General features: G+C 71.4%; 47 protein-coding genes and 2 pseudogenes (1 of these 49 running past the window's edge). 27 read left to right on the top strand and 22 right to left on the bottom strand.

Annotated elements, in window-relative coordinates; genetic code table 11:
• The first annotated feature begins 280 nt into the window (after window positions 1-280).
• From IG54_RS0106695 to IG54_RS0106670, 6 genes are read left to right on the top strand one after another with little or no spacing between them, the layout of a single operon-like run.
• Window positions 281-1,273: a pyridoxal-phosphate dependent enzyme gene (locus IG54_RS0106695; protein ID WP_030778484.1), complete on the top strand. Its 993-nt coding sequence runs from the start codon at window positions 281-283 to the stop codon at window positions 1,271-1,273.
• A gap of 42 nt (window positions 1,274-1,315) precedes the next feature.
• Complete coding sequence (locus IG54_RS0106690; protein WP_030778482.1) at window positions 1,316-2,152, top strand: Rossmann-like domain-containing protein; 837 nt, start codon at window positions 1,316-1,318, stop codon at window positions 2,150-2,152.
• On the top strand, window positions 2,149-3,459 hold the full coding sequence (locus tag IG54_RS0106685) for an MFS transporter (protein WP_051819308.1): 1,311 nt from the start codon (window positions 2,149-2,151) through the stop codon (window positions 3,457-3,459). Before IG54_RS0106690 ends, IG54_RS0106685 begins: the two co-directional genes overlap by 4 nt.
• A 41-nt stretch (window positions 3,460-3,500) precedes the next feature.
• Entirely contained in the window at window positions 3,501-4,553 is a 1,053-nt protein-coding gene (locus IG54_RS0106680; RefSeq protein WP_199809502.1) for an iron ABC transporter permease, read from the top strand.
• A 1-nt stretch (window position 4,554) separates the two neighbouring features.
• Entirely contained in the window at window positions 4,555-5,328 is a 774-nt protein-coding gene (locus IG54_RS0106675) for an ABC transporter ATP-binding protein (RefSeq protein ID WP_030778475.1), read from the top strand.
• A gap of 37 nt (window positions 5,329-5,365) precedes the next feature.
• The gene (locus tag IG54_RS0106670) at window positions 5,366-6,361 is read left to right on the top strand and encodes an ABC transporter substrate-binding protein (protein ID WP_030778473.1); all 996 of its coding nucleotides are present in this window, start codon (window positions 5,366-5,368) and stop codon (window positions 6,359-6,361) included.
• Window positions 6,362-6,386: 25 nt separating this feature from the next.
• Here IG54_RS0106670 and IG54_RS0106665 read toward each other — a convergent pair whose 3' ends face one another.
• Complete coding sequence (locus IG54_RS0106665) at window positions 6,387-7,223, bottom strand: SMP-30/gluconolactonase/LRE family protein (protein WP_234336022.1); 837 nt, start codon at window positions 7,221-7,223, stop codon at window positions 6,387-6,389.
• A gap of 113 nt (window positions 7,224-7,336) precedes the next feature.
• Window positions 7,337-8,104, bottom strand: coding sequence for an IclR family transcriptional regulator (locus tag IG54_RS0106660; protein WP_030778467.1), 768 nt, complete (start codon window positions 8,102-8,104; stop codon window positions 7,337-7,339).
• A 240-nt stretch (window positions 8,105-8,344) separates the two neighbouring features.
• Here IG54_RS0106660 and IG54_RS0106655 point away from each other — a divergent pair, with 240 nt between their 5' ends.
• From IG54_RS0106655 to IG54_RS0106625, 7 genes are all read left to right on the top strand, one after another.
• Window positions 8,345-9,511 carry a mandelate racemase/muconate lactonizing enzyme family protein gene (locus tag IG54_RS0106655; RefSeq protein WP_030778465.1) on the top strand — a complete coding sequence of 389 codons (1,167 nt, stop codon included), beginning with the start codon at window positions 8,345-8,347 and terminating at the stop codon, window positions 9,509-9,511.
• Window positions 9,508-10,521, top strand: coding sequence for a zinc-dependent alcohol dehydrogenase (locus IG54_RS0106650; protein ID WP_030778464.1), 1,014 nt, complete (start codon window positions 9,508-9,510; stop codon window positions 10,519-10,521). Before IG54_RS0106655 ends, IG54_RS0106650 begins: the two co-directional genes overlap by 4 nt.
• Window positions 10,522-10,614: 93 nt before the next feature.
• Entirely contained in the window at window positions 10,615-11,583 is a 969-nt protein-coding gene (locus IG54_RS0106645; protein ID WP_030778462.1) for a hypothetical protein, read from the top strand.
• Between the two features lie 3 nt (window positions 11,584-11,586).
• Window positions 11,587-12,696 (top strand): multiple monosaccharide ABC transporter substrate-binding protein, encoded by a 1,110-nt coding sequence (gene chvE / locus IG54_RS0106640; RefSeq protein ID WP_030778460.1) that lies wholly within the window; start codon window positions 11,587-11,589, stop codon window positions 12,694-12,696.
• A complete protein-coding gene (mmsA, locus tag IG54_RS0106635; protein ID WP_030778457.1) occupies window positions 12,693-14,255 on the top strand; it encodes a multiple monosaccharide ABC transporter ATP-binding protein in 1,563 nt (520 codons plus the stop codon). Before chvE ends, mmsA begins: the two co-directional genes overlap by 4 nt.
• Window positions 14,256-14,262: 7 nt before the next feature.
• Window positions 14,263-15,495, top strand: a complete 1,233-nt coding sequence (gene mmsB, locus IG54_RS0106630; protein ID WP_030778455.1) for a multiple monosaccharide ABC transporter permease — start codon at window positions 14,263-14,265, stop codon at window positions 15,493-15,495.
• A 32-nt stretch (window positions 15,496-15,527) separates the two neighbouring features.
• Window positions 15,528-16,700 carry an aldose epimerase family protein gene (locus IG54_RS0106625; RefSeq protein ID WP_030778454.1) on the top strand — a complete coding sequence of 391 codons (1,173 nt, stop codon included), beginning with the start codon at window positions 15,528-15,530 and terminating at the stop codon, window positions 16,698-16,700.
• 12 nt (window positions 16,701-16,712) lie between these two features.
• Here the strand turns inward: IG54_RS0106625 and IG54_RS0106620 are convergent, their stop codons facing one another.
• From IG54_RS0106620 to IG54_RS0106585, 8 genes are all read right to left on the bottom strand, one after another.
• Window positions 16,713-17,624 (bottom strand): glutaminase, encoded by a 912-nt coding sequence (locus IG54_RS0106620; RefSeq protein WP_030778452.1) that lies wholly within the window; start codon window positions 17,622-17,624, stop codon window positions 16,713-16,715.
• A gap of 126 nt (window positions 17,625-17,750) precedes the next feature.
• Window positions 17,751-17,957 carry a hypothetical protein gene (locus IG54_RS0106615; RefSeq protein ID WP_030778450.1) on the bottom strand — a complete coding sequence of 69 codons (207 nt, stop codon included), beginning with the start codon at window positions 17,955-17,957 and terminating at the stop codon, window positions 17,751-17,753.
• Window positions 17,958-18,105: 148 nt separating this feature from the next.
• Window positions 18,106-20,280, bottom strand: a complete 2,175-nt coding sequence (gene helR / locus IG54_RS0106610; protein WP_030778448.1) for an RNA polymerase recycling motor ATPase HelR — start codon at window positions 20,278-20,280, stop codon at window positions 18,106-18,108.
• A 150-nt stretch (window positions 20,281-20,430) separates the two neighbouring features.
• Window positions 20,431-21,153: a class I SAM-dependent methyltransferase gene (locus IG54_RS0106605; protein ID WP_030778447.1), complete on the bottom strand. Its 723-nt coding sequence runs from the start codon at window positions 21,151-21,153 to the stop codon at window positions 20,431-20,433.
• Between the two features lie 76 nt (window positions 21,154-21,229).
• Window positions 21,230-23,665, bottom strand: coding sequence for a SpoIIE family protein phosphatase (locus IG54_RS0106600; protein WP_030778445.1), 2,436 nt, complete (start codon window positions 23,663-23,665; stop codon window positions 21,230-21,232).
• Window positions 23,666-23,806: 141 nt separating this feature from the next.
• A complete protein-coding gene (locus IG54_RS0106595) occupies window positions 23,807-26,239 on the bottom strand; it encodes an MFS transporter (protein WP_030778444.1) in 2,433 nt (810 codons plus the stop codon).
• A gap of 190 nt (window positions 26,240-26,429) precedes the next feature.
• On the bottom strand, window positions 26,430-26,876 hold the full coding sequence (locus IG54_RS0106590; protein WP_030778442.1) for an SRPBCC family protein: 447 nt from the start codon (window positions 26,874-26,876) through the stop codon (window positions 26,430-26,432).
• A gap of 97 nt (window positions 26,877-26,973) precedes the next feature.
• The gene (locus IG54_RS0106585; protein WP_030778440.1) at window positions 26,974-27,516 is read right to left on the bottom strand and encodes a GNAT family N-acetyltransferase; all 543 of its coding nucleotides are present in this window, start codon (window positions 27,514-27,516) and stop codon (window positions 26,974-26,976) included.
• A gap of 272 nt (window positions 27,517-27,788) precedes the next feature.
• On the opposite strand from IG54_RS0106585, the gene IG54_RS0106580 reads away from it, so the two are divergent.
• The 3 genes and pseudogenes from IG54_RS0106580 to IG54_RS43715 all read left to right on the top strand — a co-directional run.
• On the top strand, window positions 27,789-28,829 hold the full coding sequence (locus tag IG54_RS0106580) for an Rv2578c family radical SAM protein (protein WP_030778438.1): 1,041 nt from the start codon (window positions 27,789-27,791) through the stop codon (window positions 28,827-28,829).
• Between the two features lie 150 nt (window positions 28,830-28,979).
• Window positions 28,980-30,599, top strand: coding sequence for an alpha/beta hydrolase (locus IG54_RS0106575; protein WP_030778436.1), 1,620 nt, complete (start codon window positions 28,980-28,982; stop codon window positions 30,597-30,599).
• Between the two features lie 42 nt (window positions 30,600-30,641).
• Window positions 30,642-30,719, top strand: a pseudogene (locus tag IG54_RS43715) (RidA family protein); the annotation flags it as partial.
• Window positions 30,720-30,759: 40 nt separating this feature from the next.
• Here the strand turns inward: IG54_RS43715 and IG54_RS0106570 are convergent.
• Complete coding sequence (locus IG54_RS0106570) at window positions 30,760-31,329, bottom strand: adenylosuccinate lyase (protein WP_030778434.1); 570 nt, start codon at window positions 31,327-31,329, stop codon at window positions 30,760-30,762.
• A gap of 339 nt (window positions 31,330-31,668) precedes the next feature.
• Here IG54_RS0106570 and IG54_RS0106565 point away from each other — a divergent pair, with 339 nt between their 5' ends.
• The 9 genes from IG54_RS0106565 (at window position 31,669) to pssA (ending at window position 42,536) form a co-directional block, all read left to right on the top strand.
• Window positions 31,669-33,450, top strand: a complete 1,782-nt coding sequence (locus IG54_RS0106565) for a 3-hydroxyacyl-CoA dehydrogenase family protein (protein ID WP_030778432.1) — start codon at window positions 31,669-31,671, stop codon at window positions 33,448-33,450.
• Window positions 33,451-33,562: 112 nt separating this feature from the next.
• Window positions 33,563-34,375: a TetR family transcriptional regulator gene (locus IG54_RS0106560; RefSeq protein WP_030778430.1), complete on the top strand. Its 813-nt coding sequence runs from the start codon at window positions 33,563-33,565 to the stop codon at window positions 34,373-34,375.
• A 392-nt stretch (window positions 34,376-34,767) separates the two neighbouring features.
• The gene (gene ccrA, locus IG54_RS0106555) at window positions 34,768-36,105 is read left to right on the top strand and encodes a crotonyl-CoA carboxylase/reductase (protein ID WP_030778428.1); all 1,338 of its coding nucleotides are present in this window, start codon (window positions 34,768-34,770) and stop codon (window positions 36,103-36,105) included.
• A gap of 22 nt (window positions 36,106-36,127) precedes the next feature.
• Complete coding sequence (locus IG54_RS0106550) at window positions 36,128-38,155, top strand: protein meaA (protein WP_030778425.1); 2,028 nt, start codon at window positions 36,128-36,130, stop codon at window positions 38,153-38,155.
• Window positions 38,152-39,111, top strand: a complete 960-nt coding sequence (locus tag IG54_RS0106545; RefSeq protein WP_030778423.1) for an HpcH/HpaI aldolase/citrate lyase family protein — start codon at window positions 38,152-38,154, stop codon at window positions 39,109-39,111. Before IG54_RS0106550 ends, IG54_RS0106545 begins: the two co-directional genes overlap by 4 nt.
• A 5-nt stretch (window positions 39,112-39,116) precedes the next feature.
• Window positions 39,117-39,650, top strand: a complete 534-nt coding sequence (locus IG54_RS0106540; RefSeq protein WP_030778421.1) for a MaoC family dehydratase — start codon at window positions 39,117-39,119, stop codon at window positions 39,648-39,650.
• A 2-nt stretch (window positions 39,651-39,652) separates the two neighbouring features.
• Window positions 39,653-40,858: an acyl-CoA dehydrogenase family protein gene (locus IG54_RS0106535; RefSeq protein ID WP_030778418.1), complete on the top strand. Its 1,206-nt coding sequence runs from the start codon at window positions 39,653-39,655 to the stop codon at window positions 40,856-40,858.
• 171 nt (window positions 40,859-41,029) lie between these two features.
• The gene (locus tag IG54_RS0106530; protein WP_078593758.1) at window positions 41,030-41,686 is read left to right on the top strand and encodes a phosphatidylserine decarboxylase; all 657 of its coding nucleotides are present in this window, start codon (window positions 41,030-41,032) and stop codon (window positions 41,684-41,686) included.
• On the top strand, window positions 41,673-42,536 hold the full coding sequence (gene pssA, locus IG54_RS0106525) for a CDP-diacylglycerol--serine O-phosphatidyltransferase (RefSeq protein ID WP_051819307.1): 864 nt from the start codon (window positions 41,673-41,675) through the stop codon (window positions 42,534-42,536). The genes IG54_RS0106530 and pssA overlap by 14 nt, the downstream gene beginning before the upstream one ends.
• Window positions 42,537-42,637: 101 nt before the next feature.
• Here pssA and IG54_RS0106520 read toward each other — a convergent pair whose 3' ends face one another.
• The 5 genes and pseudogenes from IG54_RS0106520 to IG54_RS0106500 form a co-directional block, all read right to left on the bottom strand.
• The gene (locus tag IG54_RS0106520; protein WP_030778413.1) at window positions 42,638-43,894 is read right to left on the bottom strand and encodes an ABC transporter substrate-binding protein; all 1,257 of its coding nucleotides are present in this window, start codon (window positions 43,892-43,894) and stop codon (window positions 42,638-42,640) included.
• On the bottom strand, window positions 43,891-44,979 hold the full coding sequence (locus IG54_RS0106515; RefSeq protein WP_051819306.1) for a branched-chain amino acid ABC transporter permease: 1,089 nt from the start codon (window positions 44,977-44,979) through the stop codon (window positions 43,891-43,893). The genes IG54_RS0106520 and IG54_RS0106515 overlap by 4 nt, the downstream gene beginning before the upstream one ends.
• Window positions 44,972-45,862 carry a branched-chain amino acid ABC transporter permease gene (locus IG54_RS0106510; protein ID WP_030778409.1) on the bottom strand — a complete coding sequence of 297 codons (891 nt, stop codon included), beginning with the start codon at window positions 45,860-45,862 and terminating at the stop codon, window positions 44,972-44,974. The genes IG54_RS0106515 and IG54_RS0106510 overlap by 8 nt, the downstream gene beginning before the upstream one ends.
• A gap of 302 nt (window positions 45,863-46,164) precedes the next feature.
• Window positions 46,165-46,947 (bottom strand): annotated as a pseudogene (locus IG54_RS0106505) (ABC transporter ATP-binding protein); the annotation flags it as partial.
• Window positions 46,929-47,711, bottom strand: a complete 783-nt coding sequence (locus tag IG54_RS0106500) for an ABC transporter ATP-binding protein (RefSeq protein ID WP_030778405.1) — start codon at window positions 47,709-47,711, stop codon at window positions 46,929-46,931. The gene IG54_RS0106500 and the pseudogene IG54_RS0106505, both read right to left, overlap by 19 nt.
• A gap of 355 nt (window positions 47,712-48,066) precedes the next feature.
• Here IG54_RS0106500 and IG54_RS0106495 point away from each other — a divergent pair, with 355 nt between their 5' ends.
• The gene (locus IG54_RS0106495; protein ID WP_030778403.1) at window positions 48,067-49,266 is read left to right on the top strand and encodes a PucR family transcriptional regulator; all 1,200 of its coding nucleotides are present in this window, start codon (window positions 48,067-48,069) and stop codon (window positions 49,264-49,266) included.
• A gap of 107 nt (window positions 49,267-49,373) precedes the next feature.
• Here the strand turns inward: IG54_RS0106495 and IG54_RS0106485 are convergent, their stop codons facing one another.
• Window positions 49,374-50,558 carry a glycerate kinase gene (locus tag IG54_RS0106485; RefSeq protein ID WP_078593756.1) on the bottom strand — a complete coding sequence of 395 codons (1,185 nt, stop codon included), beginning with the start codon at window positions 50,556-50,558 and terminating at the stop codon, window positions 49,374-49,376.
• Window positions 50,559-50,720: 162 nt separating this feature from the next.
• On the opposite strand from IG54_RS0106485, the gene IG54_RS0106480 reads away from it, so the two are divergent.
• Complete coding sequence (locus tag IG54_RS0106480) at window positions 50,721-51,221, top strand: NUDIX domain-containing protein (protein ID WP_030778399.1); 501 nt, start codon at window positions 50,721-50,723, stop codon at window positions 51,219-51,221.
• A gap of 64 nt (window positions 51,222-51,285) precedes the next feature.
• Here IG54_RS0106480 and IG54_RS0106475 read toward each other — a convergent pair whose 3' ends face one another.
• The 5 genes from IG54_RS0106475 to IG54_RS0106455 all read right to left on the bottom strand — a co-directional run.
• Window positions 51,286-51,792, bottom strand: a complete 507-nt coding sequence (locus IG54_RS0106475; RefSeq protein ID WP_030778397.1) for a methylated-DNA--[protein]-cysteine S-methyltransferase — start codon at window positions 51,790-51,792, stop codon at window positions 51,286-51,288.
• A gap of 99 nt (window positions 51,793-51,891) precedes the next feature.
• Window positions 51,892-53,367 carry an AlkA N-terminal domain-containing protein gene (locus IG54_RS0106470; protein ID WP_030778395.1) on the bottom strand — a complete coding sequence of 492 codons (1,476 nt, stop codon included), beginning with the start codon at window positions 53,365-53,367 and terminating at the stop codon, window positions 51,892-51,894.
• A 78-nt stretch (window positions 53,368-53,445) separates the two neighbouring features.
• Window positions 53,446-53,973 carry an O-acetyl-ADP-ribose deacetylase gene (locus IG54_RS0106465; protein ID WP_030778393.1) on the bottom strand — a complete coding sequence of 176 codons (528 nt, stop codon included), beginning with the start codon at window positions 53,971-53,973 and terminating at the stop codon, window positions 53,446-53,448.
• Between the two features lie 27 nt (window positions 53,974-54,000).
• A complete protein-coding gene (locus tag IG54_RS0106460) occupies window positions 54,001-55,410 on the bottom strand; it encodes a phytoene desaturase family protein (protein WP_030778391.1) in 1,410 nt (469 codons plus the stop codon).
• 183 nt (window positions 55,411-55,593) lie between these two features.
• A protein-coding gene (locus IG54_RS0106455; RefSeq protein ID WP_030778389.1) for an inositol monophosphatase family protein crosses the window boundary here: on the bottom strand, window positions 55,594-55,854 show its 3' end. The gene runs 567 nt beyond the window's last position; 261 of the gene's 828 nt are visible here — the last part of the coding sequence; the start codon falls outside the window, past its right edge — the gene reads right to left on this strand; the stop codon is at window positions 55,594-55,596.

Genomic DNA, 55,854 nt, shown 5'->3' with positions numbered 1-55,854 from the left:
GCCCACCCCCGTGCCGGTGCCGGCCGCCGCCCCCGCCCCGCGCCCTCTCCGCGGCGCCTGCCGCGGCGGGCGAGCCCTCGCTCCGGCCTCCTGGGACAGCTTCACGCGACTCCTCTCGACACGGCGGGGCGCACACGGCTCGGCACCCCGCCCGGATCAGTGTGCCGAGCTTACTCGGTCTTGACAATCATTTTCATCTAGTGTGATGCTCTCGGCGTCCCGGGGACCCGCACGCCCCCCGGCCTCTCCTGCTCTCACGTCCCTACGGGGGGTCTTCGTCATGCACGCCCATATCGCCGAAGCGGTGAAGAAACCCGATCTCATATCCCTCGAACCGGATCTGGCCTGCCTCCGGTTCGAGACCATGAAGATCTACTCGGCCCTCGGAGCCGTCCGCCATCTCCTGGAAACGGGCGCCGTCGAGCCCGGCGGCACCCTCATCGACAGCTCCAGCGGCATCTACGCCCAGGCCCTGGCCCTCGCCTGTCACCGCTACGGCATGAAGTGCCACATCGTCGGCTCGACGACGGTGGACCGTTCGACACGCGTGCAGCTGGAGATACTCGGCGCCACGCTGGAGCAGGTCGCGCCCTCCAAGAACCTGCGCCTCGACCAGGAGTTGAGGGTGCGCCGCATCGCCGAGATCCTGGCCGCCAACCCCTCGTACCACTGGATGCGGCAGTACCACGACGCCATCCACTACTACGGTTACCGCGAGGTTGCCGAGTCGATCGACAAGGACGTGCCCGCGGGCCCCCTCACGCTCCTCGGCGGCGTGGGGTCGGGGGCCTCGACCGGCGCCCTCGGCACCTATCTGCGCGAGGCCGGGCGGGACGTGACGCTCATCGGCGTCCAGCCCTTCGGCAGCGTCACCTTCGGCTCCGAGCACGTCGCGGACCCGGACATGATCATCGCCGGGATCGGCAGCGCCATCGCGTTCCAGAACGTCCGGCACGAGCTGTACGACCGCGTGCACTGGGTGAACTTCGAGCACGCCGTCTCCGGAGCGGTCTCGCTGCTGCGCACCAGCGGCATCTTCGCCGGGCTCTCGGCGGGCGCCTCGTATCTGAGCGCGCTGTGGGAGCGGCGCCGGGACGGCACGCGTACGTACGTCTTCATCGCCGCCGACACCGGCCACCGCTACGTCGAGAGCGCCTACGCCCGGCACCAACAGGCCCTGGACATCGACACGTTGAAGCCGCACGAGATCACCTCGCTCGACCAGCTCAAGCACCCCTGGTCCACCACGGCCTGGCCTCCCGTCACCTCCTGAACCACCCGCTGCCCCACCCCGGCGATCCCAGAGAGAACCCACATGTCACACCCCACACCCCACACCGTCGCGGAGCTGACCGAGGCCGTCCTGGCGGGCGCCCACGGCCCCGACCCGGCCGAGCTGACCGTCACCAGCGCGTTCTGGCTCTACAACACCACCCGGCTGGCCGGCGGCGACGTCACGTACCACAACCACTATCTGCTGCTGCGCGTCGGCGACTCGTTCGGCGCCTGCTCCTTCGAGGCGGGTGAACTCGCCCCGGAATTCTGCGAGAACGCCTCCGGCCACTCCCTGGACAAGCTCCTGCGTGACGAGTGCGCGCCCGTGCGCACCGCCGCCCTCGACGCCTACCTCTCCCGGGTGCGACCGCACCGCGACGCCGACGACGCCGAGCGCGTCATGCTGCCCACCGGCACCCCCGAGGTCCGCGCCGAGGCCCGGGACGCCGCCGTGGCGGGGCTCCTCGACATCGCGCCCGGCGCCAAGGTCGCCCTGATCGGCGTGGTCAACCCGCTCGTCGCGGCGATACGGGAGCGGGGCGGCGTCTGTCTGCCCTGCGATCTCAACCTGCGGACGACCGCGTGGGGCGACCCCGTCACCGACGACATGACCGAAGTACTCGCCCAGGCCGACGCGGTGGTCGCCACCGGCATGACGCTCAGCAACGGCACCTTCGACCTGATCCTCCAGCACTGCGTCGAGCACCAGGTGCCGCTGACCGTCTACGCCCAGAGCGGCAGCGCCGTGGCCCGTGCCTTCCTCGGTGCGGGCGTCACCGGCCTGAACGCGGAGCCGTTCACGTTCTCCCAGTTCAGCGCCGACGCCACGCCGATGTACCGCTACCGGGCCGCCCTCACGGACGGAGCCGCGGCGTGAGCGTCGATGCCACCAAGGACACCCGTGACATCGCGGAGGAAGAGGAAGCGGTGCCGGGCGATCTGCGCATGGCCCGCGCCCTGTGGCCCGTCCTCCTCGCCTCCGCGGTCGGCCTGCTCCCCTTCACCGTGTTCAGCACCTACCTCGTACCGATCGCCGACGAGGCGGGCAGCGGCGTCGCCGCGATGGGCGGCCTGCGCGGACTCGGCGGTCTCGCCGCGCTCCTGGTGGGCACCGCGCTGGCCCCGCTGATCGACCGGGTGCCCAAGGAGTGGGCGGCGGCGGGCGCGCTCGCCGCGCTCGGACTCTCGGCGGCGCTCGGCGCCAGCGGCGACTTCGTCCTGCTCGCTGTGTTCTGCCTGCTCATCGGCGCGAGTACGGCCGTCCTGAACCCCGCGCTGACGGCCGCGGCCGCCGACCGCTTCGGCACCGGCAAGGCCGCGGGGCGCGCGGCGACACTGGTCACCGCCACCCAGTCGATGACCGCGATGCTCGCCGCGCCGGTCATCGCGCTGCCCGCACTGTTCTGGGGCTGGCAGGGCGACCTGTTCGGTGTGACGGCGGTGGCGCTGCTGCTCGCGGTGGTCTTCGTCGCCCGGCGCGAGAAGCGGCGGGAGGCGGCCTCGGGCGCCGCGCCCGCCGAGCCGCGCCTCGGCTACCTCGCCTCGTTCAAGGCACTCGCGGCGGTCCGCGGTGTGGTGCCGCTGCTGCTGATCGGCTTCCTGCGCACCGCGGTGTTCATGGGCTACCTGGCGTATCTCGCGGCGTTCTACGAGGAGCGGTTCGACCTCGACGCCGGGGTCTTCGCCTTCGTATGGACGCTGAGCGGCGCTGCGTTCTTCGTCAGCAATCTGCTCACCGGCCGCGTCACCAACTCCGCCGCGCCGCGCCTGTCCACGGAGCGGATGCTCGCCGTCGGCCTGGTCGCCGCCCTCATCTCCGTCGTCGGCTTCTACTTCACCCACTGGCTGCCGCTCGCCCTGGCCATGACCGCGCTGCACGCGGCGAGCCACGCGATCGTCGCCGCGTGCGTGGTGAGCCTCATCGTGCGGCGCTGCGGTACGTCGCTGCGCGGCTCGGCGCTGAGCCTGAACGCCGCGGGGCAGAGCCTCGGCGTGTTCGTCGGCGCGGCGCTCGGCGGGGCGGGCCTCGGTCTCGCCGGCTACCCGGGCGTCGCCGTCGTGTTCGGCGCCCTCGTCGTCGCGGCGCTCGGCGCGGCCGCCCTGGTGCTGCGCGCGCGGCTTCGGAACGACAGGGACGACAGGGACGACAGGGATGACAGGGATACGGAGGTCGAGGCGTCGTGAGCACTGTCGCGGAGGCGGCGCCTCCCCGGGCCCGGGCCGCCGTGCGGGACCGGCTCGCCTCGCCGAGGGCCCTGGTCCTGACGTGCGTCGCGCTCTTCCTCGTCCTTCTCGCCTCCGTCGTCGTGGCCATCGGGCTCGGCGCCGCCCTCGTGACGCCCGCCGAGACGGCCCGCTATCTGTGGGCGGCGCTCACCGGGGGGCGGATCGGCGCGGACGAGATCACGACGTACCAGATCATCTGGCAGATCCGCACGCCCCGCGTGCTGCTCGCCGCGCTGGTGGGGGCGGGGCTGAGCGCGGTCGGTGTCGCCATCCAGGCGATGGTGCGCAACGCCCTCGCCGACCCCTTCGTCCTCGGCGTCTCCTCCGGGGCGTCGGTGGGCGCGGTCGGCGTGACGGTCACCGGAGGCCTTGCCGCGCTCGGCGTCTACGCGGTGTCGGCCGGGGCGTTCATCGGGGCGGTCGTCGCGTCGTTCCTCGTGTACGCCGCCTCCTCCAGCCGGGGCGTGCTCTCGCCGCTGCGGCTCGTCCTGACCGGCGTGGCCATGTCGCTGGGCTTCCAGGCCGTGATGAGCGTGATCATCTACTTCGCGCCGGACAGCGAAGCGACCAGCATGGTCCTGTACTGGACCATGGGCAGCTTCGGCGCGGCCAGTTGGGGCGCGCTGCCCGTCGTCGCCGCGGCCGTGCTCGTCGGACTCGCCGTGCTGTACCGGCACGGGCGGGCGCTGGACGTGCTGGCGCTCGGCGACGAGACCGCGGCGAGCCTCGGCCTCGCCCCCGACCGGCACCGCAGGTCCCTGCTCGTGCTCGTCTCGCTGATCACCGGCGTGATGGTGGCGGTGAGCGGCGCCATCAGCTTCGTGGGGCTCGTCATGCCGCACCTGGTGCGCATGGTGGTCGGTGCGGGGCACGCCCGTGTCCTCGCCGTCGCCCCGCTCGTCGGCGCGGTCTTCATGGTCTGGGTCGATCTGTTGTCCCGCACGGTCGTCGCGCCGCGCGAGCTGCCGCTGGGTGTCATCACCGCGCTCGTCGGGGTGCCGGTGTTCATCGCGCTGATGCGCCGCAAGGGCTATGTGTTCGGGGGGCGTTGAGATGGATCTGCGCATCGAGGGGCTCGGGGTCGTCATCGACGGCAAGAGTCTCGTGGAGGAGCTGTCGCTCGACGTGGGCGGCGGTGAGGTCGTCGGCCTCGTCGGCCCGAACGGCAGCGGGAAGTCGACCGCGCTGCGCTGTGTCTACCGCGCGCTGCGCCCTGCCCGAGGCACCGTCCGGGTCGGCGGCGACGACGTCACCGGCCTGCCGATGCGCCGCAGCGCTCAGCTGATCGCCGCCATGACACAGGACGGCGCCGTCGACCTCGACTTCACCGTCGAGGAGGTCGTCGCGCTCGGCCGGGCGCCGCACCAGCGCGGCAACCAGGCGCTGAGCGCCCGCGAACGCGAGCTGTGCGCACGGGCGATGGAGCGGCTCGACATCCGGCACCTGGCCAAGCGGGGCGTTCTGACCCTGTCGGGCGGGGAGCGCCAGCGCGTGCTGCTCGCCCGCGCCCTCGTCCAGGAGCCCGGTGTGCTCGTCCTCGACGAGCCGACCAACCACCTCGACGTACGCCACCAGATCGAGGTCCTGTCGCATCTGCGCGGCGCGGGGCTCACCGTCCTCGTCGTGCTGCACGACCTCAACCTCGCAGCGGCGGCCTGCGACCGGATCGGCGTGCTGTCCCAGGGCCGCCTGGTGGCCTCGGGAACCCCCGAGGACGTCCTCACCGAACAGCTCATGGCCGATGTGTTCGGTGTGAAGGCGACCGTCGTCCCGCATCCGCTCACCGGCGACCCCCAGCTGCTGTACGCGCTGCACCCCGCGCTCTGACCGCCGTACCACCCTCTTCGAAAGGCACTGCCACCCCATGTCCCCCACCCGTTCCCTCGCCGTGGGCTCCGCGCTCGCGGCCACACTGCTGCTCGCCGGCTGCGGCGCCGACGTCGACTCGGACGGCGCCGCGAAGGCGTCCGAGAAGGTCACCGTCAAGAGATGCGGCGAGTCCGTCCCGTACAAGGTGCCCCAGCGCGCCGTGGCGTACGAGGGCGGCAGCGCCGACAAGCTGTTCAGCCTCGGCCTGACCGAGCACGTCCACGGGTACGTGATGCCGCCCGCCAACCCGCCGGTGAGCGAGTCGCCCTGGGCGTCGGAGTACGCCAAGGTGAAGATGCTCAGCGACGACCTGCTCAACAAGGAGATCGTCGTCGAGGCCAAGTCCGACTTCGTCGTCGCGGGCTGGAACTCCGGCTTCAGCGACCAGCGCGGCATCACCCCGAAGATCCTCGACAAGCTCGGCATCCAGAGCTTCATGCACACGGAGAGCTGCTTCAACTACCCCGGGCACCCGCAGAAGGTGACGCCGTTCAAGGCGCTCTACAGCGACCTGGAACGACTCGGGAGGATCTTCCGTGTCGAGAAGAAGGCCGACGAGGTCGTCGGGGACCTGAAGAAGCGGGTGGCGGCCGTCGCGGAGAAGGCGCCGGGCGGCAAGCCGGTGCCGGTCTTCCTCTACGACTCCGGGACCGACCAGCCCTTCACGGCGGGCAGCCAGGTACCGCCGAACGACATCATCAAGACCGCGGGCGGCAGGAACGTCTTCGACCAGCTCGACGCGCGGTGGACGCAGGTCAACTGGGAGGCCGTCACCAAGGCCGAGCCCGAGGTCGTCATCATCTTCGACTACGGCGACCAACCCGCGAAGAAGAAGATCGAGTTCCTGAAGAAGTCCCCGCACACCAAGGAGCTTCCCGCGGTCAGGAAGAACAACTTCTTCGTCCTCGACTACAACGAGGGCATCAGCGGGCCCCGCAACATCGACGGTCTGGAGAAGTTCGGGAAGTACCTGCGGGAGCTGAAGCGCTGACCCGGTGGTCCGTCCCTGTCGCGGCTCAGCCCGCGAAGGGCGTGCCCGGCAGTCCACGGCCCGCGTCCGGCAGCACGAGCACCGACCCCGCCAGCGGGTGCGGGCGCTCCTGGCCGGCGCGGGCCGTGGTGATGTAGAGGTCACGCAGGCCGGGGCCGCCGAAGGCGCAGGCCGTGGGGCGGGGTACGGGGAGTTCGACGGTCAGGTCGAGCCGTCCCGCGGGGGTGTACCGGCGGACGGCTCCGCCGTTCCAGAGGGCGACCCAGACGCAGCCGTCCGCGTCCACGGTCAGCCCGTCGGGGTCCCCCGCACCTTCCTCGATCACCACGAACGGGCGCCGACCGCGCGCGTGCCGCCCGTCGAAGTCGAGGACGTCGACGCGGCGCGTCGGGCTGTCGGCGTAGTACATGAGCCGCCCGTCGGGGCTCCAGCCCGTGCCGTTGCTGACGGCGACGTCGCCGAGCGGCCCGGACTGCTCGGTGGCGGTGCCGTCGGGGGCGACGCGGGTGAGGCCGCCGCCGCCCGGCGCCTCGTCGTAGCGCATGGTGCCCGCCCAGAGGGCGCCGTCGGGAGCGACGGCGGCGTCGTTGCCGCGCCGCCCCGGCACGGGGTCGCGCACCAGCCAGGAGAAGGGCGAGCCGCCGGGACCGTACAGGCCGACGCCGTCACGGAGGTTGACCACCAGGCCGCCGCCCGCGCGGGGCTTCGCGGCGCCGACGTGCTGTTCGGTGGCCATGACCGTGCGGCGGCCGTCGGCGGGGTCGTACGTGTGGACGCGGGAGGCGAGGATGTCGACCCAGATGAGGCGTCCGGTGGCCGCGTCCCAGGTGGGGCCCTCGCCGAGCCGCGCCTGCTCCCGCACCGCCACCTCGTACGCGGCTCGCCTCGCCCGCCCGGCGCCCCTGGCCGGCGCGGCCCTCCTCCCGGGAGCGGCCCTCCTCCCGGACGCGATTCCCCTCCCGGAAGCGGCCCTCATCACGCGCCCCGGTGGCCGAGGCGGGCCGACAGGTCGCCCGCGCCCTTGGCGGCCAACTCGGCCAGCTCCCGCTCGCGCTCCTCGCTCCAGCGGATCATCGGCACGGAGATGGAGAGCGCCGCGACGACCCGGCCCGCGCTGTCCCGCACGGGCGCGGCCACACAGCTGACGTCCGGGTTGGACTCCCGGTGCTCGACCGCGACACCCCGTTCGCGGACGGCCGCGAGGGCGGCGACGAGTTCGTCCGGGTCGGTGATGCTGGCGGGGGTCATGGCGGTGAACTCCCTGCCTTTCAGGCGGGCTTCCAGCTCGGGCAGCGGCAGCGAGGCGAGCAGCATCTTGCCGACCGAGGTGCAGTGCGCGGGGAGCCTGCGGCCCGCCGCGGAGACCATGCGCACCGCGTGGGTGGAGTCCACCTTGGCGATGTAGATGACGTCGGTGTCCTCCAGGATGGCGACGTGGACGGTCTCGTCGCAGGTCTCGGCGACCTCGCGGGCCACCTGCTGGCCCTCCGCGGCGAGGTCCAGCTGCTCGGCGTAGCGGCTGCCGAGCTGGTAGGTGCGCACACCGAGGCGGTAGCGGCCCGGCTGGTCCGGGATCTGGACGAGATACGAGCGGGCCGCCAGAGTGGTGAGCAGCTCGTGCACGGTGGTGCGCGGCAGCTGAAGCCTGCGGGTCACCTCGGGTGCGGAGAGCGTCCCGTCCCCCTCCAGGAACAGTTCGAGTATGTCCAGCGACCTGGTCACCGCGGGAACCAGTCGTCCCATGAGGCCTCCCACCCTGTGCGTCCGAGATTTCGGCCGCCGACCGATATGACGAACACAGGTTAGGCGTGGGGCCGTTCGCCACGCAATGGCAGCCCGGACCCGGATGACCCGCGCACCGCCCCACCGCCGCCCCAAGACCGTTGCGCGCGACCCATTGACACGTTCCGGCCACCGTGAATACCGTCACGCCACCATTTCGAACGTGTGACGAAATACCGAACAAACCAAGGGGCAACCGCCTTGCGCATCACGGGAATCAGCACACATGTGGTCGGCACGCCCTGGCGTAATCTCACCTACGTCCAGGTGCACACCGACGAGGGCCTGACCGGCATCGGTGAGACCCGCATGCTCGGCCACACCGACGCACTCATCGGCTACCTCCGTGAGGCGGAGGCCAACCACATCGCCGGGTCCGACCCGTTCGCGGTCGAGGACCTCGTCCGCAGGATGAAGTACGGCGACTACGGCCGGGCCGGCGAGATCGTGATGTCGGGCATCGCGGTCATCGAGACGGCCTGCTGGGACATCAAGGGCAAGGCACTGGGCGTCCCCGTCTGGCAGCTGCTCGGCGGCAAGGTCACCGACCGCGTCAAGGCGTACGCGAACGGCTGGTACACCACCGAGCGCACCCCGGAGGCGTACCACAAGGCCGCCCAGGGGGTCATGGAGCGCGGCTACCGCGCGCTGAAGATCGACCCGTTCGGCACCGGGCACTACGAACTCGACCACGAACAGAGCCTGTACGCCGTCTCGTTGATCGAGGCCGTGCGCGACGCGATCGGGCCGGACGCCGAGCTGATGCTGGAGATGCACGGCCGGTTCTCGCCCTCCACGGCGGTCCGCCTCGCCCGCGACCTCGCGCCGTTCCGCCCCGCCTGGCTGGAGGAGCCGGTGCCGCCGGAGAACCTCAAGGCCCTGGAGAAGGTGGCCGCGAAGGTGGACATGCCCGTGGCGACCGGCGAGCGCATCCACGACCGGATCGAGTTCCGGGAGCTGTTCGAGAGCCAGGCAGTGGACATCATCCAGCCCGACGTCGGTCACATCGGCGGCATCTGGGAGACCCGCAAGCTCGCGGCCACCGCCGAGACCCACTACATGCTGGTCGCCCCGCACAACGTGGGTGGCCCCGTGCTGACCGCGGCATCGCTCCAAGTCGGTTTCACCGCACCGAACTTCAAGGTCCTTGAGCACTTCAACGACTTCGCGGACGCCGACATCAAGAAGATCGTCAGGGGCGCGCCGCAGGTCGATCCGGAGACCGGCTGCTTCGAGCTGTCGCACGCTCCCGGCCTCGGTGTCGAGCTGGACATCGACGCGGCCGCCGAATTCCCCCAGCAGCAGGCCCGGTTCGACCTGTGGGCCGAGGGCTGGGAGAAGCGTTCGCCCGGCGGGGCCGAGAAGTGAGCGGCCGCGCGATCGTGGTGGACCGGCCGGGCGAGCACCGGCTGGTCACCGGCGACGTCCCGGTGCCGGGCCCCGGCGAGGTCCTCGTCCAGGTGGCCGCCGCCGGGATCTGTATGAGCGACCGTGAGGTGTACGACGGTCATCGCGACGCCGCCTACGTCCGCTACCCGGTGACGCCCGGACACGAGTGGTCCGGGACCGTGACGGCGGTGGGCGCGGGCGTCGACCCCGCGCTCGTCGGCCGCAGGACCGTCGCCGAGGGGTTCCGGTCGTGCGGCCTCTGCGAGCGCTGCCGGTGCGGGGAGACCAGCCTGTGCACCGGTGGCTACGCCGAGACCGGGTTCACCGAGCCGGGCGCCTTCGCCGACCATCTGACCGTCCCCGCCCGGCTGTTGCATCCGCTGGCCGACGACGCGGACCTGCGCGCCGCCGCCCTGCTCGAACCGGCCGCGGTGATCGCGGCCGCCGTCCGGGCGGGCCGCCCGCGCCCCGGTGAGCGGGTCGCGGTGGTCGGCGCGGGCACCCTCGGGATGCTGGCGGTGCAGCTGCTCTCCGCGTCCTCCCCGGCCGAGCTGGCCGTCGTCGATCCGCGCGGGGCCCGCGGGGAGCGGGCGCGGGAGTTCGGCGCCACGGACGCGCTCTCGCCCGACGAGGCCCGGGCCGCCCAGGGCGGCTTCGACCTGGTCGTGGAGACGGCGGGCGCGGCGACCAGCGCCGCCTCGTCGTGTCTGCTCGCCCGCCGGGGCGGACGGGTCGTGCTCACCGGGATGTTCGCGCCGGGGGCGGTCGGCATCGACCCCGTACATCTGTCGCTGAGCCAGCTGGAGGTGCGGTCCGTCTTCGGGGCGTCGTCCTCGGCCTGGTCGGACGCGGTACGGGCCTTCGGCCTCGGCCTGCTCGACCCGGCGCCGCTGATCACGCACGAGTTTCCACTGGAGCGGTTCGGGGAGGCCGTCGCCCTCGTGGGCGGAGGCGATCCGAAGGTCGGGAAGGTGCTTGTGGTGCCTTGAGCATCTCGCTCACGTACGCCCCACTCACGTACGCCCCACTCAGGCACGCCCCACCAGGCGAACAGCATTCGATATATCGAACATTGGAGTACCGTGACCGCCCCGTCAGCCCCCCGGCGCCCCGGCGCCGACGCCCTCGCCCGGATCGGGCACCCCGTGCCCGCCGTCGATCCGGCCGACGCCTCCCCGCACACGTTTCCCGACGGCGGTACCTGGCGTACCGAGATCCCCTCGGTCGAGGGGCCCGAGGCCCTTGCCGTCGTCCTGAAGGAGAGCGCGCGCCTCGACGTGCCCGTCCACCGGATCAGTCAGGGCAGCGGCGTCTGGATGCTCACCGACGTCGAGATCACCGAGATGGTGGATTCGTGCGCCGCACGCGACATCGAGCTGTGCCTGTTCACCGGGCCGCGCGGCACCTGGGACATCGGCGGTGCCACCCGCACCGACTCCGGTGGCGCGGGCCCGCGCGCCCGTGGGCACGACGCTCTCGCGGGCTGCGTCGAGGACGCCGTACGCGCCACCGGGCTCGGGGTGAAGTGCCTGCTCGTCGCCGACGAGGGCGTGCTGTGGTCCCTGCACAGGCTCCGCGCCGCCGGGGTGCTCCCCCCGGACACCACGTTCAAGCTGTCCGCGCTGACCGGCCCGGTCAACCCGGCCTCGTACGAGGTGTACGAGCGTCTTGGCGCCGACTCCCTCAATGTGCCGTCCGATCTGAGCCCCGCCCATCTCACCGAGATCCGCCGGGTCAGCCGGGCCCCCATGGACATGTACGTCGAGGCGCCCGACGACCTCGGCGGGTACGTCCGGATGTACGAGGTCGCCGAGCTGATCCGGCGCGGCGCCCCGCTGTACGTGAAGTTCGGCCTCTCGAAGGCCACCGGCATCTACCCCTACGGCGCCCAGGTGCGCGACCATGCGCTCGCCACGGCCCGGGAACGGGTCAGGCGTGGCCGCCTCACCCTGGATCTGCTGGCCCGGCACGGCGCGGAAGGCGGCATGTCACCGCTCGGTGCGCGGCTGCCGGGTGAGCTGCGCCGCTTCGCCGTCCCGGAAGGGGACTGACCCATGCGCACCCGCACTCTCGGCATCACCGTCACCGCCGCGCTGCTCGCCGTCTCGCTGTCGGCCTGCGGTCAGGAGGCCAAGGGCGGCAGCCGCTACAAACCGGACGACGGCAAGGGCGGCACGATCGGCCTCGCCATGCCCACCAAGTCCTCGGAGCGGTGGATAGCCGACGGCAAGAACATGGCCTCGCAGTTCAAGAAGGCCGGTTACGAGACCGACCTCCAGTACGGCGACGACAAGGTGGAGAACCAGGTCGCCCAGATCGAGAACATGATCACGAAGGGCCACCGGCTCCTCGTGGTGGCCGCGATCAACGGCTCCGCGCTCACCGACGTACTGAAGCGGGCGAAGGACGCGGGCATCCCCGTGATCTCGTACGACCGGCTCATCCTCGGCACGAAGAACGTCGACTACTACGCGTCGTTCGACAACGAACGGGTCGGGCGGCTCCAAGGGCAGTACCTCGTCGACAAACTGAAGCTCGGCAAGCCCGGCGGGAGCGGGGAAGAGCCGCGCTCCATCGAACTGTTCGCGGGGGACCCGGACGACAACAACACCAAGTACTTCTGGAACGGCGCCATGAAGGTGCTGAAGCCGTACCTCGACAGCGGGCAGCTCGTCGTGCGCAGCAAGCAGACACGGCTGACGCAGGCCACGACGCTGAAGTGGGACGGCGGCACCGCGCAGAAGCGCATGGACGACCTGATCAGCAAGAGCTACGGCGACAAGCGCGTGGACGCCGTCCTCTCACCCTACGACGGGATCTCCCTCGGCATCATCTCCGCGCTGAAGAGCGCGGGGTACGGGTCGAGGAGCGAGCCGCTGCCGGTCATCACCGGGCAGGACGCCGAGCTGGCGTCGGTGAAGTCGATCATCCGCGGTGAGCAGACGCAGACCGTCTTCAAGGACACGCGGAAGCTGGCCGCGCAGACGGTGAAGATGGGCGACGCGGTCCTGAACGGCAAGAAGGTCCAGGTCAACAACACCACGGACTACCACAACGGCGAGAAGACCGTGCCGTCCTTCCTCCTGAAGCCGGTGAGCGTCGACAAGTCCAACACGAGGCTCCTGGTGGACGAGGGGTACTTCACGGCGGGGCAGCTCCGGTGAGCGCGCCCATTCTGGAGATGCGCGGGATCACCAAGACCTTCCCCGGCGTCAGGGCGCTCTCCGAGGTGAGTCTGACCGTGCGGCCCGGGGAGATCCACGCGATCTGCGGCGAGAACGGCGCCGGGAAGTCGACGCTGATGAAGGTCCTCAGCGGCGTGCACCCGCACGGCAGTTACGACGGCGAGATCCTCTTCGAGGGCGAGCCGATGACCTTCAAGGACATCCGCGCCGGCGAACGCCGGGGCATCGTGATCATCCATCAGGAGCTGGCGCTGGTCCCGTACTTGTCGATCGCGGAGAACATCTTCCTCGGCAACGAACAGGCCAGGCGCGGCATCATCGACTGGAACGACACCCTGCGCCGGGCGAGTGCCCTGCTCAAGCGGGTGGGTCTGCGCGAGAGGCCGCAGACGCCGGTCTGCGACATCGGCGTCGGCCAACAGCAGCTGGTGGAGATCGCCAAGGCCCTGTCGAAGGAGGTGAGGCTGCTGATCCTCGACGAGCCGACGGCCGCGCTCAACGACGACGACAGCGCGAAGCTGCTCGATCTGATCGTGGAGCTGCGGGGGCAGGGCATCGCGAGCATCATCATCTCGCACAAACTGAACGAGATCCGGCAGATCGCCGACGCGGTGACCATCCTGCGCGACGGGCAGTCCATCGAATCACTGACCGTACGTCAGACTCTGTCGACGGAGGCGGTGTTGTCGGAGGACCGCATCATCCGGGGCATGGTCGGGCGCGACCTCGACCACCGCTTCCCCGACCGCACCCCGTACGACGGCGCCGACGCCGCTGAACCGGCCCTGCGGGTGGCCAACTGGACCGTGCGCCACCCGGTCGACCACCAGCGCACGGTCGTCGACGACGTGTCGCTGACCGTGCGGCGCGGCGAGATCGTCGGCATCGCGGGCCTGATGGGCGCGGGCCGCACAGAGCTGGCGATGTCCGTGTTCGGGCGCTCCTACGGACAGTACGTCTCCGGGACCGTGGCGGTGAACGGCCGGCCCGTGGTCACCAGGACGGTCCCGGCGGCGGTCGACGCCGGCATCGCGTACGTCACCGAGGACCGCAAGCGCTACGGCCTGAACCTCATCGACAACATCAACCGCAATGTCTCGCTGGCCTCCCTGCCGGGGATGCGACGGCGCGGTGTGGTCGACGAGCATCACGAGCGCCAGGTCTCGGAGCGCTACCGCACGTCGATGAACATCAAGACGCCCACCGTCTACGAGCAGGTGGGCCGACTGTCGGGCGGCAATCAGCAGAAGGTCGTCCTGAGCAAGTGGATCCACGCCGACCCCGAGGTGCTGATCCTCGACGAGCCGACGCGCGGCATCGACGTGGGCGCCAAGTACGAGATCTACACCGTCATCGACAGACTCGCGGCGCAGGGCAAGGCGGTCCTTCTCATCTCCTCGGAGCTGCCCGAGCTGCTCGGGATGTGCGACCGGATCTACACGATGGCCGAGGGCCGCCTGACCGGCGAGGTCACGCGCGCGGAGGCCACCCAGGAAGTCCTGATGCGCCATATGACCACGACCAGAAGCAAGAGCTGAGGCCGCCATGACCACCACGACCACTCCCCCACGGGACCCGTCCCCCGCGCCACGGCCCGCCGCACGCTCGGCCGGTGCGCTGCTGCTCGACAGCATGCGCTCCAACATGCGCCAGTACGGCATGCTCATCGCCCTGGCGTTCATCGTCGTCCTGTTCCAGATCTGGACCGACGGCACGCTGCTGCTGCCGAACAACGTCTCCAATCTGATCCAGCAGAACGGCTACATCCTCATCCTGGCCATCGGCATGATGATCGTCATCATCGCGGGCCATATCGATCTGTCCGTCGGCTCGCTGGTGGCGTTCGTGGGCGCCATGTCGGCGGTGATGATGGTCAAGCACGACATGCCGTGGGTGCTCGCCCTCGTCCTGTCCCTGCTGATCGGCGCGGTCGCGGGAGCCTGGCAGGGCTTCTTCATCGCGTACGTCGGCATCCCGTCGTTCATCGTGACGCTGGCCGGCATGCTGCTCTTCCGCGGCCTCACGCAGATCGTCCTGGAGGGCCAGTCGCTGGCCCCCTTCCCCGACGGCTTCCAGAACATAGCCAAGGGCTTCATCCCGGAGATGGGCCCGTACACGCAGTACCACAACCCCACCCTGCTGCTCGGCCTCGTCACCATCGCCTTCCTGCTCTTCCGTGAATGGCGGGGCCGCAAGCGGCAGTTGGCGTTCGACCTCGACGTCCTGCCGGCCGGCCTGTGGGTGGCCAAGTGTGTGGCGACGACGGCCGCGGTGGTGGCGTTCACGCTGACGCTCGCCAGCTTCCACGGCGTGCCGGTCGTCATGCTCATCATGTGCGGGCTGCTCATCACCCTCGGGTACGTCATGCGCAACGCCGTCGTGGGCCGTCACGTGTACGCGCTCGGCGGCAACAAGGCCGCCGCGAAGCTCTCCGGTGTCAAGGACAAGCGGGTCACCTTCCTGGTCTTCGTCAACATGGGCGTCCTCGCGGCGCTCGCGGGCTGCGTGTACGCCGCCCGGCTCAACGCGGGCACACCGCAGGCCGGCCTCAACTTCGAACTGGAGGCGATCGCGGCCTCGTTCATCGGCGGCGCGTCGATGAGCGGCGGTGTCGGCACGGTGATGGGCGCGGTGGTCGGCGGACTGGTCCTCGGCGTCCTCAACAACGGCATGTCGCTCGTCGGCATCGGCACGGACTACCAGCAGGTCATCAAGGGGCTCGTGCTGCTCGCCGCGGTCGGCTTCGACGTCTGGAACAAGCGCAAGATCGGCCGGTAACCCCTCGCCCACCCACTCTCAGGGAGCTGTACATGGAAACGAGCAGACGCACCGTACTCACCGCGGCCGCCGCCGGAGTCACCGCGGCCACCGTGTCCGCCGCGCCCGCCACGGCCACCGCGGGACCCGCGCACGCGGCCGCGGGGCGGCGCCCCACGAAGGAGTTCTTCGGCAAACTCGCCGACGGTACGAAGGTGCACCGATGGACGCTGGCGAACGGCGGCACGAGGATGCGGGTCCTGTCCTACGGCGGCATCGTCCAAACCCTCGAACTCCCGGACCGCCAGGGCCGGTTCACCAACGTCTCGCTCGGCTACGACACGCTGGAGAGGTACGTCGCGGGCACCACGTTCTTCGGCGCGCTGATCGGCCGCTACGGCAACCGCATCGCCCGCGGCCGCTTCACCCTGGACGGCAGGACCCACCAGCTCTCCGTCAACGACGGGGAGAACAGCCTGCACGGCGGGGCCGTGGGCTTCGACAGGCGGGTGTGGGACGTGGAACCGTTCACCGGCCCGACCGGCGTCGGCCTCGTCCTGCGCCGTGTGAGCGCCGACGGCGAGATGGGCTACCCGGGGACGCTGCGCGTGAAGGTGACGTACACCCTCACCGCGCGCGGCGACTGGCGGATCGACTACGCGGCCACGACCGACAGGGCCACGGTCGTGAACCTCACCAACCACACGTACTACAACCTGGCGGGCGAGGGCAGCGGCGACGTCCACGGCCATGAACTGACCCTGAAAGCCGCGCGTTTCACGCCGACCGACGCCGGCTTGATCCCCACGGGCGCGCTCGCCCGGGTCGCGGGCACGCCCTTCGACTTCCGGCGTGCCAAGACCGTCGGCGCGGACATCCGCGTCGCACACCCCCAGTTGGTGACCGCCAAGGGCTACGACCACAACTGGGTGCTCGACAAGGGGCTCACGGGCCGCCCCGAGCACTTCGCGACGCTGCGGGACCCCGAGTCCGGCCGCACGATGAGGATCGCGACGACGGAGCCGGGCGTGCAGTTCTACTCGGGCAACTTCCTGGACGGCACCCTGACCGGCCCCTCGGGCCGCACCTACCGCCAGGGCGACGGCCTCTGCCTGGAGACCCAGCACTTCCCCGACTCACCGAACCAGCCGTCGTTCCCCTCGACGGTGCTGCGCCCCGGCGACACCTACCGGTCGAGCACGGTGCACAGCTTCTCGGCGCGCTGAGGCCGCGGGCATTCAGAAGACCGACCAGCCCGTCACCGTCGTGAAGTGGTCGAGCGCCGCCACGCCCGCGACGGAGTTGCCGTACGAGTCCAGGCCCGGACTCCAGACGCACAGGGTGCAGCGGCCCGGGACCACGGCGACGATGCCGCCGCCCACGCCGCTCTTGCCCGGCAGGCCGACGCGGTAGGCGAAGCTGCCTGCCGCGTCGTACGTGCCGCAGGTGAGCATGACCGCGTTGACCTGCTTCGCCTCGCGCGGGGGCAGCAGGCGCGTGCCGTCGCCGCGCAGCCCGTGCCGGGCCAGGAAGGCCCCCGCGAGGGCGAGGTCGCGGCAGCTCATCCGGATCGCGCACTGCCGGAAGTAGTGTTCCAGGACGGTGGCCACGGGGTTGTCGAGGTTGCCGTAGCTCGCCATGAAGTGCGCGAGGGCCGCGTTGCGGTCGCCGTGCTCGGCCTCGGAGGCCGCCACCACCGGGTCGCAGGCGACGTCGGGGTTGCCGCTCTCCGCGCGCAGGAACTCCAGCATGGTCGTGGTGGCGTCCCCGGTGAGGCTCTGCAACCGGTCCGTGACGACCAGCGCGCCCGCGTTGATGAAGGGGTTGCGGGGGATGCCGTTCTCGTACTCCAGCTGGACGAGCGAGTTGAAGGGGTTGCCGGACGGCTCCGTGCCGACCCGGTCCCAGATCCGCTCGCCGCCCTCCGCGAGGACGAGCGCGAGGCTGAAGGCCTTGGAGATGGACTGGACGGAGAACGGCTCCTGCCAGTCCCCCACGCCGTACACATCGCCGTTGACGTCGGCGACCGCGATGCCGAACCGCTCGGCGTCCACGTCCGCGAGCGCCGGGATGTACTGGGCCAGCTGGCCGCGGCCCACCAGCGGCCGGGCGAAGGCGGTGACTTCTTCGAGAACGGACCGGTAGTCCACAATCTGAGCTTTCTGCATGTACGACGCGTCCGTTTCATCCTGCCAGACGCCGCCACCGGCACACGCGCGAGCCCCGGCCGATGTCCCGGCCGGGGCTCCGCGGTGCCTTCAGGCAGACCGCTGTCGTCAGCGGTTGTTCGTGTTCAGGTGGTGGGAGATGCCGTTGCCGCGCGAACCGTGGTGGTAGCCGTCGGCGGCGGTGAGCCCGTCGGAACCACCGATGTTGTAGTAGGTGAAGCCACCCCTGTACGGGGCGTCATCGGCGACCGCGGGGGCGGCCGACAGGAACCCTACAGCGGTGATGGCGGCGAGGGTGATCGCAATGCGACGCATGTGTCTCCTTGAACAGAGATTCCGGTACAGCGGTACGTAAAGACATTCCTCAAACGCCCGCTGCCCCGCCCCGCTCGACACGACCTCACCCCACGACGTCACCCGACCGGGCGCCCTTACGACACCCGTTCGGGCGGAGCACCTGAGGTCAGGGCCGCACCGCTCCGGTGAGGATCACGAGCCGCTGGGTCGCCCGGGTCATCGCGACGTAGCGGTCGACCGCCCCTTCGACGCCCGTGCCGAACGCCTCCGGGTCGACGAGGACGACCAGGTCGAATTCGAGCCCCTTCGACAGCTCAGGGGTCAGCGACCGCACGCGGGGCCTCGCCCGGAACGCGGGGTCGCCGATGACGCAGGCGATCCCGTCGGGGCGCTCGGCGAGCCAGTCGTCGAGGACGGTCTCCAGGTCCGCGGCGGATCCGTGCACGACGGGAACACCGCTGCTGCGCACGGAGGTCGGCACGTTGGCGTCCGGGAGCGCCGCCCGGATGACCGGCTCGGCCTCCGCCATGACCTCTTCGGGCGTGCGGTAGTTGACGCTCAGGGACGCCATGTCGATCTGGTCGAGCCCGATCCGCTCAAGACGCTCCCGCCAGGGCTCCGTGAACCCGTGCCGGGCCTGGGCGCGGTCGCCGACGATGGTGAAGCTGCGGGACGGGCAGCGCAACAGCAGCATCTGCCACTCGGCGTCGGTCAGTTCCTGTGCCTCGTCCACGATGATGTGCGCGAACGGGCCTGCGAGCAGGTCGGGTTCGGCGGTGGGCAGCGCGCTCTCGTCGATCAGGGTGTCCTGGAGATCGCGCCCGTGCAGCATCCCCAGAGCGCCTTCGCTCTCGTCGATCTCCACGTTCTGCAACAGGCTGTCCATGACGTCGGCCCTGCGTGCCCGCTCTGCGGCGACGGAGGCCTCGTGCCGCCGCTTGCGCGCGGAGGCCTCGGGGTCGCCGAGCCGCTGCCGTGCCGCGTCCAGGAGCGGCAGGTCGGACACCGTCCACGCCTGGGCGTCCGCGCGCTGCAACCTGCGTACGTCGTCCGCGCTCAGCCAGGGCGCGCACTTGCGCAGATAGGCGGGCACCGTCCACAGGTCCCCGACGAGGTCGCTCGCCTCCAGCATGGGCCAGGCGCGGTTGAGGGTGCCGATGAAGTCCCGGTCCTGGAGCAGGGACTTGCGCAGCAGGTGCGGCGGGGCGTCGCTGTCGTCCTTCTCCATCAGGATCGTGACCAGCTCCTCCCGGATCTGGTCGCGCGCCTCGTTGTGCGGGGTGCCGGGCTCCACCGCCTCGAACGCCGCCGCCCAGTCGTCGGCGCTCAGCCAGATGTCGGACCAGTGGCTGGAGACCGTCATCCCCTTGGTGGGCGGCTCCTCGTAGATGCCTACGGCGGGCTCGATCGCCCGCACCATCTCCGCGGTCGCCTTCAGCCGGGCCACCTCGGGATCGGCCTCGGTCGCCGCCTGCGCCCCCTCGGCGACGAGGTCGCGCAGCACGCAGGTCTGTACGCCCTCCTCCCCGAGGCTGGGCAGGACATCGGCGACGTAGGCGAGGTAGGGCCGGCTCGGGCCGACGAAGAGCACGCCGCCGCGGCGGTGACCGAGGCGGGGGTCGGAGTACAGGAGGTGGGCGGCGCGGTGCAGGGCGACGACGGTCTTGCCCGTGCCCGGACCGCCGTCGACGACGAGGGCGCCGCGGGAGCCCGCCCGGATGATGGCGTCCTGGTCGGCCTGGATGGTGGCGAGCACATCGCGCATCCGGTCCGACCGGGTGCCGCCCAGGCTGGCGACGAACGCGGACTGGTCGTCGAGCGCCGCGTGCCCTTCGAGGCCGTCGGCGGTGAACACCTCGTCCCAGTAGTCGTTGATCCGGCCACGGGTCCAGCGGTATCTGCGGCGGCTCGCCAGTCCCAGGGGGCTGGCGTGGGTCGCCGCGAAGAACGGCTCGGCCGCGGGGGAACGCCAGTCGATCAGCAGCCGGCGGCCGGTGCTGTCGGTGAGGCCGAGGCGGCCGATGTACACGGGCTCGGCACTGCCCGCGGGGACGATGCGCCCCAGGCACAGGTCGAGCCCGAAGCGGCGCAGCGTGCGCAGCCGCGCGGTCAGCCGGTGGATCTCCGCGTCCCGGTCCATCGCCTCGCGGCCGACGCCACCGGGCGCCCTGCGCTCGGCCTCAAGCCGGTCGGACAGTTCGGCGATCGACTGCTCCAGACACTCCGCGATGGCCGCGAAATGCCGCTCATCACCGGCGATCAGCGCCGGGTCGGCCTTCGCGGAAAGCGCGTCGGGAAGGTCGAACGCACTCTCCCCATCAACCGATACAAGCGTATGCACTGAGTGGGACTCCCATTTCCGCAGGTCCTGGCTTCGGACCGCGAATCTTGCCCCACGACCGGGGCCTTGCGGCAAGCCCCCCGGTGCGCTATATGTTGAGAGTGGCAAGGGGCGTGGCTGACTGATGCCTGCCCCCACTCTTTCGGGACGCTAACGCGCGCCGGCCACCAGCCATCTCGACGGCAGTTCTATGCGGGCCCCTTCCGGGGTGAACTCCGTCGTCAGGAGCGGGAGTTCACCGCACGCCAGGATGGCCAGGCCCGCCGAGGCGAGATACCGGGACACGGCCTCGTCGTCCACCTCCGCGGGCGCGATGCCGTGCGCGAAGACCGGGGCGAGCTTCGGCGGCGGGCCCGCGGGGCCCCGCGCGAGGCCCATCAGGACGGGCTTGGCGGCCTCGGCCAGTTCGACGAGGAAGGCCCTGCCGCGCTTTCCGATCAGCGTCGCGACGCTGTCGGCCAGGGGCTGGCGGTCGCCGGGCTCGCACTGGTGGAGCACGCCGCGCATATAGACGTTCACATCGCCAAGCTCCGCGTGCAGTTGCTCCGCCTCGCTCTTCTCCGCGGCGTCGAACTGCCGGAACTCCGCCTGGTCGGCGGGGTCCGCGAGCCGGGCGTGCACCAGGGCGGCGGCGGACAGATCAAGACCGAGGACGTGCGGGAAGCGGTCGGCGAGGAAGCGGGTCTGGGTGCCGTTGCCGCAGCCCAGGTCCACGACGGGCAGGTCGGACGCGGCCAAGTGCGGCTCGAACAGGGCGAGATGAGGGCCGACGGTGAGGGCGGGATCGGCGTCCCAGAACACCTCCCCCTGCCCCTCGGGCGCCTCCCGCCAGAAGGACTCCCAGGCCTGCCTGTACCGACTCGTGACACTCATGCCCAGCTCCCCAGGACGCGACGAGGGCCGCCGAAGCCGACGACAAGATCGGTCTACCGCGCCCCGCCCCAAAGAACTACCTTCTGGGCACGGCCAGTTCGAACCAGACCGTCTTGCCGGAGTTGGTACGGCTCGTGCCCCACTCCTTGGCGAGCGTGCTGACGACCCGCAGGCCGCGCCCGAACTCGTCGCCGGGGCCCGCGCTGAGCAGCGTGGGCAGCGCGCTGTCGTCGTCCTCCACCTCGCACAGCAGCGCCCCGGCGTGCACCAGGCGCAGGTCGACACGGGTGCTGCGGGAGTGGCGTACGGCATTGGTGACCAGCTCGCTGACGAGCAGCTCGGCGGTGTCGCCGAGGGCGTCGAGGGACCAGGCCCGCACCTGCTCACGGACCAGTTCGCGGGCCCTGCTCACCTCGCTCGGGTCGACGGCGAGCCGCCAGTGCGCGACGTCCTTCGCCGCGATGCCGTTGAGCCGGGCCATCAGGAGCGCCACGTCGTCCTTGCGGCCACCGCGGGGGTTGAGTGCGCGGATGATCGTGTCGCAGGCCTCGTCCATGGAGGCGGCGGGGTGCGCGGCGGACTCGGTGAGCGTGGCGAGGCCGACTCCGATGTCCTCGCCGCGGACCTCGACGAGGCCGTCGGTGCACATCAGCAGCCGGTCGCCGGGCGCCACGCGGACCCGGACCGACTCGAAGGGCACGCCGCCGACGCCGATGGGCGCGCCGGTGGGCAGGTCGAGCAGCTCGCTGCGCCCGTCCTCGGCGCGGACCAGGACGGGCGGGATGTGGCCCGCGTTGGCGAGGTGCAGCTCGCCCGCGATCGGGTCGTAGACCGCGTACAGACACGTCGCCAGATAGTGCTCGCCGAGGCGCTGCGCGAGGTCGTCGAGGTTGCGCAGAAGCTGTTCGGGCGGCAGGTCGAGGGCGGCCATGGTCTGCACCGCCGTACGCATCTGGCCCATCATCGCCGCGGAGTTGAGGCCGTGGCCCATCACGTCACCGACGACCAGCGCGGTGCGGGAGCCGGGCAGCTTCACGGAGTCGAACCAGTCGCCGCCGACGCGCCCGAGCAGCGTGCCCGGCAGATAGCGGGTCGCGATGTCGCAGCCGGACATACGGGGCTGGATGTGCGGCAGCATGCTGTCCTGGAGGGTGTCGGCGACGCTCTCCTGGTAGGTGTACATGCGGGCGTTGTCGATCACGAGGCCCGCGCGGGCGGCCAGTTCGGCGCCGGTGACGCGGTCCATGTCGTTGAAGACGGGCCGCTCCCGGTGGCGGAGCAGGATCATGAAGCCGAGGACCACATTGCGGGCCTTGAGCGGTACGACGAGCATCGAGCGGTGGTTGATCAGCGGGCGGATGTCGCGCTTCTCGAACTGCGCGGCGATGGCGTTGCCCATCTCCTCGGTGATGCGGGGGACGAGCACCGGGTCGCCGGAGGTCATGCACTGGAAGAACGGCGTGTGCGCGGGGAAGGGCATCGATTCGCCGACCGGCACGACGTCGTCCCAGCGGCCCGGCTCGTCGGTGTGCTCCACGGCGACGCGGTGCCACAGCGTGGTCTCGTCCGGCGGCCCCTCGGGGAACCCCTCGCCCGCGACGACCTGCTCGCGCAGATACGTGCCCGCGACGTCCGTGAACCGCGGCACGACCGCCCTGCTGACCTCCACGATCGTGTGCGACAGATCGAGCGAGGAGCCGATGCGCCCGCTCACTTCGTTGAGGAACTCCAGGCGCTCGCGCACCGCCGCGTACTCGAGGTCCTCGCCCTCGTCGTCCGCACCGGCGTAGGCGGACGCCGGGAGTCCGTGGACGGCCGCCCGCTCGGCGCGCTCCCTGCGGGCCTTGCGCTCGGCGCGGCGGGCCACGCCCCAGTCCGGGGTGACGGGCACTCGGTCGTGCTGGCTGAACTCCAGGACCGGATAGCCCAGTTCGAGGATCTGGGCGACGATGCGGGAGCTTTCGCCCACGCTCATGCTCGGCAGGATCTCGGGCAGCCTGCCCGCCAGCTCGTCCGCGCCGGGAAAGTCCGTGTGCAGGGCGAAACCGGGAGCGATCCGCTCGACCTGCTCGCCGCGTGCGCCCCCGCTGTCGGACGCGGCCGGCCGGGCGGCGTCGGCGGCGAGCACGAGCAGCCGCTCCGGGCCCGGCCCGATCAGCGGATACGCCCACCAGAGCACGTCGGCCCGGGTGCCGCCGGGCTCCGGCCCGGTCAGCCGCGCGCGGCCCGCGGCGGGGTAGGAGAGGTGCCGGTCGAGGGAGGTCTCCAGGTCGGGTCCGAGGCCGTCGTAGGCACCGTAGGGTTCATGGTCCTCGGGGAGCGCGCCGTGGACGGGGAGCAGATCGCCCACGGGGCGGCCGACGGCCTCCTCCTTCGTGTACCCGAAGAGGCGGCGCGCGCCGACGCTCCAGTGCGAGACGAGCCCCGCGCCGTCGACGACGACCACGGCCAGGGGAATGCGTCCGGCCACGGCACTGTGCGCCACCGGCCCGTCCGGAGTGCCTCGCACCATGGCTCATGCTCCTTCCCGCGGCGGCGCAAGATCTGATCCGCCACCAACCACCGTACGGCTGGCGCGGGTTGCCGTGCGGGGCAATGCGGGAATTGCCTCCGGCCGAGATCGCCCGGCGTACGCCCCCCTGCGACCGGTGTGTCAGTCCTCGTGTCCCAGCTGGAGGTCCCGCTCGGTGCGGCCGCCGCCCGCGACCTGGAGGACCGTGGCGACCGGCGGGTAGCCCGCCGCGATGACCGTGTACTCGCCGGACGACAGGTCGACGAAGCGGAAGGTGCCGTCCGCGCCGGTGGTCAGGGTGTCGACGACATTGCCCGCGGCGTCGAGCAGCGTCACGCGCGCGTCCTCGACGGCCCGCCCCCCGCCCGCGCGCACGGTGCCGCGCAGCACCGCGCCGCCCGCCAGCTCCACGTCCTGGCGTGTCTCGCGCGATGCCTGCACGGTGACGGGCAGCGCGGCGGGGCGGAACGCGGGGGCGCTCGCCGCCAGGGTGTACTCGCCTGCCACCAGCTCCGTCATGACGTAACCGCCCTCGCGGCCGCTGCGGGTGGTGGCGACGACCTCGCCGCGGACGTCGGTGAGGGTGACGGCGGCGTCCCTGACGGGCGTGCCGTCGGCGGTCAGCACGTTTCCGGCGAGGCGGCCCGCGCCGCCGAGGACCACGTCCAGCTCGACGGGCCGCTCGCCGACGGTGACGGTGACCGCCTGCGGCTGGTGCCCCCCGGCGGCAGCGATCAGCACGAACGAGCCCGACCCCGGCGTCGACAGGGCGTACCGCCCGTCCTCCCCGCTCGCGCCGCGCCCGATCTGCTGTCCGGCCACGTCGATGAGGGTGAGGGCCGCGCGGGGCACCGCGGTGCCGTCGGGGTGCTGCACGGTGCCGCAGACCGGGACCCCGGCCGCGTACGTCGTCGTACGGGCGCGCGGGACGGGCGCGGGCTCGGCGGCGGGTGCGTTGTGGGAAGCGGTGCTGGACAACAGGGGGGTCTCCTTGAGGAAGAAGGCGAGCAGCATGCCGAGGACGAGCACCGGCACCAGGTAGAGGAAGATCCGCGGCATCGCGTCGGCGTAGGCCTGGACGTAGCCCTCGCGCAGGGGTGCGGGCAGCGCGTGGACGAGCTGCGGGGTCAGGGACTCGGGGTCGGGCAGGCCCTTGTCCGGCCCGGCGGGCAGCCGGTCCCTGAGGGCGTCGGCGAGGCGGTCGGCGAAGAGGGCGCCGAAGACGGCGGCTCCTACGCTGCCGCCGATCTGCCGGAAGTAGTTGTGCGCGCTGGTGGCGGTGCCGAGGTCGGCGGGGCGGACCGCGTTCTGCACGGCGAGGATCAGGACGGGCATGGCCAGGCCGATGCCCGCGCCGAGGACCGCCATCCAGATGCTGTACTCCAGCCGCGAGGTGCCGGTGTCGAGCTGGGAGAGCAGCCACATGCCGACGACGGACAGGGCGCCGCCGAGCACGGGGTAGATCTTGTAGCGCCCGGTGTGACTGATGAGCTGCCCGGAGATGATCGACGCGCCGACGACGCCGCCCATCATCGGCACCATCAGGAGACCGGACTCGGTGGCGCTCGCGCCGTCGACCATCTGGAGGAAGGTCGGCAGATAGGCGGCCGCTCCGAAGAGGGCGAGTCCGACGGCCATGCCCACGAGAGAGGTGAGCACGAAGACCGGGTCGCGGAAGAGCCGCAGCGGGATGATCGGTTCTGCGGCGGACTTCTCGACGACCAGGAAGAGCACGCTCGTGACCACGGCGCCGCCGCCGAGCCCGAGGATGACGCGGTGGTCCCACGCGTACTCGGTCCCGCCCCAACTGGTCAGCAGCACCAGGCAGGTGGTGGCGGCGGCGAGCAGCAGCGCGCCGAGCACGTCGAGCCGGGCCCGGGTGGTGCGCTTGGGCAGCTTGAGCGCGAGGCTGACGACGAGCAGCGTGACCAGGCCGAAGGGCACGTTGAAGTAGAAGCACCAGCGCCAGGAGGCGTGGTCGGTGAAGAAGCCGCCGAGCAGGGGGCCGGCGACCGACGCGAGGCCGAACGCGGCGCCGATGAGGCCCAGGTAGCGGCCGCGGCGCCGGGGCGGCACGATGTCCGCGATGATCGCCTGTACGCCGGTCATGAGGCCGCCCGCGCCGACGCCCTGGAGAGCGCGGAAGGCGATGAGCTGGTCCATGGTCCGCGACCACCCGGCGAGGGCGGAGCCGATGACGAAGACGACGATCGCGAACTGGAAGACGCCCTTGCGCCCGAAGAGGTCACCGAGCTTGCCGTAGACGGGCAGTCCGATGGTGCAGGTGAGCAGATAGGCGGTGATCGCCCAGGACATCCTGTCCAGGCCGTGCAGCTCTCCGACGATCTTGGGGAGCGCGGTGGCGACGATCATCTGCTCCAGGGCGGCGAGCAGCAGGGCGAGCATGAGCCCGAAGAAGACCATGCGTACGCGGCCGGGGCTCAGCCCCCCTGCGGTCGCGTCGGGAGCAGGGGGCGGCGGCTCCTGCCCCGCCCCCTGCCCGCCGAAGGCCGTGGCGGCCGCGGCCGCCTCATCTCCCTGTCCGCCGGCCTTCGCCAGCGTCGTCCCACCCACGTACCGCTCCCCTTCGTCGCGCCTGCGCCGCCAGCTTTCTCGCATTGCGCGACAACTGGGAGCAAGCGCGACGAGTCGCCCTTTTTCCGGGCCTCACGGACGTAAGAGCCGGTCGGAGCCCTACGGCGTACAGCGGAACCGAGCGGAAAACCACTCGAAGCGGTGAGCGGGAAAACAGCCCCGGGGGGCGCTACTTCTTCTCGACCTCGGCGGCGAGGTTGCCGAGGACGGTGTCGTAGATCCGCCCGAGCCCCTTGGGCGCGAAGGTGCGCTCGAAGAAGCCGCCGATGCCGCCCGCGCCGTTCCACACGCTGGTGACGACGACGCGGGACCTGCCCTCGCCGGCCGGGGTGACGGTCCAGGTGGTGACCATGGACGAGTTGCGGTCCTTCTCGACCAGCTCGCCGTCGGTGGGCTCGCTGACCTCGAGGAGGCAGTCGCGGATCCGCTTGCTGGTGGCCTGGAGCTTCCAGTGGACCAGCGTGCCCTCGCCGTCGCCGCCCTCACGTACCTCGTACTCGCTGAAGTGCTCCGAGAGGAGCTTTCCGCGCGTGCCGTTGTAGTCGGCCAGTGCGTCGAAGACGTCGTCCGGCTGTGCCGCGATGATCCGCTCCGTGGTCGCCTCGACCTGCGCCATTGCACTTCCTCCAGCACTTGGTTTCTCGGGGAGTTCAGGGAGAGCCAACCACCCGGCGCACCGGCCTCCCAAATCGGGGTCGCGGGCGGGGGCCCGCTCAGCCCGACAGGGGGGCGGTGGCGTCGAACCGGGCGGTCGTCCCGTCGTCGCTCCGGCGGTGCAGTCCGGCCTTCTCCAGGACGCGGACGGAGGCCGGGTTGGCGAGTTCGACCTCGGCGTGCACGGTGGTGACGTCCGGCGAGGTCAGGGCGTGCGCCACGAGGGCCCGGGCGGCCTCCGGGGCGTAGCCGCGCCCCCGGCGGGAGGGAACGACGCCGTAGCCGATCTCCAGGGCGCCCTCGCTCGGCGGCCAGAACAGGCTGAGGGAACCGACGACGAGGCCGCTCTGGCGTTCGATGATCAGGCGGTGGCCGTGCGCGCCGGGGTCGCCTGAGGCCCCGGGTTCACCCGAGGTGCCGTTGCCTTCGGCGATCTGCTCGGCGATGACGCCCGCCATGACGCGGTCGCCGTCGGCCGGGAAGTCCGGCGCCCAGCGCGATGAGCGGCGGCCGGCGAGGACGTCGGCGATCTCCGCCGGGGTCCAGGCCCTCAACAGAAGGCGCTCGGTGGTCAGTTCGGCGGTAAGGGAAAAAGCGGACACGCGACACTCCAGGTCGTTTGGGTGGGACGACCGGGCCGCTCTCGATGAGCCCTGCTTCTTCAGGCTCGCGCGACTCGGACGAGGACATGCCGATGAAGCACCTGGCGGGCCATATTCATCGACCTCCCTCATCTCGGTGGTGTCACGCGCAACGCCATGTCACGCGGACCGCGCTTGACGGGACGCTATCAAACGAAGCTCGGCACGATCCGGCTCGCACGATCAAGGGAACATGTGTTCTATTCTGTGGTCAGTGCTACCGAGGAGGCGTCATGCGCTGGGAGAACCTCTCCGACGGGCCGCGTCAGGGCACCGCTGATGCCGCGCTGTTCGGCGCGGACGCGGTGACCACACGGACCTTCGACACCCCGGAGTTCGCGGGGATCACCTTCCACGAGATCCGGGCCCGCTCGATCGTGAACCGCGTGCCGGGCGCGTCCCGCATGCCGTTCGAATGGACGGTGAACCCGTACCGGGGCTGCACGCACGCGTGCGTCTACTGTTTCGCGCGCAAGACCCACAGCTATCTGGACCTGGACACCGGCATCGGGTTCGACAGCCAGATCGTCGTCAAGGTCAACGCCGCCGAACTGCTGCGGCGCCAGCTCGCCTCGCCCCGCTGGCACGGCGACCACATCGCCATGGGCACGAACGTCGACTGCTACCAGCGCGCGGAAGGCCGCTACCGCCTCATGCCGGGGATCATCGAGGCGCTGCGCGACCGCGGCAACCCCTTCTCGATCCTGACCAAGGGCACGCTGATCCTGCGCGACCTCGATCTGCTGCGGCAGGCGGCCGCGGTGACCGATGTCGGCATCTCCGTCTCCGTCGGCTTCACGGACGCCGAGCTGTGGCGCACGATCGAGCCCGGCACGCCCGCTCCCGAGCGGCGCCTGGACGTCGTACGCACCCTGACCGACCACGGCATCGGCTGCGGAGTCCTGATGGCGCCCGTCATCCCCTTCCTGGGCGACCACCCCGATCAGCTGCGCGCAACGGTGCGGGCCGTCGCCGCGTCCGGCGCGACCTCCGTCACGCCCCTCGTGCTGCATCTGCGGCCCGGGGCGCGCGAGTGGTTCATGACGTGGGTGAGGCGGCACCACCCCCATCTGGTGCGGCGGTACGAGCGGCTGTACGCGGAAGGGGCCTATGCCCCGAAGTGGTACCAGCGGCGCGTCACCCGGCATGTGCACGAGCTGGCCGAGGAGTTCGGCATCGGCCCCACGCGCGCGGGCGGCGCCCGGCGGATCCGCGGGCCCGAGCAGCCCGAGCCGGAGCCCGCGGCCGGACCCACTCAGCTCACCCTGCTGTAAGGCCCCGCTACAAGGCCCCCTCGCGCGGGCGGACCGTGCTCCTTTCAGGCTATTCGGCGGCGGAACTCCCGCTTCGGGCCGGGGTTTCCGGGACGATGCGCCAGAGGTCGTGGCGTGCACGGCCCCGGACCCTCCGCCCTGGGGAGCCTGATGAAGAACCGCGCCATCGCCCTCTGCTCGCTCGCCGCGCTCACGGGGCTGGTCACCTCGGTGCCGCCCGCGGCGGGCGCCTCGCTCCTGCCGGACACGGCGCGCTCCGCACGGGCCCCGCTCGCGTGGAAGGCGTGCGCCACGAAGGCGCTCCCCTCGCTGCAATGCGCCTCGCTGAAAGTGCCCCTCGACCACGATGATCCGGGCGGCCGCAAGGTCACCCTCGCCCTGTCGCGCGTCCCGCACACCGCGCGGACGTTCCAGGGACCACTCCTGGTGAACCCGGGCGGCCCCGGCGGCAGCGGCCTGGCCATGGCCGGGACCGTCGCGACGTCGCTGCCGAAGGAGGTGGCCGCGCAGTACGACGTCGTCGGGTTCGACCCGCGCGGCGTCGGCAGGAGCGAGCCCGCGCTCAACTGCCGCCCCGGCCACTTCGAGCCGGTCCGGCCCGACAGTCTCCCGGACACGCCCGAGGCCGAGCGGGCCAACCTCGACCGGGCGCGGGCCTTCGCGCGGGGATGCGCCTCCAAGTACGCGGATGTCCTGCCGTTCATCGACACGGTGAGCACGGTCAAGGACATGGACGCCATCCGCGCGGCCCTCGGCGCGGACCGGCTCAACTTCTTCGGCTACTCGTACGGCACCTACCTGGGCGCCGTCTACGGAAAGCTCTATCCGTACCGCGTGCGCCGCATGGCGCTCGACTCCCTGGTCGACCCCTCCGGCGTCTGGTACGAGGCCAATCTGCGGCAGGACTACGCCTTCGACGCCCGCCACAAGGCCCTCATGGCCTGGATCGCCCGGCACGACGCGGCGTACGGACTCGGCAAGGACCCCGCGAAGGTCGAGGCCCGGTGGTACGCGATGCGGGAGGCGCTGGCCGCAAAGCCGGCGGGCAAGAAGGTGGGCGCCGCCGAGCTGGAGGACACCTTCATCCCGGGCGCGTACTTCAACGGCATCTGGCCCTACCTGGCCGAGGCGTTCGCGGCGTACGTGAACGCCAAGGACACCGGCCCGCTCCTCAGGGCGTACGAGATCTTCGGCGCGAGCGACGCCTCGGACGAGAACGGCTACAGCGTCTACACCGCCGTGCAGTGCAGGGACGCGCTGTGGCCGCGCGACTGGCGGACGTGGCGCGAGGACAACGCGCGCGTGTACGCGAAGGCGCCGTTCTCGACCTGGAACAACGCCTGGTACAACGCCCCGTGCGCGTTCTGGCCTACGCACCACCTGAGCCCGCCGGACGTCTCCAACTCCGCGCTCCCGCCCGTGCTGCTGTTCCAGGCGACCGACGACCCGGCCACTCCGTACGAGGGCGCGGTCGGCCTGCACCGCAAGCTGCGCGGCTCTCGCCTGGTCGTCGAGGAGGGCGGCGGCAACCACGGCGTCACGCTCAGCGGAAACGCCTGCGCGGACCGGCACTTGGCGGCGTATCTGACGACCGGCGAGGTGCCGGGGAGCGATGAGGTGCCCGGGAGCGACGCGGTGCCCGGGAGCGGCGGCGCGGCCGACGCGGTGTGCGAGGCGCAGGCGGACCCGAAGCCGTCGCGTGCCGGGGGCGGCTCCCCCGGGCCCAAGCGCGGGGCGTTGTCAGTGCCGTGGTCCACCATGAGGGCATGAGCCGACTGACCCACATCAACGCTCCCAAAGGCGTCGCCCCCGCTGGTCGGCGAGGGTGACGCGGCGGCGCGGGCCCACCAGGTCTTCGAGAACCTGCGCCGCGGCCTCGCCGCGGCGGGCGATAGAGGCGTTCGCGATGGTGGCCGAGTAGGAGGAGCCCTCACTCCGGCAGCCGCGCCAGCGCCGCCGAGGCCGCCGCCGCGAGCCGGGGGTGGCCGCGGGCCTCGGTCAGGACCGGGCGGGCCCGTCCGTCGCCCAGCGCCCCGAGCCCCTCCACACAGGCGAGCGCGATCTTGCCGTAGGGATCGTGCGGCGCGAGTCTGCGCCGCAGCGTGGTGATCAGCGCGGGCGCCGACTCGGGGGCGCGCAGTTCCGTCAGCAGCCGCACCGGATACAGGGCGTAGGCGACGCGGAGTTCGTTCGTCGCCAGGGCGGCCGCGGCGCGCGCCGTGCGGGGGTCGCCGAGCCGGGCCAGGGCGTGGGCCGCGGCGGCGCAGCGCGGCGGGTCCCGGTGGTTGAGGAGGAGGACGAGCGACTCGAAGGCCCTGCGGTCACCGGCCACGCCGAGCCGGACCGCCGCCAACTCCCGCGCCCACAACGGCTGCCCGGGAGAGACGAGCACCTCGGCCAGCTCGTCGAGGTCCCCGGTCGCGATCAGCCTCTCGTACTCCGCCGAGGCCCCCGCCTCACCGCGTAAACGCTCCGTCACCGTCCGCAACTCCGCATCCATGAGCGCGAGCCTAAGCCTTACGGGGCGGTCGCGATGTAGATCACAGGGATCGGGGATCGCCCCGGGCTGGCGCGCTCGTTACTCGGCGGTTAATCTCATGTGAGCGGGGCACACTCCCCGTGAGCACCTCCTCACGACGGCCTGGTGACGCAGCCGTCGTGGGTGCAAGTCGGTTCGGTATTCCTTGTACGACATGGCTCCGGGACAGAGCCGGTCGGCCTCACCGGGCGTGGACGTTCGCGCCGCCCGGCCACGACACCCTCCCCTCCCGCACGCCCCGCGACAGCTCCTGTGTCCGCGTGCGCCCCTCAGTCGTCACTCTCTTCCTGGAGTCCACGCATGGACACTCCCTTGAACACGGTCGCCGTCATCGGTCTGGGCACCATGGGCACCGGAATCGCCGAGGTCCTGGCCCGCGCGGGCCGCGAGGTCATCGGCATCGACATCAGCCAGGCGGCGGCCACCCAGGCGGTCACGGCCCTGGAGACCTCCACCGCCCGTGCCGTGCACCGCGAGCGCCTCACCGAGGAGGAGCGGCGCGACGTCCTCGCCCGCTTCCGCACCTTCACGGACCTGCGGGCCGCCGCCGACGCCGACCTGGTGATCGAGGTCGCCCCGGAGTCGTACGAGGTCAAGCAGCAGATCATCCGCGAACTCGACGGCGTGGTGCGCCCCGACACGATCATCGCGACCGGCACCAACGCGCTGTCCGTGACCCGTCTGGCCGCCGAATCTGCGTGCCCCGAGCGGGTGCTCGGGCTGCACTTCTTCAATCCGGCGCCCGCGATGAAGCTCGTCGAGGTCGTCTCGTCCGTGCTGACCTCGCCCGCCGCCGTCGCCTCGGTCACGCAGCTGGCGCACGCGCTGGGCAAGGAGCCCGTGGCGGTCGGCGACCGGCCCGGTTTCGTCGCCGACGGGCTGCTCTTCGGCTACCTCAACCAGGCCGCCGCGATGTACGAGGCGAAGTACGCGTCCCGCGAGGACATCGACGCCGCGATGAAGCTGGGCTGCGGCCTGCCGATGGGTCCGCTCGCGCTGCTCGACCTGATCGGCGTGGACACCGCGCGCACGGTCCTCGACGCCATGTACGCCGAGTCGCACGACCGGCTGCACGCGCCGGCGCCCATCCTCAAGCAGCTCAGCGAGGCGGGCCTGACCGGACGCAAGTCGGGCCGCGGCTTCTACACGTACGCCGAGCCGGGCGGCGCCGAGGTGGTGCCCGACGCGCTGACCCCGGTGGCGGACGAGCGGCGTGCCCAGGGACGCGCCGTCCGGTCCGTCGGTGTCGCGGGCTCGGGGACGATGGCGTCCGGTATCGCGGAGGTCTTCGCCAAGGCCGGTTACGACGTGGTGCTCGCCGCGCGCACCGACGAGAAGGCGCAGACCGCCAAGGCCCGTATCGGCAAGTCGCTCGCGCGCTCCGTCGACAAGGGCAGGATGTCGGCCACGGCCGCCGCCGAGACCCTGGAGCGGATCACTCCGGCCGACTCCTACGAGGCGTTCGCCGAGGTCGACCTGGCCCTGGAGGCCATCGCCGAGGACCTGGAGATCAAGCAGCAGCTGTTCGCGACGCTCGACAAGGTCTGCAAGCCGGGCGCGATCCTCGCGACCACGACCTCCTCGCTGCCGGTGGTGGCCTTGGCCCGCGCCACCACGCGCCCGCGCGATGTGATCGGCATGCACTTCTTCAACCCGGCACCGGCGATGAAGCTCGTCGAGGTGGTCCGCACCGTGCTGACCGCGGACGACGTGCACGCCACGGTCCGCGAGGTCTGCGCGACCATCCGCAAGCACCCGGTGGACTGCGGCGACCGCGCGGGCTTCATCGTGAACGCGCTGCTGTTCCCCTACCTCAACAACGCGATCAAGATGGTCCAGGAGCACTACGCCACGCTCGACGACATCGACGCCGCGATGAAGCTCGGCGGCGGCTACCCCATGGGCCCCTTCGAGCTGCTGGACGTCGTCGGCCTGGACGTCTCGCTGGCCATCGAGAAGGTCCTGCACCGCGAGTTCCGCGACCCGGGCCTGGCCCCGGCGCCGCTGCTCGAACACCTGGTGGCCGCGGGCTGCCTCGGCCGCAAGACGGGCCGTGGCTTCCGCGAATATGCCCGGCGCTGAGCCGGCCGAGGGGCATCGGGGGGCGCGGGCGGACTGGGGCGGGCTGCTCGGGTCCCCGGGCGGCCCCGTCCCTCCGGAGCACCGCGCCGCGCATATGCAGTACGTTCGTGGCATGTCCAAGGCCGCCAAGTCCTCACGTACGCCCGCCACGCCCGACGCTCCGGAGAGCGCGGCGGGCAGCCGGGCCGCCGCCCAACGGCTCAAGATGCGCAGGGAGCTGGCGGCCGCGGCCATGGAGCTGTTCGCGACCAAGGGGTACGAGGCGACGACGGTCGACGAGATCGCCGCCGCCGCGGGCGTCGCCCGCCGGACCTTCTTCCGGCACTTCCGCTCCAAGGAAGAGGCGATCTTCCCGGACCACGACGACACCCTGATCCGCGCGGAAGCGGTGCTGAACGCCGCTCCCCCGCACGAGCACCCGCTGGACACGGTGTGCCGCGGCATCAAGGAAGTCATGAAGATGTACGCGGCCTCGCCCGCGGTCTCCGTGGAGCGCTACCGCCTCACCCGCGAGGTGCCCACGCTCCGCGAGCGCGAGATCGCCTCGGTGGCCCGTTACGAACGGCTCTTCACCCGCTATCTCCTGGGCCACTTCGACGAGCACGCGCACCACGACGGCAACGACGACCCGCTGCTCGCCGAGGTCGCCGCGTCCGCGGTGGTCACGGCCCACAACCACGTGCTGCGGCGCTGGCTGCGGGCGGGCGGCCAGGGGGACGTGGAGACCCATCTGGACCACGCGTTCGCGATCGTGCGGCGCACGTTCGGCACGGGCATCGGGGCGGGGCGCGACACGCTGCCCGCGGCGGCGCCCGCGACGGTGTCCGCGCAGGGTGAGGTCCTGGTCACGGTGGCGCGCACGGACGCCCCTTTGGACGAGGTCATGCGGACCATCGAGAAGGCACTCAAGGAGCGGGCTTCTTAACCCGTTTCACCCATTTCGTCCTTGGCTTTTGAGGGGGCGCTACCAGTCGGTAGCGCCCCCTCTCTCATGCCGCCACCCCCTCTGACCTGCACTGATCGATCATCGGTCAAAAAATACTGGCACCCAGTGTCTTGCCGACTGGCACGCGGTGCCATACGTTGATGTTGTCCGGGCGGCCGGCGTACAGCGATCCTCCGTACGTCGGCTGTCCCCTCAAGCCTCGGCTTGTGCGCCCGGACGCCTGCGTCACAGGCACCTCCCGCGCCCCACCAGGGCGTCGCCGAGCACCACCCTTCGCCGAACCGACGGCACACCTCCACCGCACCACCAGCACCCCGACGTAACCCTCAAGCAGCGCCCCCGTAAGGCGCTTCTTCGCCGGAGGCAACACCGTGAAGGAAATCCTGGACGCGATTCAGTCCCCGGACACCACGTCCGCCGACTTCGCCGCTCTCCCCCTGCCCGACTCGTACCGCGCGATCACCGTGCACAAGGACGAGACGGAGATGTTCGCGGGTCTGGAGACCCGCGACAAGGACCCCCGCAAGTCGATCCACCTGGACGACGTGCCGGTCCCCGAACTCGGCCCCGGCGAGGCCCTGGTGGCCGTCATGGCCTCCTCGGTGAACTACAACTCCGTGTGGACGTCGATCTTCGAGCCGGTCTCCACCTTCAGCTTCCTGGAGCGCTACGGCCGGCTCAGCGAGCTGAGCAAGCGCCACGACCTGCCGTACCACATCATCGGCTCCGACCTCGCGGGCGTCGTGCTGCGCACCGGACCCGGCGTGAACTCCTGGAAGCCCGGCGACGAGGTCGTCGCGCACTGTCTGAGCGTCGAGCTGGAGTCCTCCGACGGCCACAACGACACGATGCTCGACCCCGAGCAGCGCATCTGGGGCTTCGAGACCAACTTCGGCGGCCTCGCCGAGATCGCGCTCGTCAAGTCCAACCAGCTGATGCCGAAGCCGGACCACCTGAGCTGGGAGGAGGCCGCCTCCCCCGGCCTCGTGAACTCCACCGCGTACCGCCAGCTGGTCTCCCGCAACGGCGCCGCCATGAAGCAGGGCGACAACGTCCTGATCTGGGGCGCGAGCGGCGGACTCGGGTCGTACGCCACGCAGTTCGCGCTCGCGGGCGGCGCCAACCCCATCTGCGTGGTGAGCAGCCCCCAGAAGGCGGACATCTGCCGCGCCATGGGCGCCGAGGCGATCATCGACCGCAACGCCGAGGGCTACAAGTTCTGGAAGGACGAGCACACCCAGGACCCGAAGGAGTGGAAGCGCTTCGGCAAGCGCATCCGCGAGCTGACCGGTGGCGAGGACATCGACATCGTCTTCGAGCACCCGGGCCGCGAGACCTTCGGCGCGAGCGTGTACGTCACCCGCAAGGGCGGCACGATCACCACCTGCGCCTCGACCTCCGGCTACATGCACGAGTACGACAACCGCTACCTGTGGATGTCCCTCAAGCGCATCATCGGCTCCCACTTCGCCAACTACCGCGAGGCGTGGGAGGCCAACCGCCTGATCGCCAAGGGCAAGATCCACCCGACGCTCTCGAAGGTGTACTCCCTGGAGGACACCGGCCAGGCCGCCTACGACGTGCACCGCAACCTCCACCAGGGCAAGGTCGGCGTCCTCGCGCTCGCCCCCCAGGAGGGCCTCGGCGTCCGCGACCCGGAGAAGCGGGCCCAGCACATCGACGCCATCAACCGCTTCCGGAACGTCTGAACGCCCTAAGGAGCAGCGGGACATGACAGAGCGCCAGAAGGACCGGCCGTGGCTCATGCGGACGTACGCCGGTCATTCCACGGCGGAGGCGTCCAACGAGTTGTACCGGCGCAACCTCGCCAAGGGTCAGACGGGCCTCTCGGTCGCGTTCGACCTGCCCACCCAGACCGGCTACGACCCCGACCACATCCTCGCCCGCGGCGAGGTCGGACGGGTCGGCGTGCCGGTCTCCCACCTCGGCGACATGCGGCGCCTGTTCCAGGACATCCCCCTGGAGCAGATGAACACCTCGATGACGATCAACGCCACCGCCATGTGGCTTCTGGCGCTCTATCAGGTGGTCGCGGAGGAGCAGGGCGCGGACATCACCAAGCTCCAGGGGACGACGCAGAACGACATCGTCAAGGAGTACCTCTCGCGCGGGACGCACGTCTTCCCGCCGGTGCCCTCCCTGCGGCTGACCACCGACATGATCACGTACACGGTGGCCCACATCCCCAAGTGGAACCCCATCAACATCTGTAGCTACCACCTCCAGGAGGCGGGGGCCACGCCGGTCCAGGAGATCGCGTACGCGATGTCCACCGCCATCGCGGTTCTCGATGCCGTACGCGACTCCGGGCAGGTCCCCGAGGAGAAGTTCGGGGACGTCGTGGCCCGCATCTCCTTCTTTGTGAACGCGGGTGTCCGCTTCATCGAGGAGATGTGCAAGATGCGGGCGTTCGGGCGGATCTGGGATCAGGTCACGCGCGAGCGGTACGGCATCGAGAACCCGAAGCAGCGCCGCTTCCGCTACGGCGTGCAGGTCAACTCGCTGGGCCTGACGGAGGCGCAGCCCGAGAACAACGTCCAGCGGATCGTCCTGGAAATGCTGGCCGTCACGCTCTCCAAGGACGCACGCGCGCGTGCCGTGCAGCTGCCCGCCTGGAACGAGGCGCTGGGGCTGCCGCGGCCCTGGGACCAGCAGTGGTCCCTGCGCATCCAGCAGGTCCTCGCGCACGAGAGCGACCTGCTGGAGTACGAGGACATCTTCGCCGGCTCGCACGTCATCGAGGACAAGGTCGCCTCCCTGGTGGAGGAGTCCCTCGCGGAGATGGACCGCATCGAGCGGATGGGCGGCGCGATGGCCGCCGTCGAGTCCGGCTACCTCAAGTCGCAGCTGGTCTCCTCGCACGCCGAGCGCCGGGCGCGCATCGAGTCCGGCCAGGAGAAGATCGTCGGTGTGAACTCCTACGAGTCCACCGAGCCGAGCCCGCTCACCTCGGACCTGGACGGGGCGATCATGACGGTCGACCCGGCGGTCGAGGCACGGGTGGTGAACGCCCTCAAGGACTGGCGCGACAACCGCTACCAGCCTCCGTTCAACCACCCCCGCCCGTGCAAGGCGCTGGAGCGGCTCAAGGAAGTGGCCGCGGGGACGGGCAACCTCATGGAGGCCACCCTGGAGTGCGCACGCGCCGGTGTGACGACCGGCGAGTGGGCGGGGGCCCTGCGGGAGGTCTTCGGGGAGTTCCGGGCGCCCACGGGCGTCTCAAGCGCCCCCGTGGCCGTCACCGCGGAGGAGGGCACGCCGCTCGCCCTGGTCCGCGAGAAGGTCGCGAAGACGGCCGCCGACCTCGGCACCGGCAAGCTCCGCTTCCTGGTCGGCAAGCCCGGCCTCGACGGGCACTCCAACGGGGCCGAGCAGATCGCGGTGCGCGCGCGTGACGCCGGCTTCGAGGTGGTCTACCAGGGGATCAGGCTGACGCCCGAGCAGATCGTCGACGCGGCGCTCGCCGAGGACGTGCACGCGGTGGGCCTGTCGATCCTCTCCGGCTCGCACGCCGAACTCGTGCCGGACGTCCTGGTGCGCCTGCGCGAGGCCGGCGCCCGCGACATTCCCGTCATCGCGGGAGGCATCATCCCCAACAGCGACGCCGAGGACCTGTTGGCGGCGGGTGTCGCCGCCGTCTTCACCCCCAAGGACTTCGGCATCACGGAAATCATCGGCCGTATCGTCGACGAGATCCGGAAAGCGAACAAGCTCGACCCTCTGGAGGTCCCCGCATGACTGTGAACCGTCTTCGCCCCCGGCGCTCCTGTCTGGCCGTACCGGGCTCGAACCCGCGCTTCCTGGAGAAGGCCCAGGGCCTCCCCGCCGACCAGGTCTTCCTGGACCTAGAGGACGCCTGCGCGCCGCTCGCCAAGCCGGAGGCCCGGCACACCATCGTCAAGTTCCTCAACGAGGGCGACTGGACGGGCAAGACGCGGGTCGTGCGCGTCAACGACTGGACGACCGAGTGGACGTACCGCGACGTCGTGACCGTCGTCGAGGGCGCGGGCCAGAACCTCGACTGCATCATGCTGCCGAAGGTGCAGACGGCCGACCAGGTCGTCGCCCTGGACCTGCTGCTCACCCAGATCGAGAAGACGATGGGCTTCGAGGTCGGCAAGATCGGCATCGAGGCGCAGATCGAGAACGCCCGGGGCCTCAACAACGTCAACGCGATCGCCGAGGCCTCCCCGCGCGTCGAGACGATCATCTTCGGCCCGGCCGACTTCATGGCGTCGATCAACATGAAGTCCCTGGTCGTCGGCGAGCAGCCGCCCGGTTACCCGGCGGACGCCTACCACTTCATCCTGATGAAGATCCTGATGGCGGCCCGCGCCAACAACCTCCAGGCGATCGACGGCCCCTACCTCCAGATCAAGAACGTCGACGGCTACCGCGAGGTCGCGAACCGTGCCGCCGCGCTCGGCTTCGACGGCAAGTGGGTGCTGCACCCCGGCCAGGTGGAGGCCGCCAACGAGGTCTTCTCACCCTCCCAGGAGGACTTCGACCACGCCGAGCTGATCCTGGACGCGTACGAGTACTACACGTCCGAGGCGGGCGGCAAGAAGGGCTCGGCGATGCTCGGCGACGAGATGATCGACGAGGCCAGCCGGAAGATGGCGCTGGTCATCTCCGGGAAGGGCCGTGCGGCCGGAATGACCCGCACGTCCAAGTTCGAGGCCCCGGAGGCGTAAGACACATGCAGTTCGGCCGCACCTACGAAGAGTTCGAAGTCGGCGCCGTGTACAAGCACTGGCCCGGGAAGACGGTCACCGAGTACGACGACCACCTCTTCTGTCTGCTCACCATGAACCACCACCCCCTCCACATGGACACGAACTATGCGGAGAAGACGACGGACTTCGGGAAGAACGTCGTCGTGGGCAACTACATCTACTCGCTGCTGCTCGGCATGTCCGTGCCGGACGTCTCCGGGAAGGCCATCGCCAATCTGGAGGTCGAGTCGCTCAAGCACGTGGCGCCGACCTTCCACGGCGACACGATCTACGGCGAGACGACGGTCCTCGACAAGACCCCGTCGAGGTCCAAGTCCGACCGCGGGATCGTCTACGTGGAGACCAAGGGCTACAAGCAGGACGGCACCCTGGTCTGTGTATTCCGCCGCAAGGTGATGGTGCCCACCGAGACCTACATCAAGGAGCGCGGCGGCGAGCAGCCCGGCCGCCCGGAGCTGAACACCCCTTCCAAGAGCGCCGAGAGCACGGAGAAGTAGCCATGAGCCGACTCGCGCAGACCGCAGGTCTCACCGACGTCCAACAGGAGATCCTGTCCACCGTCCGGGACTTCGTCGACAAGGAGATCATCCCTGTCGCGACCGCGCTGGAGCACCGCGACGAGTACCCGCAGCAGATCGTCGACGGTCTCAAGGAGTTGGGCCTGTTCGGCCTGATGATCCCGGAGGAGTACGGCGGTCTGGGCGAGTCGCTGCTCACGTACGCCCTGTGCGTCGAGGAGATCGCGCGTGGCTGGATGTCGGTATCCGGCATCATCAACACCCACTTCATCGTCGCCTACATGCTCAAGCAGCACGGCACGCAGGAGCAGAAGGAGACCTTCCTGCCGCGGATGGCGGCCGGCGAGGTGCGCGGCGCGTTCTCCATGTCGGAGCCGGGCCTCGGCTCCGATGTGTCGGCGATCACGTCGAAGGGCGTGCGGCACGGCGACGAGTACGTCCTCAATGGCCAGAAGATGTGGCTGACGAACGGCGGTACGTCCACTTTGGTGGCCGTTCTGTGCCGGAGTGACGAAGGACACCCTGAGGGCACCGCCCCGCACAAGTCGATGACGACGTTCCTCGTGGAGAAGGAGCCGGGCTTCGGTGAGGTCCGCCCCGGCCTCACCATCCCCGGCAAGATCGACAAGATGGGTTACAAGGGGGTCGACACCACTGAGCTAATCATGGACGACCTGCGAATTCCGGCCAATCGTGTGCTCGGCGGGGTTACCGGCCGGGGTTTTTACCAAATGATGGACGGTGTCGAGGTCGGCCGCGTGAACGTCGCGGCACGTGGTTGCGGTGTCGCGCAGCGTGCCTTCGAGCTGGGCGTCTCCTATGCCCAGCAACGCCACACTTTCGGCAAGCCGATCGCCCAGCACCAGGCGATTCAGTTCAAGCTGGCCGAGATGGCTACCAAGGTCGAGGCCGCTCATGCGATGATGGTCAACGCAGCACGCAAAAAGGACTCCGGGGAGCGAAACGACCTCGAAGCAGGGATGGCGAAGTACCTCGCCTCCGAGTACTGCAAGGAAGTCGTCGAGGACGCGTTCAGGATTCACGGCGGTTACGGCTTCTCGAAGGAGTACGAGATCGAGCGCCTCTACCGGGAGGCGCCGATGCTGCTGATCGGTGAAGGTACCGCCGAGATCCAGAAAATGATCATTGGTCGTCGGCTGCTCGAAGAGTATCGATTCCAGGGCTAGATGCCCGGTTTGGGGCGCTTTCTTCGCGAAGAAGATCACACCCTGTCAACACTCTTCGGCCGTCGACTCGGCTTCCTCGCTTGCCCAGTTGTGGCTCGCAACCGATAACATCCGGAGAAAGCCGCCGTCCCCCGTATCACCGCGCGGCATCATCCGCTACGAAGGTCATCCATGCCCCACAGCCAAACCTCTGCACCACGCGACGGCATTCTTCAGGGACGCCTTGCTCGCGGAGCATCGCCGTGGCTCCTGCCGACCGTCGCCACCGCGGCACTCAGCCTCGCCCGTGCGCGCCGCTCCAAGGGCGCCGCGGCCGTCGCCGTCCCCGCCACCGCTCTGGCGGCGGGAATGCTGTGGTTCTTCCGCGACCCCGAGCGTGAGATCGCTCAGGGCCGGGTCATCTCCCCCGCCGACGGCGTGGTGCAGAGCATCATGCCGTGGAAGGACGGGCGTACCCGCGTCGCCATCTTCATGAGCCCGCTGAACGTCCACGTCAACCGCGCGCCCCTCGCGGGCACGGTGACGTCCGTGGAACACATCCCCGGCGGGTTCGTCCCGGCGTTCAACAAGGAGAGCGAGAACAACGAACGCGTTGTCTGGCACTTCGACACCGAGCTGGGCGACATCGAGATGATCCAGATCGCGGGCGCGGTCGCACGGCGCATCGTGCCGTACGTGCCGCAGGGCACCAAGGTGGAGCAGGGCGAGCGGATCGGCCTGATCCGCTTCGGCTCGCGCGTCGACATCTACCTCCCCGAGGGTGTCGAGGTGGACGTCGAGGTCGGTCAGAAGACCGTGGCTGGGGTGACTCGCATTGACCGTGGTTGATCCTGAGACACAGGCCGGCTGGGCGCCGGAGTCGGCGCAGGAGGACGCGCTCCACGACGGCGACGAGATGCCGCTGTCACTGCGCCTGTCGATAGCGGACACGCTCACACTGGGTAACGCCACGTGCGGGTTCATGGCGGTGTACTTCACCACCACGGGCATCCTCATCCCGCACCTCCAGGGCAGCAACGAGAGCGGCATGGCGCGGCACTCCGCCGCGACCGCCGTCATCCTGATGCTCTGCGCGGCCGTCTTCGACCTCTTCGACGGGCTCGTGGCGCGCAAGCTGCGGTCCTCGCCGATGGGCGCCGAGCTGGACAACCTCTCGGACCTGATCAGCTTCGGTCTGGCCCCCGCGTACTTCGTACTCGTCTACGGCATGGTCGCCGACGACGCGCACCAGCGCGTGGCGGCGGTGGGCGCGATCGTGGTGCTCCTGGCGGTGGTGCTGCGGCTTGCGCGGTTCTCCTGCGTGACCGTGAAGGACGGCACCTTCCAGGGCATGCCGTCGCCCTTCGGGGCGCTGACGGTCGTCTCGATCGTGCTCCTGGAGCTGCCCTTCGTGGCGACGCTCCTCGCGATCATCGGCACGGCCTGGCTCATGGTCAGCCGCGTCGAGTACCCCAAGCCGCGGGGCCCCCTCGCGGTGGCCATGCTCGCCTGGATCGTCGCGGCCATGGGGCTGCTCGCGGCCTGGGCGTTCGAGGCGCCGGGCGGCCAGCTGCTCCTCCAGACCGGCTGTGCGCTCCAGCTCGTTCTCGGGGCGGTGATCCCCCTCTTCGCTACCGCTCGGAGGGTGAACAACTTCCGCGACAATCGGCGCGAGGCCCGTGCGGCGCAGTTGCCGTAGTTTTTCGTACGTCGCCCTGGGGGCCCGGACCTGATGGTCCGGGCCCCCTTTGCTTGCCCTCTTGCCGCCCTTCGGGCTCGTCCTCAAACGCCGGACGGGCCCTAGTCGGCGGTATACCCCTGCGCCGCCTCCGACGCGTTCGGCCCGCGGACCACCTTCATGCCTCCCGTCGCCTTCTTGTCCGGCTGGAGGATCACGCTCTGCCGGGACGAGGGTGCCTTCGGGTCGGTGAAGTCCTGGGGGACGCCGAAGCCCGAGTCGAAGTCGTCGAGGGTCAGCAGGGCCTTGCCGACGCCGTCGCGCGTGAGGTCCTTGGTCTCGCAGGCCTTCTTCAGGGCCTCGCCGAAGACGGAGGCGGCCGTCCAGCCCGCCACGACGCCATTGTCGAGGGAGTCCTTCGGGTGGGCCTTCTTGTAGTCGGCGACGAGCTTCCTCGCTGCTGCCGTCTCCGCGCCGATGGGCAGCGTGGGTGAGGCGACGTAGTAGTTCTTCTGGAGGGCGGGGCCGGACTGCGTGGCGAGGAGCTGGGGGGCGAACGCCGAGTTGTTGCCGATGACCGGCACATCGAAGCGGCCCGCCGCGGCAACGCCGACCAGGGAGGCCGCCTGGCGCGGCCCCGCGCTGATCACGATGCCCTTGACGCCCGCCTTCCTCAGGGCGGAGACCTGCGCGGTCATGTCATTGTCCGTCGGCTTGATCTTCTGCTCGACGACGCTCAGGCCCGCCTTCTCAGCCATGTGCCGGGAGCCCTTCAGGGCGCTCTCGCCGTAGTCGCCCTCGAAGTAGACGTGACCGAGCTTGTCGCCCCTCTTGAGGCCCTTCTCCTTCATCAGGAAGTCGATGGCGTTGATCGTCTCCAGGTCGTACGTGGATCCGATGACCCGTATGTACGGGCTGCCCAGGAGGTTCGCCGACCAGGCCTGCGGCAGGACCAGGCCCTTGTCGGCGTCGACGCGCTGCTTGACGGCGGCCACGAACGGCGAGCCGATGAACTGGGCGAAGCCGAGTACCTTCGGCTCCAGCTCGGTGTAGGCGGCGACGGCCTTCTGCGGGTCGTAGCCGTGGTCGCGGACGGTGAGCTTCAGCTTGTGGCCGCAGATGCCGCCGTCCTTGTTGGTCTGGTCGACGTAGAGCTGCTGGGCCTGGGTGACGCTCTTGCCGAGGGTGGCGTAGACGCCGGTCATGTCGGTGAGCACGCCGAGGTTGATGGTTTTCCCCGAGATGCCCTGGCCGGTCCTCACCCCTCCCGCGGATCTGTCCCCGTCGTCGCCGTCCTTCGCCTTCGAACTGCACGCCGTGAGCGCGAGGAGGGCGGCGAGCGCGGTGGTGGCCGCCGTGGCCCTGGTCAGTGCGTTCATGCTGTCTCCCCTGAAGTGCCAGTGGTACCTGGAGTGGCTGGAGTGGCCTGGGTGGCCTTGCGGTGACGTGCGGTGAGCCGCACCAGGCCGCCGGGCAGGAAGAGCACCACCGCCACGACGGCGGCGCCGTACAGGTACCGGGACGCCTCGCCCGGCGAGATCCCGCCCGTGCCCGGCGCCGAGACGAGGGGCAGCGTGTCGCTGTACCGCGTCAGGAGTTGCGGCAGCAGGGAGACGAGGGCCGCGCCCGCGACCGCTCCGGAGACCGAGCCGAGGCCGCCGATCACGATCATCGCGAGGTACTCCAGGGAGAGCGTCACACCGAAGTAGTCGGGGACGGTCCGCTGGAAGACCAGGGCGAGGAGCACCCCGGCGAGGCCCGCGTACATCGACGACAGGACGAAGACCCCGGCGCGGTAGCGGGCCACCGGCACGCCGATGACGCCCGCGGCGACGCGGTGGTCGCGGATGGCGTTCATGGCGCGCCCCGGGCGCCCCCGCAGCACGCCGCGGGCGAAGAGCCCGCAGACGAGGAGCAGCGCCAGACCGGCGTACCAGAGCTTCTCCGCGGAGCCGAACGGCACGGCGGCGACGACGGTCTCGCTCTCGTCGAAGGTGAGGCCGAAGAGGTTCAGCGGCGGGACGTCTCGCCCGTTCGAGCCGCCGGTCAGGTCGTGGGCGTTGAACAGCACGTGCTGTCCGATGAAGATCAGCGCGAGGGTCGCGATGCCGAGGTAGGCGCCGCGCAGCCGGCCCGCGATGGGGCTGAAGAGCCCGCCCGCGAGCCCGGCGAGCGCGACGGCGAGGGCGGCGGCGAGCCAGGTGGGCAGGCCGAGCCCGGTGAGGCCGTCACCGCTGTCCCCGGCGAGGACGCAGTAGCCGTACGCGCCGATGGCGAGGAAGAAGGCGTGCCCCATGGAGAGCTGGCCGGTGGCGCCGGTGAGGAGGTTGATGCCGATCGCGCCGATCGCGGCGGCCATCGCGAAGAGGCCCGCCTGGAGCCAGAAGCGGTCCAGGTAGAAGGGCAGGGCGAGCAGCACTACGGCCGAGGCCGCCCAGGCGCAGATGCGGCGGATGTCAGACACGGGCGAGTTCCTTCGTGCCGAAGAGCCCGTCGGGCCGGATGAGCAGGATCGCGGTCATGATGAGGTAGGGGGCGAGGTCGCCGAGTCCGCGGCCGAGGAAGGTCAGCTCGCTCTGGTAGCCGGTGGCGAGGGATTCGGTGACGCCGACCACGAGACCCCCGACGAGGGCGCCCGTCGTGGAGTCCAGGCCGCCGAGGATCGCGGCGGGGAAGGCCTTCAGCGCGGCCAGCGAGGTGGCGCGCTCCAGGCCCGGGGTCGGGAAGACGGTGAGGAACAGCGCGGCCACGGCGGCCAGCGCCCCTGCCACCGCCCACGCGCCGAGCGATACGCGGCCGAGCCGTACGCCCATCAGCGCGGCGGTCTCCGGGCTCTCGGCGGCGGCGCGCATCGCCACGCCCCAGGAGGTGTAGCGGAAGGCGAGCAGGAAGACGGTGATGAGCAGGGCCGCGGCGGCGAACGCGGCGATGCGGGTGTGCGCGAGGGAGATCGCGCCGACACTCAGCACGTCGTCGCCCCAGGGGTCACCGAGCGGCAGGACGTCGGTGCCGAGGCGCCGGGTCAGCTCGGTGGTCAGCAGGATGTCGACGCCGATGGTGACGATGGCGAGCACGCTGTGGTCGGTGCCCCGGTAGCGGCGCATGACGAGGAACTCGACGGCCGCCCCGACGACGGCGGCGCCCGTGACGCCGACGAGCAGCGCGGGCCAGAAGCCGAGGTCGTCGTGGAGGGAGGCCGTGATGTATCCGCCGGCGAGGAGGAGGGAGGCGTGGGCGAAGTTCACCACTTCGGTGGCCCGGAAGATGACGACGAAGCCGAGGGCGATGAGGGCGTAGACGGAGCCCATGGAGAGCCCGTTGAGGAGGAGTTCGGTGAAGGTGGTCATGAGCGGGGGTCTCCCTCGCCGGGGTGGCGGTGGCGGGGGGTGTGGGGGCCGTGGGGGCGGCCGGGGTCGCCGGGGTCGCGGGTGCCGTCGGCCTCGCCGCCGGTGCCGTCGCCCTTGGCGGCGTGGTCGCTTTCGGCGGTCGGGGGGTCGGCCGTAGTGCCGCTGGGGTGGCCGGTACCGCCGGGGCCTTGGAGGCCGTCGGTTTCCTGGCCCGGGCGGGCCGCGCGGGCCAGGCGCTCGCTTGCGCTCCCGGGGCGTTCGGCCCCGCCGCCCGGGTCGTCCTTGTCCGAGCGGTCGCCCTCGCCCAAGTAGGCGCGTATGACCGCGGGGTCGTTCTGTACGTCCGCGGGGGTGCCGTCGGCGATGCGGCGGCCGAAGTCGAGTACGGTCACCGCGTCCGCGAGCCGCATCACCACCCCCATGTCGTGTTCCACCAGGACGATCGAGATGCCGAGGCTGTCGCGGACGCCCGCGATGACGGCGGCGGTGCGGCGGCGCTCGTCGGCCGTCATGCCCGCGACCGGCTCGTCGAGGAGCAGCAGGCGCGGCTCCATGCACAAGGCGCGGGCCAGCTCGGCGAGTTTTTGCTGGCCGTAAGGCAAGGAGCCTGCGGGCAGGTCGAGTTGGTGCTCCAGGCCTACGAACGCGGCGATCTCGCGGACCCGTTCGCGGTGCAGCCGCTCCTCGTGCGCCGCCGAGGGAAGCCGCAGACCCGCGGCCAGGAAGCCGGTGCGGGTCAGGCGGTGGCGGCCGAGCAGCAGGCTGTCGGCGACCGTGGCGCGCGGCGGGAGCGCGAGGTTCTGGAAGATGCGGGCGACACCGAGGCCGGCGATCCGGTGCGGGCGCATGCCGGTGAGTTCGTGCTCTCCGAAGCGGACGCTCCCACTGGTGGCGCGGTAGACGCCGGACAGGACGTTGAAGCAGGTGGACTTGCCCGCCCCGTTGGGCCCGATGACGGCGTGCACGGTGCCGGGGCGGACAGTGAAGCTGACGGAGTCCAGCGCGGTGAGCCCGGCGAACCGTACGGTCAACTGACGCACCTCCAGAGGCGGTACGGTCGCTCCGGTCACCGTCCGGCCTCCCAGCGCGGCAGCGTCGGCAGCGCGCCGAGGCCCCGGGTGGCGTCGGCCTCGGCGTCCTCGTCGACGACGCCGAGGTAGCGGCGGCGCACCTCGTCGGACGCGGCCAGCTCGTCCGCCGGGCCGGACAGCGCGACCTCGCCGACGTCCAGGACGTACGCCCGTGAGGCGAGCCGCAGCGCGAGGGCGGCGTTCTGCTCGACGAGCAGGACCGAGGTGCCCTGGGCGTTGATCTCCCGGATGGTGTCGGCGATGCGCGCGGCCATCAGCGGGGCGAGGCCGAGGGACGGTTCGTCGAGGAGGAGCAGCCGCGGCGAGGCCATGAGCGCCCTGCCCACCGCGAGCATCTGCTGTTCTCCGCCGGAGAGCAGTCCGGCGCGCTGGGTGCCCCGCTCGGCGAGCACCGGGAAGAGTTCGTGGACGCGGCGCAGGGCGTCGGCCTTGGCGGCGCGCGTCCCGGTGGAGCCGAGCGCCCCGGCGCGAAGATTGTCGGCGACGGTCATGCGGGCGAACACCCTTCTCCCCTCGGGCACTTGAGATATCCCGGCGGCCACCACGCGGTCCGGGACGAGGCCGTCGACGCGGGTGCCCTCGAAGTGGATGCCACCCGAGGTGAGCGCCCCGCCCTGAAAGGAGAGGGTGCGCGAGATGGCGCGCAGCAGCGTCGACTTGCCGGCGCCGTTGCCACCGAGCACGGCGACGACGGCGCCGTCCGGCACATCGAGCGAGACCCGGCGCAGGGCGCGCACGGGGCCGTAGCCGACGGACACGTCGCGTACGACGAGACCGGCGCCGCGTACGGCGGGTCCGGCACCGCGTGCCGCGGCCGTGCCGTCACCCTTCGGGCCACCCGTGCCGAAGTCCTCCACATTGGAACCGACCACGTACCGACCCCCAGTCCCGCACGGCTCGTCCGCCGTCGCGTGGCGCTCACCCCAGCACCGCGGGAGCGGCCCGTCCACGGGCAGTGGGGGAAACGCTGCGGGAGACCAGCGGCGGCGCCCCGGCGTTGTGCATGCGCACAACACCGCGTGTCAGGGGCCTGCGGGAGGGGCTCACCCCATGGCATCCTCCGCACCAACGACGTCCTGGAGCGCGGCGACGGGGGGATCCATGACCGGGCCCATGAACGGCCGCAGGCCGCGGACCGGGCACGACTGGAGACTTCTCAAGGAGGCGTGCACGGCCCTGCTGCCCCGGCTGCCCGAGCTGGTCGACGAGCATCTGCGGCAACTCGCCGAGCACTCCCCGGTGTTCGGGCACGTCCTGCCGTACGACGTGCACTGGCACGAGGCCGAGGAGGCCATGCGGATCGGCATCGAGGCGATCTCGGCGCCGCGGGCCTCGCCGCGCCGCGACCTGGAGTACGCGGAGGAGGCGGGCAGGCGCCGGGCCCAGCAGGGGCTGCCGCTGGACCTGGTGGTGCACTCGTACCGCAACGCGGGCTATCTGGTCTGGGACTCGCTGTTGGAGGGCGTGGCGGGCAAGGACCCGGAGAAGCTGGCGGTTCTGATGCGTTCGGCGACGATGGTGTGGTCGGCGGTCGACGCGCAGGCGGCGGTGGCGTCCGACGCGTACCGGGCGACGGAGCTGGAGCTGCGCCGGCGCACGGACGAGCAGTTGCAGGCGCTCCTGGACGCCCTCCTGGAGGGACAGACCGCGCCGGGCCTCGCGGCGCGCGCGGCGGCCGGGCTCGATCTGCCCGAGCACGGCCCGTACGCGGTGGTGGTGCTGCGCGTGGAACGCCGTGACGGGCGTGAGGCGTTCCACCGGCAGATCCAGCGTCCGGGGTTCCGTTTCGTCTGGCGGATGCGGACGGACTGCGAGGTCGGCGTGGTCGCGCTGGGGGCGGACGAGGGGCTCGACGGCCTGGCGCGGCTGCTCGACGGGCGGTGCCCGGGCCCCGGCGGCATCAGCCCCGTGGTGGCGGGTCTCGCGGACCTCGGCCACGCCCGGCGGCTGGCGGAACTGGCGCTGCGCACCTGCCCGCCGGACGCGACCGGCATCGTACGCCTCGACCAGCGGATGCCGACCGCGCTCGTGGTGAGCCAGCCGGAGCTGGCGGCCCGCCTGGTGGCGGACGTCCTCGGCGAGGTGCTCACGCTGGAACCGGCGGACCGCGCGGTCCTCCTGGAGACCCTGGACGCGTGGCTGGCCTGCGAGGGCTCGGCGGGCCGGGCGGCGGGGCGCCTCTACTGCCACCGCAACACGGTCTTCAACCGCCTGCGCCGCCTGGAACAACTGACCTCGCGGTCCTTGGCGAGACCGAGGGACCTGGTGGAGGTAGCCCTGGCGGTAGAGGCGCACCGACTGTCGCCGGGGTAGGGGGCGCCCCGCAAGGGGCGCGGGGAACTGCGCGAGCAACCAAAAACAGCCCCGCACCCGGGAGAAGCCCCAGCCAGGCAGACTGGACGGCCCCCCGCCCAGAGGCCTCAGGCCAGATAATCCCGCCCGAGATTCTCCGCCAGCTCCTCCAGAATCGGCCCCGCCTCAGCAATGCACCGAGCCACATCCGGCTCGATGTCGGTCAGCGCATACGCCCGCCGGATCCCGGCCTTGCCGAGGGCCTCCGGGGGCAGCGCGAGGCGGCCGCAGACCGCGACGACGTCGACGCCCGCGGCACGGGCCGCCGAGGCCACCCCGGCCGGCGCCTTGCCGTGCAGGGTCTGCTCGTCCAGCGAGCCCTCGCCGGTGATCACGAGCGTGGCCCGCTCCAGCGCGGGCGCGAAGCCGAGGACGTCCAGCATGACCTCGATGCCCGGCCTGAAGCTCGCCCCGAGCCCGACGAGCGCGCCGTAACCGATGCCGCCCGCGGCGCCCGCGCCCGGGGACTGCGCGTACTCGGCGGCCTTGGGGCCGATGGACTTCTCCAGGACCGCGGCGAAGTGGGCGAGCGCCGCGTCCAGCTCGGCGACGTCCTCCGGGGAGGCCCCCTTCTGCGGGCCGTACACCGCGGGCGCGCCCTTCGGCCCGGTCAGCGGGTTGTCGACGTCGCTGGCGAGGACGATCTCCACGTCCTTCAGACGCGGGTCGAGGCCCGACAGATCGGCGGTGGCCAGCTCCTTGAGCGGCCCGCCGCCCGGCCCGACCGGCTCGCCGTCCGCGTCCAGGAAGCGCGCGCCGAGCGCGGCCAGCATGCCGGCGCCGCCGTCGGTCGTGGCGCTGCCGCCGACGCCGAAGACGATGGTGCGGGCGCCCGCGTCGAGCGCGGCGCGGATCAGCTCTCCGGAGCCGTACGTCGTGGAGGTGAGCGGCGCGAAGACGCCCTCGGGGAGCAGCTGGAGGCCCGAGGCCTCGGCCATCTCCACCACGGCCGTGCCGTCCTTGAGGGCGTACGCGGCCGTCACCTCGTCGCCGAGCGGTCCCGTGACGGTGACGTCCCGACGCTCGAAGCCGCCCGCGACGGCCGCGGCGACCGTGCCGTCACCGCCGTCGGCGACCGGCAGGGCCTCGACCGTCACCTCGGGGGCCGCGCGGTGGAGCCCGGCCGTCACCCGCTCGGCGACCTGCACGGCCGTGAGCGAGCCCTTGAACTTGTCCGCGGCGATGAGCACGTGCCGCGCCTGCTCGCGCCGCTCCTGCTGCTCGCGTCCCGCCGTCCTTGCAGCGTCCGCCACCTTGCATTCCCCTTGCTTCCGGCCTTGCTCGTGTCAAGGCAGTCGCGCCGCTGCGACCATAACCGCAGATAGGGCTCCCTGCCCAGGGGAATGATCGATCAGCCGGCGCCCCGGGCGGCCGGACCCCGACCCGACGGCTCGGTCCGGCGTTACCCTTCCCCGATGACCACTCAGGACTTCGCCGCATACATCGCGGGCCTCCCTCGCGTGATCGTCGGGGCCGCGGCCCTCTTCCGGGACGCGGAGGGCCGCGTCCTTCTCGTGGAGCCCAACTACCGCGAGGGCTGGGCGCTGCCCGGCGGGACCGTGGAGTCGGACGACGGGGAGACACCGCGCCAGGGGGCGCGCAGGGAGACGGTCGAGGAGATCGGCCTCGACCTCACGCTCGGGCCGCTCCTCGCGGTGGATTGGGTGCCGCCGGGGGCCGAGGGGACGCGGCCGCCGCTGGTGGCATATCTGTACGACGGCGGGGTGCTGGACGACGAGCAGCTGAAGTCGATCAGGTTGCAGGAGGAGGAGTTGCTCTCCTGGCGCCTGGCGGCCCGGGAGGAGCTGGCGGAGCTGCTGCCGGGGGCGCTGGGCCGCCGGGTCTCGGCCGCGCTCGACGTGCTGGCGCGCGGCGAGGGGACCGCCGAGCTGGAGAACGGGCACCGGGTCGCCTGACCCGGCGCCCGCAAGGATGAGGATCCGCGCGAGCCCGCGGGTCAGCTCCGCGTGAGCCCGCGGGTCAGAAGAGGTACGCGCTTTCTCCGCCGCCCGTGGCCCCGCCCTCGAAGGCCAGCAGCCGCTGTTTGCGCTCGAGGCCGCCGCCGTACCCCGTCAGGCTGCCGTTGGCGCCGACGACGCGATGGCAGGGGACGATGACACCGATCGGGTTCTTGCCGTTGGCGAGGCCGACCGCGCGGGAGGCGCCGGGCTTGCCGAGGATCTCCGCGAGTTCGCCGTACGTACGGGTCTCGCCGTAGGGGATCCTCCGCAGCGCGTCCCAGACCGTGCGCTGGAACGGCGTGCCGTCGAGCCGCAGCGGCAGGTCGAACTCCTTCAGCTCCCCCGCGAAGTAGGCCGCCAGTTGGCTGCTCACCTCGCCGAAGGGCGCCGGGTCACGGTCGCCGAAGGTCTCCTCCGCCGGCCGGTGCCGCTGGTCGGTCATGTAGAGACCGCTGAGGACGCCGTCGGTGGCGACGAGGGTGAGCGGCCCGTAGGGGCTGTCGATGAGGGTGTGCAGGCGTTGCATGGATGTCCGTTTCCGTCCCTGGTACGGGGATGAGGTTCCCTCACGGGGCTGACGAAGTGCTGGCACGGCGCTGACGTGGTGCTGACGCGGGGCCGACGGCTACGCGGGAATGACGTTGATGGGGTGGGCGTCGGTGGCCCACAGGTACTGCACCGCGTACGCCCGCCAGGGCCGCCAGTCGGCGGCGCGCGCGGTGAGCGCGGCCGGGGTGTGCGGCAGGCCAAGCTCCTTCGCGGCACGCCGGATGCCGAGGTCGGAGGGGAGGAAGGCGTCGGGGTCGCCGAGCGCCCGCATGGCGATGATCTCGACCGTCCAGGGCCCGAATCCGGGCAGCTCGGTGAGGCGGGCCCGGGCCTCGTCCCAGCCGCTCTCCGCGCCGAGCCCGAGGCTGCCGTCGGCGAGGTGGCGTACGAGCGTGGTCAGCGTGGTGCGGCGGCTGCGGGGCAGGGCCAGCGACTCCGGGTCGAGCGCGGCGAGGGCCTCGGGGGCGGGGAAGAGGTGGGTGAGGCCGCCCTCGGGGTCCTCGACGCGCTCGCCGTGCGCGGTCACCAGGCGTGCGGCGTGGGTGCGGGCGGCGGCCGTGGAGACCTGCTGCCCGAGGACGGCGCGTACGGCGAACTCGGCCTCGTCGACCGTGCGCGGCACCCGCCGCCCCGGGGCCTTGTCGACGAGCGGCGCGAGCAGCGGGTCGCTCCTGAGCCGGCCGTCGACGGCGGCCGGATCGGCGTCCAGGTCGAGCATGCGGCGGCAGCGGCTGATGGCGATGGTCAGATCGCGCGGGTCGGTGAGGCTCAGGCGGCAGCCGATGTGGTCGGGGTGCGGGGTGAGGGCGACGACGCCGTGCCCGTAGGGGAGGTTCAGGGTGCGGCGGTACGCCCCGTCGCGCCACTCCTCGACGCCCGGTACGCCGGTCGCGATGAGGTGCCCGAAGAGGTTGTCGGGGTTGAGCGGGGCGCGGAACGGCAGCCGCAGCGAGAGCACGCCGGGCGTGGCGGGCGCCGCCCCGGCCGGTTTGAGCGCGCGGGCGCGCAGCTCCCCGGGGGCGACGGCGAAGACCTCGCGCACGGTTTCGTTGAAGGTGCGGAGGGAGGAGAACCCGGCGGCGAAGGCGATCTCCGCCATGGGCAGCGCGGTCGTCTCGATGAGCAGCCGCGCGGTCTGGGCGCGCTGGGCGCGGGCGAGCGCGAGGGGGCCCGCGCCCAGTTCGGTGCGGAGCTGGCGCTCCACCTGGCGGGCGCTGTAGCCGAGGCGGGCGGCGAGGCCGGGGACGCCTTCGCGGTCGACGACGCCGTCGGCGATCAGGCGCATGGCGCGGGCGACGAGGTCGGCCCGCTGGTTCCACTCGGGCGAGCCGGGGCTGCTGTCCGGACGGCACCGCTTGCAGGCCCGGAAGCCGGCCTGCTGGCAGGCGGCGGCGCTCGGGTAGAAGGTCATGTTCTCGGCCTTGGGCGGCACGACCGGGCAGCTGGGGCGGCAGTAGATGCGGGTGGTGACGACGGCCGTGAAGAACCAGCCGTCGAAGCGGGCGTCCTTCGACTGAACCGCGCGTACACAGCGTTCGGTGTCGGTGTGCATGTGCTCAAGCATCGCGGACTCCCCCGGCCATGACTGGCGAGAATCCGACATCAACCTCGCGCTGCCAGGACCGCCGCGCTAGCCATCCGCGGCGGCCAGCGCCTTGGCGAACGCGTCGTAGGCCGCCTGGTCGAAGAGCACGAACCGCACCTCGTCGAAGAGCGCGGGGTCGGCGGCCTCCCGCACGGTGCGCACGGCGACGCGGGCGGCGTCGTCGAGCGGCCAGCGGTAGACCCCCGTGGAGATCGCGGGGAAGGCGACGGTGCGCGCGCCCAGCTCGGCGGCGACCCGCAGCGCCTCGCGGTGGCAGGAGGCGAGCAGCTCGGAGCGGTCCTCCGTGGCGGACCAGACGGGGCCCACGGTGTGGATCACATGCCGGGCGTCGAGCTTTCCGGCGACGGTGGCCACGGCCCGGCCGGTGGGCAGCCCCTTGGGAAGGGAGGCGCGCAGGCGGCGGCAGTCGGCGAGGATCTCGGGGCCGCCGCGCCGGTGGATGGCGCCGTCGACGCCGCCGCCGCCGAGGAGCGAGGAGTTGGCGGCGTTGACGAGGGCGTCGACGCGCTGGCGCGTGATGTCGTCCTGGACGAGCGTGATGGACACGGTCACGGGATCATCCTCACGGGACGCCGGGTCTCACGCATCGCGGAGCCTCTTCCACACGGCCTTGGCGGCGTTGTGCCCGGACATGCCGTGGACGCCGGGGCCCGGGGGTGTGGCGGACGAGCAGATGAAGACCGCCGGGTGCTTCGTCCCGTACGGGAAGAGGGAGAGCTTGGGGCGCAGGAGCAGTTGCAGTCCGCTCGCGGCGCCGCAGGCGATGTCGCCGCCCACGTAGTTGGCGTTGCGCTCGGCGAGTTGGGGCGGGCCTGCCGTGGCGCGGGCGAGGACGCGGTCGCGGAAGCCGGGTGCGAAGCGCTCCAGCTGCCGCTCGATGGCGTCGGTCAGGTCGCCGTCCCAGCCGTTCGGGACGTGGCCGTAGGCCCAGAAGACGTGCTTGCCCTCGGGGGCGCGGGAGGGGTCGGCGACGCTGGGCTGCACGGTGATCAGGAACGGCGCGTCGGGCGCGCGCCCCTCGCGCGAGGCGGCGCGCAGCGCGGCGCCGATCTCCTCGCTGCTCGCGCCGATCTGCACGGTCCCGGCCGACCGGGGCTCCTCGGCGGTCCAGGGGACGGGGCCGTCGAGTGCGTAATCGATCTTGAAGGCGCTGGCCCCGTACCGATAGCGGGCGTAGGCGTCGCCGAGTCCGGCGATGCGGGCGAGCGCGGTCGGCGAGGTGTCGAAGACGTAGGCGCGGGCGGGGGGCAGGTCGTCGAGGCGCTTGACCTCGTAGTCCGTGTGGACGGAGCCGCCGAGGTCCTTCAGATACGCGGTGAGCGCGTCGGAGATGGACTGCGAGCCGCCGCGCGCGAGCGGCCAGCCGCGGGCGTGGGCGGCCAGGGCGAAGACCATGCCGACGCCGCCGGTGACGATGCCGTCGAGCGGCGCGATGACGTGCGCGACGAGCCCGGCGAACAGCGCGCGGGCCCGGTCCTCGCGGAAGCGCCGCATCAGCCACGTCGACGGGGGCAGCCCGGCGAGGCCGAAGCGGGCGAGGGTGATGGGGTCGCGCGGCAGCGAACTCATCGGCAGGGACATGAAGTCCCGCAGCAGGACGTCCCACTTGGGGAGGAAGGGCTCTACCAGGCGCCGGTAGGTCCCGGCGTCGCGCGGCCCGAAGGAGGCCGCCGTCTCGGCGACGGAGCGGGAGAGCACGGCGGCGCTGCCGTCCGGGAAGGGGTGCGCCATGGGCAGCGGGGCGTGCAGCCACTCGAGGCCGTACCGCTCCAGGGGCATGGCGCGGAATGCCGGGGAGTTGATGCCCAGCGGATGGGCGGCGGAGCAGGGGTCGTGCCGGAAGCCGGGGAGTGTCAGCTCCTCGGTGCGGGCCCCGCCCCCCACGGTGCTCTTGGCCTCGAACACGGCCACGGAGAAGCCGCGGCGGGCCAGCTCGACGGCGGCGGTCAGGCCGTTCGGCCCCGCCCCCACGATGACGGCATCAAGCATCGACGGCACCTTCGGACTCCTTCGTCAGCCGATGGCCTCTGCCGCACAGGATAGGCCGGGGCTCTGACACCTCGGTCGCCGCGGTGGCCCCGCGGCGGTGCCGGCCCGGACGCGGCCGCTCGGGCCGACCGCTCAAGCCGACTGCTCGGGCCGACTGCTCGGGCCGACTGCTCAAGCCGTCTCTCAGGCCCCGCTCGCGAGAAGGCCCACCACGCGCCGGGCCGTCGCCGCGTCGCGCGCCGCGGTGAACGGCAGCGCGTTCCCCCCGCCGATGCGGAACGGCTCGCCCGTCAGCGTCATGGAGGCGCCCCCGGCCTCGGCGACGAGCAGCAGCCCCGCGGCGTGGTCCCAGGCCAGCTCCCACGAGAAGGCGACGGCGTCCAACTCCCCCTTCGCCACGGCGAGATACTCAAGGCCCGCCGAACCGCACGGCCGGGGCCGCAC

The sequence above is a fragment of the Streptomyces sp. NRRL S-920 genome, assembly GCF_000717945.1.
In the GTDB taxonomy this organism is placed as follows: domain Bacteria; phylum Actinomycetota; class Actinomycetes; order Streptomycetales; family Streptomycetaceae; genus Streptomyces; species Streptomyces alboniger.
Note: the sequence above shows the minus strand (reverse complement) of the source record. Positions and strands in the feature narration are given on the sequence as shown.

What these genes read in the sequence shown, in the direction of transcription:
- IG54_RS0106695 (WP_030778484.1), top strand. Translation starts at nt 281, where the DNA reads ATGCACGCCCATATCGCCGAAGCGGTGAAGAAACCCGATCTCATATCC.
- IG54_RS0106690 (WP_030778482.1), top strand. Translation starts at nt 1,316, where the DNA reads ATGTCACACCCCACACCCCACACCGTCGCGGAGCTGACCGAGGCCGTC.
- IG54_RS0106675 (WP_030778475.1), top strand. Translation starts at nt 4,555, where the DNA reads ATGGATCTGCGCATCGAGGGGCTCGGGGTCGTCATCGACGGCAAGAGT.
- IG54_RS0106670 (WP_030778473.1), top strand. Translation starts at nt 5,366, where the DNA reads ATGTCCCCCACCCGTTCCCTCGCCGTGGGCTCCGCGCTCGCGGCCACA.
- IG54_RS0106660 (WP_030778467.1), bottom strand. Translation starts at nt 8,104, where the DNA reads ATGGGACGACTGGTTCCCGCGGTGACCAGGTCGCTGGACATACTCGAA.
- chvE (WP_030778460.1), top strand. Translation starts at nt 11,587, where the DNA reads ATGCGCACCCGCACTCTCGGCATCACCGTCACCGCCGCGCTGCTCGCC.
- mmsB (WP_030778455.1), top strand. Translation starts at nt 14,263, where the DNA reads ATGACCACCACGACCACTCCCCCACGGGACCCGTCCCCCGCGCCACGG.
- IG54_RS0106625 (WP_030778454.1), top strand. Translation starts at nt 15,528, where the DNA reads ATGGAAACGAGCAGACGCACCGTACTCACCGCGGCCGCCGCCGGAGTC.
- IG54_RS0106615 (WP_030778450.1), bottom strand. Translation starts at nt 17,957, where the DNA reads ATGCGTCGCATTGCGATCACCCTCGCCGCCATCACCGCTGTAGGGTTC.
- IG54_RS0106605 (WP_030778447.1), bottom strand. Translation starts at nt 21,153, where the DNA reads ATGAGTGTCACGAGTCGGTACAGGCAGGCCTGGGAGTCCTTCTGGCGG.
- IG54_RS0106600 (WP_030778445.1), bottom strand. Translation starts at nt 23,665, where the DNA reads ATGGTGCGAGGCACTCCGGACGGGCCGGTGGCGCACAGTGCCGTGGCC.
- IG54_RS0106590 (WP_030778442.1), bottom strand. Translation starts at nt 26,876, where the DNA reads ATGGCGCAGGTCGAGGCGACCACGGAGCGGATCATCGCGGCACAGCCG.
- IG54_RS0106580 (WP_030778438.1), top strand. Translation starts at nt 27,789, where the DNA reads ATGCGCTGGGAGAACCTCTCCGACGGGCCGCGTCAGGGCACCGCTGAT.
- IG54_RS0106575 (WP_030778436.1), top strand. Translation starts at nt 28,980, where the DNA reads ATGAAGAACCGCGCCATCGCCCTCTGCTCGCTCGCCGCGCTCACGGGG.
- IG54_RS0106570 (WP_030778434.1), bottom strand. Translation starts at nt 31,329, where the DNA reads ATGGATGCGGAGTTGCGGACGGTGACGGAGCGTTTACGCGGTGAGGCG.
- IG54_RS0106565 (WP_030778432.1), top strand. Translation starts at nt 31,669, where the DNA reads ATGGACACTCCCTTGAACACGGTCGCCGTCATCGGTCTGGGCACCATG.
- IG54_RS0106560 (WP_030778430.1), top strand. Translation starts at nt 33,563, where the DNA reads ATGTCCAAGGCCGCCAAGTCCTCACGTACGCCCGCCACGCCCGACGCT.
- IG54_RS0106550 (WP_030778425.1), top strand. Translation starts at nt 36,128, where the DNA reads ATGACAGAGCGCCAGAAGGACCGGCCGTGGCTCATGCGGACGTACGCC.
- IG54_RS0106545 (WP_030778423.1), top strand. Translation starts at nt 38,152, where the DNA reads ATGACTGTGAACCGTCTTCGCCCCCGGCGCTCCTGTCTGGCCGTACCG.
- IG54_RS0106540 (WP_030778421.1), top strand. Translation starts at nt 39,117, where the DNA reads ATGCAGTTCGGCCGCACCTACGAAGAGTTCGAAGTCGGCGCCGTGTAC.
- IG54_RS0106535 (WP_030778418.1), top strand. Translation starts at nt 39,653, where the DNA reads ATGAGCCGACTCGCGCAGACCGCAGGTCTCACCGACGTCCAACAGGAG.
- IG54_RS0106530 (WP_078593758.1), top strand. Translation starts at nt 41,030, where the DNA reads ATGCCCCACAGCCAAACCTCTGCACCACGCGACGGCATTCTTCAGGGA.
- IG54_RS0106520 (WP_030778413.1), bottom strand. Translation starts at nt 43,894, where the DNA reads ATGAACGCACTGACCAGGGCCACGGCGGCCACCACCGCGCTCGCCGCC.
- IG54_RS0106510 (WP_030778409.1), bottom strand. Translation starts at nt 45,862, where the DNA reads ATGACCACCTTCACCGAACTCCTCCTCAACGGGCTCTCCATGGGCTCC.
- IG54_RS0106495 (WP_030778403.1), top strand. Translation starts at nt 48,067, where the DNA reads ATGAACGGCCGCAGGCCGCGGACCGGGCACGACTGGAGACTTCTCAAG.
- IG54_RS0106480 (WP_030778399.1), top strand. Translation starts at nt 50,721, where the DNA reads ATGACCACTCAGGACTTCGCCGCATACATCGCGGGCCTCCCTCGCGTG.
- IG54_RS0106475 (WP_030778397.1), bottom strand. Translation starts at nt 51,792, where the DNA reads ATGCAACGCCTGCACACCCTCATCGACAGCCCCTACGGGCCGCTCACC.
- IG54_RS0106470 (WP_030778395.1), bottom strand. Translation starts at nt 53,367, where the DNA reads ATGCACACCGACACCGAACGCTGTGTACGCGCGGTTCAGTCGAAGGAC.
- IG54_RS0106460 (WP_030778391.1), bottom strand. Translation starts at nt 55,410, where the DNA reads ATGCTTGATGCCGTCATCGTGGGGGCGGGGCCGAACGGCCTGACCGCC.